Origin of the sequence: Allokutzneria sp. A3M-2-11 16, from assembly GCF_024213555.1 — a bacterium.
Classification (GTDB): domain Bacteria; phylum Actinomycetota; class Actinomycetes; order Mycobacteriales; family Pseudonocardiaceae; genus Allokutzneria.
On the sequence record NZ_JANAVO010000006.1, the window covers coordinates 57,672 to 113,314 of the forward strand.

Annotated in this window: 56 protein-coding genes and 1 pseudogene (2 of these 57 cut by a window edge); 39 read left to right on the top strand and 18 right to left on the bottom strand. The window is 70.9% G+C overall.

The annotated features are described in order from the left end of the window. The 5 genes from NLX83_RS28055 to NLX83_RS28075 form a co-directional block, all read left to right on the top strand. Positions 1-304: the end of a non-ribosomal peptide synthetase gene (locus tag NLX83_RS28055; RefSeq protein ID WP_254238201.1), read on the top strand. Its footprint begins 3,218 nt before the window's first position; 304 of the gene's 3,522 nt are visible here — the last part of the coding sequence; its start codon lies beyond the left edge, outside the window; the stop codon is at positions 302-304. Further along, positions 285-1,268 carry a zinc-binding dehydrogenase gene (locus NLX83_RS28060; protein ID WP_254238202.1) on the top strand — a complete coding sequence of 328 codons (984 nt, stop codon included), beginning with the start codon at positions 285-287 and terminating at the stop codon, positions 1,266-1,268. The genes NLX83_RS28055 and NLX83_RS28060 overlap by 20 nt, the downstream gene beginning before the upstream one ends. Before the next feature lie 11 nt (positions 1,269-1,279). Next, positions 1,280-2,509 carry a polyketide synthase gene (locus NLX83_RS42015; RefSeq protein WP_254238203.1) on the top strand — a complete coding sequence of 410 codons (1,230 nt, stop codon included), beginning with the start codon at positions 1,280-1,282 and terminating at the stop codon, positions 2,507-2,509. A 40-nt stretch (positions 2,510-2,549) separates the two neighbouring features. After that, complete coding sequence (locus NLX83_RS28070) at positions 2,550-3,005, top strand: nuclear transport factor 2 family protein (protein WP_254238204.1); 456 nt, start codon at positions 2,550-2,552, stop codon at positions 3,003-3,005. A gap of 194 nt (positions 3,006-3,199) precedes the next feature. Further along, positions 3,200-4,084: a helix-turn-helix transcriptional regulator gene (locus NLX83_RS28075; RefSeq protein WP_254238205.1), complete on the top strand. Its 885-nt coding sequence runs from the start codon at positions 3,200-3,202 to the stop codon at positions 4,082-4,084. On the opposite strand, the gene NLX83_RS28080 is transcribed toward NLX83_RS28075, so the two are convergent. Then, on the bottom strand, positions 4,081-5,832 hold the full coding sequence (locus tag NLX83_RS28080; RefSeq protein WP_254238206.1) for a serine/threonine-protein kinase: 1,752 nt from the start codon (positions 5,830-5,832) through the stop codon (positions 4,081-4,083). The two genes, NLX83_RS28075 and NLX83_RS28080, sit on opposite strands and share 4 nt — an antisense overlap. Before the next feature lie 33 nt (positions 5,833-5,865). Here NLX83_RS28080 and coaD point away from each other — a divergent pair, with 33 nt between their 5' ends. Beyond that, entirely contained in the window at positions 5,866-6,306 is a 441-nt protein-coding gene (gene coaD / locus NLX83_RS28085) for a pantetheine-phosphate adenylyltransferase (RefSeq protein ID WP_254238207.1), read from the top strand. Positions 6,307-6,317: 11 nt separating this feature from the next. Next, positions 6,318-6,911 carry a MarC family protein gene (locus tag NLX83_RS28090; protein WP_254238208.1) on the top strand — a complete coding sequence of 198 codons (594 nt, stop codon included), beginning with the start codon at positions 6,318-6,320 and terminating at the stop codon, positions 6,909-6,911. A gap of 88 nt (positions 6,912-6,999) precedes the next feature. Here NLX83_RS28090 and NLX83_RS28095 read toward each other — a convergent pair whose 3' ends face one another. Then, positions 7,000-8,004 carry a helix-turn-helix domain-containing protein gene (locus tag NLX83_RS28095; protein WP_254238209.1) on the bottom strand — a complete coding sequence of 335 codons (1,005 nt, stop codon included), beginning with the start codon at positions 8,002-8,004 and terminating at the stop codon, positions 7,000-7,002. Positions 8,005-8,166: 162 nt separating this feature from the next. Here NLX83_RS28095 and NLX83_RS28100 point away from each other — a divergent pair, with 162 nt between their 5' ends. Then, complete coding sequence (locus NLX83_RS28100) at positions 8,167-9,183, top strand: saccharopine dehydrogenase family protein (protein WP_254238210.1); 1,017 nt, start codon at positions 8,167-8,169, stop codon at positions 9,181-9,183. Next, a complete protein-coding gene (locus tag NLX83_RS28105) occupies positions 9,180-10,403 on the top strand; it encodes an MFS transporter (protein WP_254238211.1) in 1,224 nt (407 codons plus the stop codon). Before NLX83_RS28100 ends, NLX83_RS28105 begins: the two co-directional genes overlap by 4 nt. 5 nt (positions 10,404-10,408) lie before the next feature. Here the strand turns inward: NLX83_RS28105 and NLX83_RS28110 are convergent, their stop codons facing one another. After that, entirely contained in the window at positions 10,409-11,569 is a 1,161-nt protein-coding gene (locus NLX83_RS28110; RefSeq protein WP_254238212.1) for an FAD-dependent oxidoreductase, read from the bottom strand. Between the two features lie 83 nt (positions 11,570-11,652). On the opposite strand from NLX83_RS28110, the gene NLX83_RS28115 reads away from it, so the two are divergent. Next, positions 11,653-12,258, top strand: a complete 606-nt coding sequence (locus NLX83_RS28115) for a TetR/AcrR family transcriptional regulator (protein ID WP_254238213.1) — start codon at positions 11,653-11,655, stop codon at positions 12,256-12,258. Here the strand turns inward: NLX83_RS28115 and NLX83_RS28120 are convergent. After that, complete coding sequence (locus NLX83_RS28120; protein WP_254238214.1) at positions 12,219-13,982, bottom strand: hydroxysqualene dehydroxylase; 1,764 nt, start codon at positions 13,980-13,982, stop codon at positions 12,219-12,221. The two genes, NLX83_RS28115 and NLX83_RS28120, sit on opposite strands and share 40 nt — an antisense overlap. A gap of 126 nt (positions 13,983-14,108) precedes the next feature. Here NLX83_RS28120 and NLX83_RS28125 point away from each other — a divergent pair, with 126 nt between their 5' ends. Continuing rightward, positions 14,109-15,131, top strand: coding sequence for a hypothetical protein (locus NLX83_RS28125; protein ID WP_254238215.1), 1,023 nt, complete (start codon positions 14,109-14,111; stop codon positions 15,129-15,131). Here the strand turns inward: NLX83_RS28125 and NLX83_RS28130 are convergent. Continuing rightward, positions 15,059-15,940: an alpha/beta fold hydrolase gene (locus tag NLX83_RS28130; protein WP_254238216.1), complete on the bottom strand. Its 882-nt coding sequence runs from the start codon at positions 15,938-15,940 to the stop codon at positions 15,059-15,061. The two genes, NLX83_RS28125 and NLX83_RS28130, sit on opposite strands and share 73 nt — an antisense overlap. A 77-nt stretch (positions 15,941-16,017) precedes the next feature. Between NLX83_RS28130 and NLX83_RS28135 the strand changes: the two genes are divergently transcribed. From NLX83_RS28135 to NLX83_RS28150, 4 genes are all read left to right on the top strand, one after another. After that, the gene (locus tag NLX83_RS28135; RefSeq protein ID WP_254238217.1) at positions 16,018-16,422 is read left to right on the top strand and encodes a hypothetical protein; all 405 of its coding nucleotides are present in this window, start codon (positions 16,018-16,020) and stop codon (positions 16,420-16,422) included. 149 nt (positions 16,423-16,571) lie between these two features. Next, positions 16,572-17,249 carry a methyltransferase domain-containing protein gene (locus tag NLX83_RS28140; RefSeq protein WP_254238342.1) on the top strand — a complete coding sequence of 226 codons (678 nt, stop codon included), beginning with the start codon at positions 16,572-16,574 and terminating at the stop codon, positions 17,247-17,249. Further along, positions 17,243-18,172, top strand: a complete 930-nt coding sequence (locus NLX83_RS28145; protein ID WP_254238218.1) for a DUF5829 family protein — start codon at positions 17,243-17,245, stop codon at positions 18,170-18,172. Before NLX83_RS28140 ends, NLX83_RS28145 begins: the two co-directional genes overlap by 7 nt. Before the next feature lie 76 nt (positions 18,173-18,248). Next, entirely contained in the window at positions 18,249-19,475 is a 1,227-nt protein-coding gene (locus NLX83_RS28150) for a PP2C family protein-serine/threonine phosphatase (protein ID WP_254238219.1), read from the top strand. Between the two features lie 203 nt (positions 19,476-19,678). On the opposite strand, the gene NLX83_RS28155 is transcribed toward NLX83_RS28150, so the two are convergent. Together NLX83_RS28155 and NLX83_RS28160 are read right to left on the bottom strand one after the other, a co-directional pair. Then, positions 19,679-20,563, bottom strand: coding sequence for a hypothetical protein (locus NLX83_RS28155; protein ID WP_254238220.1), 885 nt, complete (start codon positions 20,561-20,563; stop codon positions 19,679-19,681). 58 nt (positions 20,564-20,621) lie between these two features. Next, positions 20,622-21,929 carry an aspartate aminotransferase family protein gene (locus NLX83_RS28160; RefSeq protein ID WP_254238221.1) on the bottom strand — a complete coding sequence of 436 codons (1,308 nt, stop codon included), beginning with the start codon at positions 21,927-21,929 and terminating at the stop codon, positions 20,622-20,624. A gap of 89 nt (positions 21,930-22,018) precedes the next feature. On the opposite strand from NLX83_RS28160, the gene NLX83_RS28165 reads away from it, so the two are divergent. After that, complete coding sequence (locus NLX83_RS28165) at positions 22,019-22,939, top strand: LysR substrate-binding domain-containing protein (RefSeq protein WP_254238222.1); 921 nt, start codon at positions 22,019-22,021, stop codon at positions 22,937-22,939. Between the two features lie 6 nt (positions 22,940-22,945). On the opposite strand, the gene NLX83_RS28170 is transcribed toward NLX83_RS28165, so the two are convergent. Beyond that, the gene (locus tag NLX83_RS28170; protein WP_254238223.1) at positions 22,946-24,211 is read right to left on the bottom strand and encodes a serine/threonine-protein kinase; all 1,266 of its coding nucleotides are present in this window, start codon (positions 24,209-24,211) and stop codon (positions 22,946-22,948) included. A gap of 147 nt (positions 24,212-24,358) precedes the next feature. Between NLX83_RS28170 and NLX83_RS28175 the strand changes: the two genes are divergently transcribed. After that, complete coding sequence (locus NLX83_RS28175) at positions 24,359-26,281, top strand: NPCBM/NEW2 domain-containing protein (protein WP_254238224.1); 1,923 nt, start codon at positions 24,359-24,361, stop codon at positions 26,279-26,281. Positions 26,282-26,294: 13 nt separating this feature from the next. Further along, the gene (locus NLX83_RS28180) at positions 26,295-28,904 is read left to right on the top strand and encodes a beta-N-acetylglucosaminidase domain-containing protein (protein WP_254238225.1); all 2,610 of its coding nucleotides are present in this window, start codon (positions 26,295-26,297) and stop codon (positions 28,902-28,904) included. Here the strand turns inward: NLX83_RS28180 and NLX83_RS28185 are convergent. Continuing rightward, on the bottom strand, positions 28,846-29,832 hold the full coding sequence (locus tag NLX83_RS28185) for a zinc-binding dehydrogenase (protein ID WP_254238226.1): 987 nt from the start codon (positions 29,830-29,832) through the stop codon (positions 28,846-28,848). The genes NLX83_RS28180 and NLX83_RS28185 overlap by 59 nt on opposite strands. Before the next feature lie 74 nt (positions 29,833-29,906). Between NLX83_RS28185 and NLX83_RS28190 the strand changes: the two genes are divergently transcribed. From NLX83_RS28190 to NLX83_RS28205, 4 genes are read left to right on the top strand one after another with little or no spacing between them, the layout of a single operon-like run. After that, positions 29,907-30,545, top strand: a complete 639-nt coding sequence (locus tag NLX83_RS28190; RefSeq protein ID WP_254238227.1) for a TetR/AcrR family transcriptional regulator — start codon at positions 29,907-29,909, stop codon at positions 30,543-30,545. A gap of 24 nt (positions 30,546-30,569) precedes the next feature. Further along, positions 30,570-30,914 carry an ArsR/SmtB family transcription factor gene (locus NLX83_RS28195; protein ID WP_254238228.1) on the top strand — a complete coding sequence of 115 codons (345 nt, stop codon included), beginning with the start codon at positions 30,570-30,572 and terminating at the stop codon, positions 30,912-30,914. Then, entirely contained in the window at positions 30,911-31,987 is a 1,077-nt protein-coding gene (arsB, locus tag NLX83_RS28200; RefSeq protein WP_254238229.1) for an ACR3 family arsenite efflux transporter, read from the top strand. Before NLX83_RS28195 ends, arsB begins: the two co-directional genes overlap by 4 nt. 16 nt (positions 31,988-32,003) lie before the next feature. Next, positions 32,004-32,402 (top strand): arsenate reductase ArsC, encoded by a 399-nt coding sequence (locus NLX83_RS28205; RefSeq protein WP_254238230.1) that lies wholly within the window; start codon positions 32,004-32,006, stop codon positions 32,400-32,402. Positions 32,403-32,630: 228 nt separating this feature from the next. Here NLX83_RS28205 and NLX83_RS28210 read toward each other — a convergent pair whose 3' ends face one another. Together NLX83_RS28210 and NLX83_RS28215 are read right to left on the bottom strand one after the other, a co-directional pair. Further along, positions 32,631-33,665, bottom strand: coding sequence for a flavin-containing monooxygenase (locus NLX83_RS28210; RefSeq protein ID WP_254238231.1), 1,035 nt, complete (start codon positions 33,663-33,665; stop codon positions 32,631-32,633). Beyond that, complete coding sequence (locus tag NLX83_RS28215) at positions 33,662-34,939, bottom strand: FAD-dependent oxidoreductase (RefSeq protein WP_254238232.1); 1,278 nt, start codon at positions 34,937-34,939, stop codon at positions 33,662-33,664. Before NLX83_RS28215 ends, NLX83_RS28210 begins: the two co-directional genes overlap by 4 nt. A 91-nt stretch (positions 34,940-35,030) precedes the next feature. Here NLX83_RS28215 and NLX83_RS28220 point away from each other — a divergent pair, with 91 nt between their 5' ends. After that, complete coding sequence (locus NLX83_RS28220) at positions 35,031-35,870, top strand: helix-turn-helix domain-containing GNAT family N-acetyltransferase (protein WP_254238233.1); 840 nt, start codon at positions 35,031-35,033, stop codon at positions 35,868-35,870. A 7-nt stretch (positions 35,871-35,877) separates the two neighbouring features. Here the strand turns inward: NLX83_RS28220 and NLX83_RS28225 are convergent, their stop codons facing one another. Continuing rightward, entirely contained in the window at positions 35,878-36,477 is a 600-nt protein-coding gene (locus tag NLX83_RS28225) for a short chain dehydrogenase (protein WP_254238234.1), read from the bottom strand. Positions 36,478-36,546: 69 nt separating this feature from the next. On the opposite strand from NLX83_RS28225, the gene NLX83_RS28230 reads away from it, so the two are divergent. The 6 genes from NLX83_RS28230 to NLX83_RS28255 all read left to right on the top strand — a co-directional run bounded on the left by NLX83_RS28230 (position 36,547) and on the right by NLX83_RS28255 (position 42,798). Beyond that, on the top strand, positions 36,547-37,428 hold the full coding sequence (locus NLX83_RS28230) for a LysR family transcriptional regulator (protein WP_254238235.1): 882 nt from the start codon (positions 36,547-36,549) through the stop codon (positions 37,426-37,428). 39 nt (positions 37,429-37,467) lie between these two features. Continuing rightward, complete coding sequence (locus NLX83_RS28235; RefSeq protein WP_254238236.1) at positions 37,468-37,875, top strand: MerR family transcriptional regulator; 408 nt, start codon at positions 37,468-37,470, stop codon at positions 37,873-37,875. Then, positions 37,872-38,435, top strand: coding sequence for a hypothetical protein (locus NLX83_RS28240; RefSeq protein WP_254238237.1), 564 nt, complete (start codon positions 37,872-37,874; stop codon positions 38,433-38,435). Before NLX83_RS28235 ends, NLX83_RS28240 begins: the two co-directional genes overlap by 4 nt. A gap of 20 nt (positions 38,436-38,455) precedes the next feature. After that, positions 38,456-39,373 (top strand): alpha/beta hydrolase, encoded by a 918-nt coding sequence (locus NLX83_RS28245; RefSeq protein WP_254238238.1) that lies wholly within the window; start codon positions 38,456-38,458, stop codon positions 39,371-39,373. 135 nt (positions 39,374-39,508) lie between these two features. Continuing rightward, the gene (locus tag NLX83_RS28250) at positions 39,509-40,237 is read left to right on the top strand and encodes an esterase/lipase family protein (protein ID WP_254238239.1); all 729 of its coding nucleotides are present in this window, start codon (positions 39,509-39,511) and stop codon (positions 40,235-40,237) included. Then, complete coding sequence (locus NLX83_RS28255) at positions 40,234-42,798, top strand: GH36-type glycosyl hydrolase domain-containing protein (RefSeq protein ID WP_254238240.1); 2,565 nt, start codon at positions 40,234-40,236, stop codon at positions 42,796-42,798. The genes NLX83_RS28250 and NLX83_RS28255 overlap by 4 nt, the downstream gene beginning before the upstream one ends. 191 nt (positions 42,799-42,989) lie before the next feature. Here the strand turns inward: NLX83_RS28255 and NLX83_RS28260 are convergent, their stop codons facing one another. From NLX83_RS28260 to NLX83_RS28270, 3 genes are all read right to left on the bottom strand, one after another. Then, positions 42,990-43,916, bottom strand: a complete 927-nt coding sequence (locus tag NLX83_RS28260; protein ID WP_254238241.1) for a hypothetical protein — start codon at positions 43,914-43,916, stop codon at positions 42,990-42,992. 25 nt (positions 43,917-43,941) lie between these two features. Further along, positions 43,942-44,781, bottom strand: coding sequence for an isocitrate lyase/PEP mutase family protein (locus NLX83_RS28265; protein WP_254238242.1), 840 nt, complete (start codon positions 44,779-44,781; stop codon positions 43,942-43,944). 70 nt (positions 44,782-44,851) lie between these two features. After that, entirely contained in the window at positions 44,852-45,244 is a 393-nt protein-coding gene (locus tag NLX83_RS28270) for an MmcQ/YjbR family DNA-binding protein (protein WP_254238243.1), read from the bottom strand. Positions 45,245-45,445: 201 nt separating this feature from the next. On the opposite strand from NLX83_RS28270, the gene NLX83_RS28275 reads away from it, so the two are divergent. The 6 genes and pseudogenes from NLX83_RS28275 to NLX83_RS42310 form a co-directional block, all read left to right on the top strand. Then, the gene (locus tag NLX83_RS28275) at positions 45,446-47,140 is read left to right on the top strand and encodes a glycosyl transferase (RefSeq protein WP_254238244.1); all 1,695 of its coding nucleotides are present in this window, start codon (positions 45,446-45,448) and stop codon (positions 47,138-47,140) included. A 91-nt stretch (positions 47,141-47,231) separates the two neighbouring features. Next, positions 47,232-47,780 carry an RNA polymerase sigma factor gene (locus tag NLX83_RS28280; protein ID WP_254238245.1) on the top strand — a complete coding sequence of 183 codons (549 nt, stop codon included), beginning with the start codon at positions 47,232-47,234 and terminating at the stop codon, positions 47,778-47,780. Further along, positions 47,773-48,240 carry a peroxiredoxin family protein gene (locus NLX83_RS28285; protein WP_254238246.1) on the top strand — a complete coding sequence of 156 codons (468 nt, stop codon included), beginning with the start codon at positions 47,773-47,775 and terminating at the stop codon, positions 48,238-48,240. Before NLX83_RS28280 ends, NLX83_RS28285 begins: the two co-directional genes overlap by 8 nt. Positions 48,241-48,311: 71 nt before the next feature. Continuing rightward, a complete protein-coding gene (locus NLX83_RS28290) occupies positions 48,312-49,133 on the top strand; it encodes a hypothetical protein (RefSeq protein WP_254238247.1) in 822 nt (273 codons plus the stop codon). Next, a complete protein-coding gene (locus NLX83_RS42305; RefSeq protein WP_374118821.1) occupies positions 49,060-49,371 on the top strand; it encodes a hypothetical protein in 312 nt (103 codons plus the stop codon). Before NLX83_RS28290 ends, NLX83_RS42305 begins: the two co-directional genes overlap by 74 nt. A 16-nt stretch (positions 49,372-49,387) precedes the next feature. Continuing rightward, positions 49,388-49,462 (top strand): annotated as a pseudogene (locus tag NLX83_RS42310) (hypothetical protein); the annotation flags it as partial. 184 nt (positions 49,463-49,646) lie between these two features. Here the strand turns inward: NLX83_RS42310 and NLX83_RS28295 are convergent. Continuing rightward, on the bottom strand, positions 49,647-50,783 hold the full coding sequence (locus tag NLX83_RS28295) for an HNH endonuclease signature motif containing protein (RefSeq protein ID WP_254238248.1): 1,137 nt from the start codon (positions 50,781-50,783) through the stop codon (positions 49,647-49,649). 405 nt (positions 50,784-51,188) lie between these two features. Between NLX83_RS28295 and NLX83_RS28300 the strand changes: the two genes are divergently transcribed. The 3 genes from NLX83_RS28300 (at position 51,189) to NLX83_RS28310 (ending at position 53,973) form a co-directional block, all read left to right on the top strand. Continuing rightward, positions 51,189-52,442 (top strand): MFS transporter, encoded by a 1,254-nt coding sequence (locus NLX83_RS28300; RefSeq protein ID WP_254238249.1) that lies wholly within the window; start codon positions 51,189-51,191, stop codon positions 52,440-52,442. 57 nt (positions 52,443-52,499) lie between these two features. Continuing rightward, positions 52,500-52,934 (top strand): nitroreductase family deazaflavin-dependent oxidoreductase, encoded by a 435-nt coding sequence (locus tag NLX83_RS28305; RefSeq protein WP_254238250.1) that lies wholly within the window; start codon positions 52,500-52,502, stop codon positions 52,932-52,934. 121 nt (positions 52,935-53,055) lie between these two features. Beyond that, positions 53,056-53,973 (top strand): streptomycin biosynthesis protein, encoded by a 918-nt coding sequence (locus NLX83_RS28310; RefSeq protein WP_254238251.1) that lies wholly within the window; start codon positions 53,056-53,058, stop codon positions 53,971-53,973. Here the strand turns inward: NLX83_RS28310 and NLX83_RS28315 are convergent. Beyond that, entirely contained in the window at positions 53,957-54,571 is a 615-nt protein-coding gene (locus NLX83_RS28315) for a LysR substrate-binding domain-containing protein (protein ID WP_254238252.1), read from the bottom strand. The two genes, NLX83_RS28310 and NLX83_RS28315, sit on opposite strands and share 17 nt — an antisense overlap. Then, complete coding sequence (locus NLX83_RS28320) at positions 54,481-54,846, bottom strand: LysR family transcriptional regulator (protein ID WP_254238253.1); 366 nt, start codon at positions 54,844-54,846, stop codon at positions 54,481-54,483. Before NLX83_RS28320 ends, NLX83_RS28315 begins: the two co-directional genes overlap by 91 nt. A gap of 84 nt (positions 54,847-54,930) precedes the next feature. Between NLX83_RS28320 and NLX83_RS28325 the strand changes: the two genes are divergently transcribed. Next, positions 54,931-55,643: the 5' portion of an EamA family transporter gene (locus tag NLX83_RS28325; protein WP_254238254.1), read on the top strand. 139 nt of this gene lie beyond the right edge of the window; 713 of the gene's 852 nt are visible here — the first part of the coding sequence; it begins with the start codon at positions 54,931-54,933; the stop codon falls past the right edge of the window.

Genomic DNA, 55,643 nt, shown 5'->3' on the forward strand with positions numbered 1-55,643 from the left:
CACCCTCGACGTGGGCCGGGAACCGCTGCCGCACCGCTTCGCCGTGGTCGCCGCCGATCTTGAGGAAGCCGTGCGCGGCCTCGAAGGCGAGCCCGGAGCGCGGGTGTTCCTCGGTGCGGCCGAGGCACCGCCGCCCGCGGCCCCCGCGGACGCCTCGCCGGAAGCCGTCGCGCGAGCGTGGTGCCGCGGCGCCGAGGTGGGCCTCACCCCGGCCGGGCGCGGGCGCCGGATCCGTCTGCCCGGCCAGCCGTTGGCCTGGGCCGTCCTGAAGATGAGAGGTCAGCATGTCGCAACTGCGCGGTGAAGCCGCGATCCTGGTGGGCCCCGGGCGCCTTGAGGTGGAGGAGGTCCCCGTCCGCGAGCTGGCCGACGGCGAAGTGCTGGTGCGCAACACGGTCGGCGCCATCTGCGGCAGCGACGTGCACCGGGTGCGGGCCGAATCGCCGTTCTTCCGGGACATGAACGACCACCCCTTCCCGTGCCCGCCCGGCTACCCCGGGCACGAGGGCCTCGGCGAGGTGCTGGAGAGCCGGTCGCCGAAGTTCCGCCCCGGCGAGATCGTGCTGACCGTGCCGAACCACGCGTACATGGCCTCTTTCGCCAAGTACCAGACCATTTCCGACCAGTTCCTGCTGCACGTGCCCTCCGACGGCTCGCCCATGCACTACCTGATGGCGCAGCAGCTCGGCACGGTCGTCTACGCGCTGAAGAAGTTCTGGCCGGAGCCCACCCCCGGGCGCACCGCCGCGGTCGTCGGCGTCGGCTCGGCGGGCATGCTCTTCGTGCAGCTGCTCAAGCACCGCGGCTTCGAGCACGTGGTCGCGGTCGACCTCGACGCCGGTCGGCTCGCGTTGGCCCGCGAGCTCGGCGCGGACGAGACGGTCCTCGTGCCCGACCAATCCCTCGCGGAGTTCGGCGTCGACCTCGCGATCGAGGCGGCCGGAACCGACTCGGCGCGCGAGTACGCGATGGAGATGGTGGGGCTGCGCGGGAAGCTGGGCTTCTTCGGCATGCCCGAGGCGTACGGCCTCGAAGTCCCCTACGCGGCGCTGTTCGGCAAGCAGATCACCCTCACCACGGCGGTCGGCGCGCAGCTCGAACCCGATCTCGCGTCGTTCCGCGAGTCGCTCGGGCTGATCGTGGCGGACGAGATCGCGGTGAAGGACCACATCACGCACACCTTCGACCTGAAGCGGATCGGCGAGGCCTTCGAGCTGGCGCACTCCCGGGCGGACGGTGTGGTCAAGGTCGGCATCACCTACGAGTGAGGGGGAACGCCGTGACTGGTGTGTCTGTTTCGGACGACGCCGTCGCGATCATCGGGATGGGCGGCCGGTTCGCGAAATCCCCCGATGTGGCGGCGTTCTGGGACAACCTGGTGGCGGGCAGGGACTGCCTGAGCCGCGACCCCGTTCCGGAGGTGGAGGACCTGGGGGAGGGCACGCTGCGCGTGCGCTCCTGGGGCACGGCGCCGGACCGGGACCGCTACGACACCGACCTGGTCGGGCTGGACGGCCTGGACCCGCAGCACGGCATCCTCTACGAGGCGTGCTGGCAGGCCGTGGAGGACGCGAGCCTGCGGATCTCCGCCATCGGCCCGAGGACCGCGGTCTACGCGGGGTGCGCGCGCACCAAGCACATCCCGCGCGCGGCCTTCGACGAGGTGGCCAACGTCGACCCGACCTTCGCCGGGCCGCACTTCTCGTACCTGCGCGACCTGTGGGGCGAGAGCATCATGATCGACTCCGCCTGCGCGACCTCGACCGTCGCGGTGCACCTGGCCTGCCAGAGCCTGCGGCTGCGCGCCTGCGACTACGCCATCGCCGGTGCGGTGGCGATCCAGGACGACAACGACGGCTCCTACCTCCGGCCGCCGCGCAGCATCAACTCCACCGAGGGAATCTGCCGTCCCTTCGACCGCGCGAGCACCGGTGTGGTGCCGGGCGACGGGGCGGGCGCGGTGCTGCTGCGGCGGTTCTCCGACGCGCTCGCCGACGGCGACCCGATCCACGCCGTGATCACCGCGAGCGTGGTGGACAACGACGGCAGGACCAAGCCGGGCTTCACCATCCCCGGCGTCGACGGCAAGGTCAGGGTGGTCCGCTCCGCGCTGGCCATGGCCAGGCTGACCGGGGCGGACATCGGCTACGTCGAGGCGCACGGCGTCGGCATCCCGATGAACGACCAGATCGAGGCCACCGCGCTGACCGAGGCGCTGGGCACCGAGGGCCCGCCGGTCGCGATCGGCTCGGTGAAGGCCACGGTCGGCCACTGCGACACCGCCGCGGGCATGGCCGGGTTGATCAAGACGGCGCTGGCGCTGCGCGAGGGCTTCCTGCCCGCCACGCCCAACACCGCCGACCCGATCGACGAGATCGCCAAGGTCGACCGCTTCCACATCCTTCCCGAGGGACGGGCCTGGCCCGGACCCCGCCGGGCGGGGCTGATGTCCGCGGGCATCGGCGGGACCAACGCGTTTCTGATCCTGGAACAACCCCCCGTTTCCTGAGTCTTCTTCTGTTTTGTCCGTTTCGTATCGAGGAGTTTCCGTGTCGCAATCCCTTCAGACCTCCCCGCCCGTCACCGCGGATCTCTACGTGGAGGTGATGACCTTCTACGCGCGGCAGATGCGACTGCTCGACGAACTCGATATCGACCGATTCGTGATGACCTTCACCGAGGACGGCTCGGTGGCCCACCCGCACCGTTCCGAGGAGGTCCGCGGCCGGGCCGACATGCGGGTCAAGATGGGCAGGGCGCTGCCCGAGTACGTCGACGTGGTCACCCGGCACTGGTTCGACCACTACCTGGTGGAACGCGACGGCGACGAGCTTCGCGTGACCTACTACTCCCTGGTCACCGAGGCCGACAAGGAGGGCGCCGTGCGGCTCAAGACCTCCTCCGCGGTCGAGGACGTGCTGGTCCGGGAGGACGACGGGGAACTGCGCATCCGGGCCCGGATCATCCGTCGCGACACGCCGGACACGGTCCGCCCGAAGTCCTGACGCAGTCGCGTTCAAGGATTGTTCAAGCAGGCGTTCGACTGGCCACGCCGTGAAAATCCTAATTTAGCCAGATCAGGTGGGTGATTGGGAATGCGACGGCGAGGTCAAGCACCATCACTCTCGTCGAATTTCATCGTGGTTCGCAATTTCCTTTTGTGGTATCTGGCCCGATGAACGGTATTAGAGTGGATTTCGTGAATCCAGTCGATCGGCAGCGAAGGCACGCGTTGGGGGAGTTCCTCCGGATGGCCCGGTCCCGGGTGGACCCGGCCACCGCGGGCTTCCAGGTGGGGCGGCGGCGCACGCCCGGCCTGCGCCGCGAGGAGGTCGCCCAGCTCGCCAACGTCTCGGCCACCTGGTACACGTGGCTCGAACAGGGCAGGGACATCCAGCCCTCGGAGCACGTGCTGGTCGCGCTGGCGAAGGCGTTGCGGCTGAAGAAGAGCGAGCGGGACTACGTCTTCGGGCTGGGCAGGCGCTCCGCCCCGGCGATCGCCGCGCTCTCCCCGCACGCGCCGGGCGGGGAGGCGACCACGCCGGAGCTGGAGACGGCGCTGGACGACCTGATCGCGGCGATGTGGATCCCCACCTACATCACCGACCGCAGGTGGAACATCCTCTCCTACAACCGGGCCGCCGACGCCGTCTTCGGCATCAGCGGGCTGGGCGAGCGCAACATGATGCGGCTGCTGTTCACCCACCCGCGCGCGCAAACGTTTCTACTGGACTGGGCCGACTCGGCGCGCAGGCTCGTCTGCCAGTTCCGGGCGATGTACTCCCTGGCCTCCCACGACCAGGAGTTCCTGGACCTGGTCGCCGAGCTGTGCGCGGCCTCGCCGGACTTCGACCGCTGGTGGCACGAGTACCAGGTGGAGACCAACCCCTCCACGCGGCACCGCTTCCGGCACCCGGTCGCGGGCGAGCTCACCCTGGACTCGGTGCCACTGCGCAGTTTCAGCGACTCCGACTTCTTCCTCGCCACCTACGTCCCGGTCGGCGCGACCACCCGCGAGACACTGACCCGGCTGCTCTCCTGGGACCGCGTCATCCCGGAGCAGTACGACCGCACCGCCTCCTAACGGCGGTGGAGGTTGATCGCCGCGGTGGTGGCCAGCCGCTCCGCCTCGGGGCACAGTTCGGGGCCGGGCCGGTTGCCCCGCACGGTCAGCCGCAGCACGTCGACGTGGGAGCGCGGGGCCGAGTTCGCCGGCCGGTACGGCACCTGGACCGTGCACGTCTGGCCGGAGTGCGTGTCGAGCTCGACGTAGGCCTCGTGGCCGCCGAGCCGCTTCGCCAGGCCCTTGATCCAGTCCATCGTGGCGTGCTGGTCGTAGCGCAGGTGCACCTCGGTCCTGGTGACCGCGGTGGACCACTTGCACGACCAGTCACCGAACACGTCCACCCCGGGGTTCATCCCCTCCAGGTGGGCCAGCGCGGGGGCGGGCAGCAGCGCGCACGCGTTCACCCTGGCCAGCGACTCGGGCGGGAAGTCCTTGGCGCGCCGGGGAATCGGGCCCTGCCGGAGGACGTCGCGCACCGTCTCCACCGCGACGTCGGCGACCTCGCACAGGTTCCTGGGGGAGTTGGCCAGCTTCGCCGACACCCGCACGCCGTAGGTCTCGTCCACCCGCACCAGGCGGTTGCACTCGGTCTCGCCAGACGGCGCCTCCAGGACGTCGAACGGGTTGCCCGCGATGACGCGCCACTCCTTCTGGCCCGTCTGCGACGCCCGCTTCACCAGCTGCACCTCGACGTCGAGCTTCTCCTCCCGGCCCACGTCGATCAGGACGTCGCAGCGGTTGAAGTTGCCGTAGTCGGTCTTGAGCTCCGGCGGCCCGAAGTCGCGGAACACCGACAGCCTGATCAGCGAGCACGGATCGGCCGTGCGCTCCTCGCCGACCAGGCCCTCGGTCGCGACCGGGCTCGAATTCTGTTGTGCCACAAGGAAAATCGTTGCCGCGACGAGGATGAAGGCCGCCGCCGCCCTGACCGGCAACCGCCGCCGCGCCCGCGGGGGCTTCGGGACCTCGGGCTCCCAGTCGCCGACGATCTCCCTGAGCTGCCGCCGCACCTCGTCGGCGGTCGGCCGCCTCCTCGGGTTGCGCTCCAGCATCCGCGTGATCAACAGGGCGAGCGGACCCGCGTTGGCCATCGGCTCGGTCCGGCCCTCGCGGGCGCGCGCCACCACCTCGGCCACCTCGCCGGTGCCGAACGGCGGGGTTCCCTCCAGCGCGGTGAACAGCGTCGCCCCGAGCGAGAACACGTCCGAGGCCCCGGTGGCCGCGCGGCCCGCCGCCACCTCCGGCGCCATGAACGCCGGGGTCCCGGTGACCCGGCCGTCGTCGGTGCCGGTCACCTCGCACCAGATGGAGATGCCGAAGTCGGTCAGCTTCGCCAGATCGTCCCCGGTGACCAGGATGTTGCCCGGCTTGACGTCTCGGTGCACGATCTTCCTGGCGTGCACGGCCGCCAGCGCCGCGGCGATCTGCACACCGATCCGGGCCACCCGGTGCGGCGGCAGCGTCCCGTGCTCCGCGAGGATCTTGTCGAGGCTGTCGGTCGGCAGGTGCTCCATCACCAGCCAGCACTCGTCGCCGTCGATCGTGTCGAACACCGAGATCGCGTTCGGGTGCTGCACCTGGGCCGCGTTCTCGGCCTCCCGCCGGAACTGCGCGCGATCGGCCGCGCTCGCCATCGTGTGCGGGCGCTTGAGCGCCACGGTCCGCTTGAGCTTGCGGTCGAACGCGGTCCAGACGAGCCCGCCCGCGCCGCCACCCCTGGCGTCCTCGAGCTGGTACCGCCCGCCGACCACGTCTCCCGTCCGCACTCTGCGTAGCTTAGCTGTGACTATGCTCGCCCAGTGAGCTCACGTGGGCTGCTGGCGGTGTGCGCGGGTTCCTTCGATCCCGTGACGCCCGGCCACCTGGACGTGATCACCCGGGCCACCGCCCTGTTCGGCGAGGTGATCGCCCTGGTGGCGGTGAACCCGGCCAAGGCGGGGCGCCACCCGGTTCCCCGGCGGCTGGCGATGCTGCGGGAGGTCGCCGGTGACCGGTTCGGCGTCGACTCCTGGGACGGCCTGCTCGTCGACTACTGCCGCAAGGTCGGCGCGGACGTGATCGTGCGCGGGATCCGGACCCGCGCCGACCTCGCCCAGGAGCTGGCCATGGCGGAGATGAACCTCGCCGTCGGTGGGGTCCGCACGATCTTCCTGCCGACCTCGCCGGGGCTGGGGCACGTGTCGTCGACCCTGGTCACGGAACTGGGGGACTCCGATGGCGGAGTGACCGCGCCGGCTTGATCATTGCGCCCATGACCTTCGTCGAGGCGTTCAGCATCCTCATCGCGGTCGTCGGCCCGCCGAAGATCCTGCTGGCCTTCGTCAGCGACACCGAGGACTCCGACGCCCGCCGCCGCTGGCGCGTCGCGCTGACCACCACGGCGATCGCGCTCGGCACCGGCCTGTTCGTGATCGTGGCCGGGCGCCTGCTCGTCCAGGTGTTCCACATCAGCGGGGGTGCGCTGGTGCTGGCGAGCGGGGTCATCCTGTTCGTGCACGCGCTCGACCTGGTGCTCGACCGCGGGCACGGGCCGCACGTCGACCGCACCGGCGGCACGCACGAGCTGGCCACCGCCTACTACGCCAACCCCGTCGCGGTGGCCTACCTCTTCCTGATGGCCGACGCGAGCACCCTGCCGTCGAGCTTCGTGCTCGCGGGCGCCTTCGCCGCCGTCATCGCGCTCGACCTCGTGGCGATCCTGGTGCTCGGCATCCTGCTGCGCTACGTGAAGATGACCTACGCGTGGGTACTGGTCCGCATCCTCGGCGTGCTCCTCGCCGCGCTCGGCGTGGACCTGATCATCAACGGCCTCGAACAACTCCACATCATCGGCGAGGTCACCTGATCCCGTTTCGTACTCTTGTCCGCGAAGAGAGCGCTCCCATAGACGGCTAAGAGTACGAAACGGGAAACCCGGTGGGGGTATGTGGAGGTCAGCCGGCGATGCGCGCGGCGTCGGCGCGCTCGTGGAACGACCGCCGGTACGTGGTCGGTGACACCCCGACGATCCGGGCGAAGTGCGCGCGCAGGCTGACCGCTCCGCCGAACCCGCACGTGTCCGCGATCCAGCCGATGGGCCGGTCGCTGGTCTCCAGGAACTGCTGAGCCCGCCGCACGCGTTGCTGCAACAACCAGCGCAGCGGCGACATCCCGAGCGACTCGGCGAACCGGCGCTCGACGGTGCGCACGCTGACGTTGGCCCGCGCGGCCAGGTCCGCGTTGGACAGCGGCAGGTGCAGGTGCTCGTCGGCCCAGGCCAGCAGTGCGGCGAGCCAGTCCTCGCGGATCGCCGGTGCGGCCGGGCGGTGGTACTGGGACTGCCCGCCGTCCCGGTGCGGCGGAGTGACCAGGACGCGGGCCAGTTCGGCGGCCACCGCGGCACCGTGGTCGACCCGCACCACGTGCAGGCAGGCGTCGATCCCCGCGACCGTCCCCGCGGAGGTGATCACGTTGGCGTCCTCGACGTAGAGCACGGTCGGGTCGACTCGAACGGAGGGATAGCGGCTGCTCAGCTCGTCCGCGTGCAGCCAGTGGGTGGTGGCCCGGCGCCCGTCGAGCACCCCGGCCGCGGCCAGGACGAAGGCGCCGGAACAGATCGACAGGATGCGGATGCCGCGTTCGTGGGCCTCCCGGACCACCTCCACCAACTCCGCGGGCGGTGCGTCGTGCACGTTCTCGCAGGCCGGGACGACGAGGGTGTCCGTCGCGTCGAGGTCCCACCCGGCGTCGGCGTCGGCGAGGGTGAACCCCGGGCTCAGCCGCACCGGCCCGGGCCCGACCGGCACGACCGGCACGACCGGCACGACCGGCACGACCGAGAACCGGTACCACGGATCGGCCAGGTGCGGCCGGTCCACGCCGAAGACCTGGCACGGGACCGCCGCCTCGAAGATCGGCATGCAGTCCGTGACCGCCATGACGACGCGATGGGCACGCATGACGCGAACCTAGCGCACGGTGACGCCCCGCCCGCTGTTCTCCCACACCCCTGACCAGCAAACTCATCCCCATCACCCCCCCGCACGATCCCAAGATCAACGTCGCATTTGGGAATGGGTGTCGGAGAGCGTGCGGGATCGAAGGACGATGGAGGAGAAGTGATGGAGAAGCCGGTGATCGCGGTGTTCGGCGCGTACGGGCACACGGCCCGGTTCGTGACGGCGGAGCTGCTCGAACGCGGGTGGACGCCCGTCCTGTCCGGGCGCGACGCGGCGAAGCTGGCCGAGGTCGCGGGAGACCTGGAGTGGCGGGTCGCCTCGGCCGACGACCCCGCCTCGCTGGACCGCGCGCTGGCGGGTGCCGACGCGGTGGTCAACTGCGCCGGGCCGTTCGCGGAGACCGCGCCACCGCTGATCGAGGCCGCCCTGCGCGCGGGGATCCACTACCTCGACGTCACCGGCGAGACACTGGTCGCGATCGACACTTTCACCACCTACCGCGAGGACCCCAGGGTCAAGGAGGCGGGCATCGTCGTGGCGCCGGTGATGGCGTTCTACGGCGCGCTGGGCGATCTGCTCGCCACCTCCGCGATGGGTGACTGGACGAGCGCCGACGAGATCTCGGTCGCGGTCGCCCTCGACAGCTGGCACCCGACCCGCGGCACCCTGCTGGCCGGTGCGCGCCGGGCCGGGCGGCGAGTCGTCTTCTCCGACAACCACCTGCGGGTCGTCCCCGGTGACGTGCCGCAGCCGAAGTCGATGTGGACGTTCCCCGCGCCGTTCGGGACCCAGGAGGTCGTGGGGGAGTTCTCCACCACCGACGTGATCACCATCGCCCAGCACCTGGACACGCCGCGGCTCAACACCTTCCTGAACACCGCGCCGTTGAAGGACCTCGGCGCGCCGTCGCCGGAAGGACCGCGAGCCGCCGACGCGAGCGGTCGCTCCGCTCAGGTATTCGTCGTCGAGGTCGTCGTGCGGCGCGGCGACGAGGAGCGGCGGGTGTCCGCGCGCGGGCGCGACATTTACGCCTTCACCGCGCCGATCGTGGTCGAGGCCGCATCGCGGATCTTGTCCGGCGACGCCAAGGCGACCGGTACGGTCACCGCGGGGGAGCTTTTCGACGCCGAGGACTTCCTGCGCTCGCTGCCGCTGGAGGATCTCTCGCTAGGGGGATGACGAACATTCGCGTGGTCGACCAACCGGGGTTCGCCCGGTTCTGGGCCGCCGACACCGTGTCGCTGGTCGGCACGTACGTGACCACGCTGGCCCTTCAGGTGCTCGCCGTCGTGCACCTGAAGGCATCCGCCACCGAACTCGGCGTTCTCGGTGCCGCGCGCTGGGTTCCGTACCTGCTGTTCGGCCTGGTCGCCGGTGTGCTGGTGGACCGGCGTCGCCGCCGTCCGCTCCTGGTCGGCACGGATCTCGCCCGAGCGGTGGTGCTCGGGCTGATCCCGTTGCTGAGCTGGGTGGGTCTGCTCGACATGCCGACGCTCGTCGCGCTGGTGACCGTGTTCGGGGCGCTGTCGCTGGTCTACGACGCGGCGCACCAGTCGTTCCTGCCGCAGCTGGTCCCGACCGCGCTGCTCACCACCGCCAACGCGCGGATGGAGCAGACTCGGGCGGTCGCTCAAACCGTCGGACCGATGATCGCCGGTTGGCTGGTCAAAGTGGTCAGCGCCCCGGTGGCGATCGTCGTCGACGCCGTCTCCTACCTCGTTTCCGGGCTTGTGCTCGCCACGGTGCGCACCCGGGAACGGCTCGAACCCGTGGAGTCGCGCAATCTTCGCCGCGAGCTGTGGGAGGGGGTGTCGTGGGTGTACCGGCACCCGACGCTCTCCCCGCTCACGGTCACCTCCCACGTGTGGTTCGTGTGCACCGGCATGGTCGGCACCGTCTCGACGTTCTTCGTGCTCGGCGAACTCGGCTTCGACGCGGCCGCGCTCGGTGTCACCTACGCGGTGGGAGGCGTCGGCGGTGTCCTCGGTGCCTCGCTGTCCGACCGCGCGGGCCGGTGGCTGGGCGTCGCCCCCGTCCTCGTCATCGGCCGCTGGCTCACCCCGGTGGCCTACGCGCTGATCCCGTTGGCGACCAACGGAACCACCGGCCTCCTGCTGCTCTGCGCCGCGCAGTTCCTCTTCGGGTTCTCCCTCGGCCTGGACGGGCCGGTCGAGATGGGCTACCGGCAGACCGTGATCCCGGACCGCCTGCTGGGCAGGGCGAACGCGACGATGCGCTCGCTGAACCGGGGCATGATCGTGATCGGCGCGCCGCTGGGCGGTGTGCTGGCCGACAGCCTGGGGAACCGGGCCGCGCTGTGGATCGCCGTCGTCGGCCTGGTGGGTCAGGCGGCAGCCTTCTCCCGCACGGTCAACCGTCCACAGTGGAAATACGATTGACCGCGTCAGCGGTTCGCGCGCTCGACGGAGCGTCGGATGAGGCCGCGCAGCCCGGGGAGCCGGATGGCGCGGATCATCAGGTCGTTCGCGAACACGTGGGCCTTGGTCGGCGGCGCGAACTGGATCATTCCCTTGCGCGCCAACGCCTGCCGTTTGGCAACTTCGGGGCGGAGCTGTGCCTCCCAGCCAGCCAGCGCTGTTGTCACGTCGTGTTCCTCCAAGGCGGCGCCGAGCTGGTCGGCTCCGGTGAGCGCGAGCGCCGCGCCGTAGCCCGCGAACAACGTGACGCACCAGGCGGCGTCGCCGAGCAACACGACCCGGCCCCGGCTCCAGGTGTCCATCGCGACCTGGCTGACCGAGTCGAAGTACGCGGCGCTCGGGTCGGCCGCCACTTGGCGAAGCGCGTCGGGCACACCCCCGCCCAGATCCCCGAAAGCGCCGGAGAGGGCCTGCGCGGGTCCCTTCGCCAGCTCCGCGGGATCGGTGCTGCGATAGGTGAAGAACGCGCATGAGCGCCCGGGGCCGAGGTTCATCACCGCCGCGGTGCGTCCCGGGCCGATGAACGTGGTGCCCGCACCTTCCGGGACGTCCCGCGGAACCCGGTCGAGCGGGAACGCCCCCACCAGGTGGTGCATGTCCACGCGGAACTCCGATTCCGGGCCGAACACGACCTCACGGACGCCGGAGTGCAGGCCATCGGCGCCGACGAGGAGATCGGCTCGCCCGGAGGTGCCATCGCTGAGCCCGACCTCGACCCCGTCTGCGTCCTGGGTGACGGTGCGAACGGTCGTGCCGAACCGGATCTCGACGAGCTCGTGCACCGCCTCGTACAGCACGGACTCCAGGTCACCGCGGAACACGGTGAGCGCCCGCGACCCCACTGCCGCCTGCGCGAGCTCGGCGGGCACCGTGAACTTCCGCCGTCCGTCCGCCTTCACCAGGATCGACGTGAACATCCCCAGGTCTCGCGGGACGAGCGCGGGCAGCAGGCCCAGGCGCTCCGCGGCGTCGTAGCCGTGTCCGACCAGGTTCACCAGGTAGCCGCTGCTGCGGCGGGCCGGGGCGCGCTCGACCACGAGCACCTGCCAGCCGGACCGGTGCAACCGCAGTGCGGTGGCCAATCCGGCGATCCCGGCTCCCACGACGACCGCTCGACTGTCCGTCACTGTCGCTCCTCAGGTATGAACGTGCGTTCAAACTGAGTATGAACACGTGCTCATACTGCGCGCAAGTCCCGTAGACTCGGCGCGTGCCCAGAGGTGTCGCCATCCCGGAGGTCCGGCAGCAGCTGTTCGCCGCCGTGGAGCGGGTGATCGCTCGGGACGGGCCGGGCAAGCTCAGCGGCCGGTCCGTCACGGCCGAAGCCGGGGTCGCGACCGGACTGCTGCACGCGCACTTCGCCGACCTCGACGGCTTCCTGGCCGCCTACGCCGTCGACCGCGCCTTCCTGGTCTCCGCCGGAGCCGGGGCGCTGGCCGACCGCGCCGGAACGGGCGGCGTCGTGGAGAACCTGTGTGACGCGATCACCGCGACACCGCTGCACGCCGTCGGCACATTGGCCAAACTCCTTGTCGCACGGCCGGAACTGGCCGAACGCGTGCACGCCGTGCTCGGCGACGAGACAGCCGGTCTCGACGCCGTCGAGCGCTCCGTCGCCGCCTACCTCGCGGCCGAGCAGCGGCTGGGCCGGGTCGCCGCGACCGCCGAGCCGGAAGCGGTGGCCCTCGCCATCGTCGGCGCGTTCCACCACCTCGTGCTCACCGGCGAAGCGGACGTGCGCGCGCGGCTCCAGTCGGTGATCGTCGCGCTCGTCGGCTACAAGAGGTCGAACACGTTGGGCAGGCCCAAGCCGTAGTTCACGCCGTCCTGGATCTTGAGGAGCTCGAACTCCGGCGGCCGGTACAGCGTCTGGACCTCGCACCGCGGCTTCGCCGAACCCGCCGCGTCGAGCAGGGCGTTCACGGCCTCCCGCGCCGCCTCGTTCGCGCCCTCCATGGTGGCCAGGTCGATGTCGTTGCGCACGTAGTCCGCGGCGAGGAAGTAGTTGGGAATCCTCGTCTTCGCGGTGGGACGGTTGGCCCACGTGCCGACCGGGTGGACCAGCAGGGGTTCGTCGTTCCTGGTGCCGCCGGGGGAGCCGATGTCGGTGATCGCCGGGTCGAGGTGCCACTTGTCCGGCACGGCGGCCGGGAGCACCGGCCGCCCGGTGTCGTTGAGGCTCGCCTTCATCTGCGCCCAGACCTCCTGGACGATCTCCTCGCGGGTGCACTTGTTGGTGGGCTTGCCGAAGAGGATGCCGGGCTTGGTCCACTCGGAGATGTCCGCCGACAGGCAGTCCTTGGTGGTGCCGTCGCCGTAGTCGCGGGCGAAGTCCCGCCCGGCCCAGAACCTGGCCTGGCACACCGAGGTGATCGACCACGGCGTGTCGATGTAGTTGGCGTGCCCGAGGATGTCCGCGCCGCGCGAGGGCAGGTAGAACTGCAACCCGTTCATCCAGTCGGTGCGCAGGTTGCGGGCCCTGGCCAGTTGCGGGTCCGCGGCCAGCATCTGCGGACTCCACAGCCGCACCGCGCGCTCGATGGGCACCGCGCAGACGAACCAGTCGGCGGCGACCTGGCGGAGAGCGCCCTGTCGGTCGCGGATGCCCGCCGTGGCGATGCGGCCGTCGCGGTACTCCAGTCCCTCCACCGTCGAGCCGACTTCGAACCGGACGCCGAGACCGCTCAGGTGGCGCACCCACGGATCGATCCACGCCTCGTTGGTGGGGGCGTTGAGCGCCCAGCCCAAAGCGCCGCCGAGGGGACCGCCCTGCCGCCCCATGACGGTGTAGAGGATCGCCTCCATCATCCGGCCGATGGTGTTCGTGCTGGCCTGTTCCGCTTTGGTGGCAACGACATTGCGGGTGACGCCGATCGCCAGCAGCCGCCGGAACTCCTCGGACTGCTGGTTGGCGCGCACGTAGTCCCACCACGCCGTGCGCTCCCACTGCCCGGCGCGGCGCGCGTTGCAGCTGGTGAGGTACACCAGGACGCGGTTGGCGAAGAACGCGGCCTCGTGCGCGGGCAGGTGCAGGACCGTTTCCAGGAAGCCGCGCGCCGCGCGCAGCAGCGTCTCCGGGTTGAGCACCGGGATGTCCAGGCGCGTGGGGGCGAGGATGTCCTCCCGTCCGCCGCTGCGGGCGAGCAGCAACGTGGAGAACGGAACGAGGTTGTCGAAGGTGCCGTTCTTGTTGCCGGGGAACGGGATTCGTCGCATCGTGTCCGGCAGGTTCTTGTAGAACCCGCCGAAGAAGCGGAAGCCGTGCTCGCCCGGCAGGTCCGCCCGGCCACCGGTTCCGGTGCCGGGAACGGGAATGCTCCGCGCCTTGCCGCCGAGCGCCTTGCGTTCGTAGACGGTCACGGCGAACCCGCGCTCGGCGAGCTCGTGCGCGGCGGACAGTCCGGCGACCCCGCCGCCGAGCACGGCCACGGTGGCTCCGGCCGCCGAGGCGGTCGGGGTGAGCCCGAGCCCGGCCAGGCTCGCGCCGCTGATCAGCAGTCGTCGGCGGGACAGGACGGATCGCGTCGGTTCCCCGGTCACCGAAACCCCCTCCAGGCAGACGGTGAGCCCCACCGATCTTGACGGCGGCACCCCCGGCAGGGATAGCGCCGTTCGGGCCCTCGCGCCACTTGGCATATATCGGAGGCCGATATATAGTCCTCGACCATGAGCAGGTTGGAACGGCGTTACCGCAGGATGCTCGCGGTCCTGCCGCGGTGGTACCGGGCGGAGCGCGAGGAAGAGATGGTCGCGGCGTTCCTGGAGGACGTGGACCGGGACCCGGACGCGGACGTGCGGCTCAACTTCGGCTGGCCGGGCTGGGGTGAGTTCGGCAGCCTGCTCGCGTTGTCGGCGCGCACGCGCTGGCCCGGCACGACCGGCAGCCCGCGCGCGTTGGTCAAGGGGCAGGTCGTCCGCCTCATCGCGCTGATGGGGATGGTGGTCCTCTCGGGGGTGGCGCTGGTGCACCGGCTGTTGGAGCTCTTCCCGGAACTGTTCGGTTTCCGGCACGAGCACGCGAACGCGGTGACCGCGGCTCCGCGGGGATTCGACTGGTTCGACCTCGTCTGGCTGGCCTACCACGGCGCGGCACTGCTCTGCTTCGTCGCGTTGCTCCACGGCGCGTACCGGGTGGCGAAGGTGGCAGCGGCCATGGTGCTGCTGTTCCTGGCCGGGATGGCTGTCGAGCTGGTGCTGTCGCCGGACGCCTCCGGGGTCCTGTACTCGCTGGTGTACACCCTGAACTGCTTCCTGTACCTGCTGTGCGTTTTCGCCGGGTTCCACTCCGATGCGCCGCCGATGCGGGCACGGTGGTGGCTGGGGGCGTTGGTCGTCTACGTCGTGTCGGTGATCGGCATGACGTGGACGCCCGACGTGATCAACCACGTGGCCATGATGCTCGTGGCGGTGGCCTTCGTCGTCGGCTACCACCTGAAGTGGTGGCGGGCGTCCGCCTCGGCGTTGCTCGCCGGAGCGGTCTTCGTCGCGACGATCGTGGCCGAGCGGATCGCTTTCGTCGTCTACGACCTCAGCGGCGAGATGGAACCGGTCATCGGAACGGGGCTCGCCATCACCGAGGACGTCGGGCTCGTGGTGCTGGTGGTGTGGCTGTGGGTTCAGGCGGTGAAGCTGCTGCCCCCGCGGTCGGCGGTGAAGTCCTCGATCGCGGCGAGCCAGCCCTCTGGCTGATCGACGTGCGCCATGTGCCCGGCCTCGTCGAGGACCACGGCACGGGCGGAGGGGATCAGCGCCGCGGCCCGCTCGGCCAGGGCCGCCGGGAAGACCATGTCCTGGCGGCCCTGCACGAGCAGCACCGGGATGTCCAGCGCTGCCAGGCGTTTCGCGGCGTCCTCGCACCGGGGTGAGGGCAACGTGCCCGCCCGCCACGGCCGCAGCCACTCCGCGGAGAACCGCACCGCCTCCAGGCGTCGCAGGTAACCGGGCAGGGCCTCCGGCCGCCACACGTTCGCGGGCGCTCCGGCCACGGCCGCGGCCCTGGTCAGCTCCGGGCCGGACAGCTCCGGATCCGACCACACCGCGGCTTCGGCGGCCATGCGCTCTTCTCGCTCCGGCCAGCGGGAGAAGGCGTCGGCCGGGACCGGCAGGACGGAGCTGGAAGCGATGATCAGCCGCCGCACCCGGTCCGGCGCGGCCAGCGCAAGGCGTTGGGCGATCAAGCCGCCGTAGGAGAACCCGAGCACGTCGGCCCGTGCGACGCCGAGCGCGTCCAGCAACGCGACCAGGTCGGCCACGACGGCGTCCGGGGTGTACTGGCCGTCGTCCAGCCCGCTGCTGGACCGGCCGCATCCGCGCAGGTCCGGCATGATCAGCCGAGACCTCCCGGCCAGCTCCGCCAAGGGATCGCGCAGGTAGCTGTGGTCCCAGTCGGGGCCGCCGTGGACCACCAGCAACGCGCGGTCGGCGGGGCCCTCGGTCCGCGCGACGAACAGCGCCACATCGGGATCGGTGGCGACCCGCACGACATCCTCGGAGAACACGCGCCCAGTCTTCCATGATCACGATCTTCGCCACGCGGTCTTGCCCCGCCGGAGGCGGAGACGCTTCACTGGCAGGCATGCGACGATCCCGCCTGCCGATCCCGGCGGCGTTCGGCTTCCCGCTCGGCGCGGCGCTCGCACTGATCGTGACCAGCGTCCTCATCGCCATCGGAGCGGCGCCGCTGTCGTTCATCGCGATGGTCGTCGTCGTGGACAGCATCGCCGTGCTGTCCACCTACCGGGCAGCCCTGCCGACCGTGGCCGTCTGCTGGGCGTTGCACAGCACCTTCATGATCGGCGAGTACGGGGTGCTCACCATCAGCCCCGAGACCGGCAACAACGCGCTCGTGCTGACCCTGTGCGCCATCACCGCACTGGCGTTCGCGTCGACCTTGCGTCCGAACCACAAGCTCCTGCACCGGCGTTGGTATCACCCGCGGGCTTGGCGGATTCCCGAGCAGCGCACCAGATCGAGGTGGTAGCGGTCGTAGTCCTCGAAGCTCGCCACACGGCCGAAACCGAGGCGCGGCAGGACGGCGACGCCATCGGAGGGCTCGAAGGATGTGGAACCGTGATCTACGACGAGATCGGCACGGGATACGCGCTGGGACGGCGCACCGACCCGCGGTGGATGAAGGCCATCGTCGCAGCGCTCGGCGACGCGCGGTCGATCGTCGACGTGGGCGCGGGCACGGGCTCCTACGAGCCCGCTGGTCGAACGGTGCTCGCCGTCGAGCCCTCCGGCGAAATGATTCGCCAACGACCACACGGCGCCGCTCCCGCCGTTCGCGCGGTGGCCGAGGCTTTGCCGATCGGCGACAACACTTTCGACGCCGCGCTGGCTGTGCTGACCGTCCACCACTGGACCGACTGGCGGCGCGGGCTCGCCGAACTGCGACGAACTGCGCCGCGTCGAGTCGTCCTCGCCTATGACACGCAGTTGCACGCCGAGTTCTGGTTTGTCCGGGAGTACGTGCCGGAAATCGCCGATCTGGAACTCGGCAGGCCCTCGGCACCCGACATCGCGAACGAACTGGGCGCGGACAGCGTCACGCCCCTGCCGCTGCCCTGGGACTTCACCGACGGGGTTTTCCCCGCTTACTGGCGCCGCCCGGCCGCCTACCTCGATCCGCGCGTCCGCCGCTCCTGCTCGGCACTCGCGCAGACAGACCCCGATGCCGTCGAACGGGGTGTCCGCAGACTGCGCGAAGACCTCGAAACCGGCCGCTGGCACGACAATCACCGAGATCTCCTCGAACTCGGCCACTGGGACGCGGGCTTCCGCCTCATATGCTCGGGAGCATGCTGATTCGTCGGATGTCGCGGATGTTCGTGGCCGTGGCCGTGGCCCTCGCGGTCTCCCTCCTCGGGAGCCTCACGAGTACGGCGGCGGAAGCGTTTCCCGGGCGCCAGCTGCTGTTCTACAACCACGCCTACGGGGTGTTCGACCGCGAGACCGCCGACGCGGTCGAGCATTCGGCGTACCTGCGGACCTTCGCGAACTTCCAGGTCCGCACGACCACCGGCGCGGGCGGGTCGAAGTGGACCGGGCGGTACCTGATGGGCCGGGAGACCTACCTCGAAGTCTTCGGCGTCGGCGACCTGCCCGGCCAGGACGGGACCATCGGGCGCGCCGGGCTCGCCGTCTCGGCCGAGCGCGCCGGGGATCTGCCGACCGTGCTGAATCGCTTGCGGGATCAGGGAATCACCGATCCGGTGGTGTTCAGGCAGACCCGGGACTTCGGCGACGGCGTGCCGATGCCGTGGTTCGACGGCGTCTTCACCAGCGCCCAGTACGACGCCTTCGGCGCCTGGGGGATGGAGTACCGGCCGGAGTACTTCGCCGACCCGCGGAGCAAGACCGAACCGGCCGCGTTCCCCGGCGACGTCGGCCGGGAGCGCTACCTCTCCGACGACTACGCGAAGCACCTGATGCGCGACGTGACCGGCGTCCGGATCGCGATCACCGAACGCGACCTCGCCAACACCGTTCCGCTGCTGCGGGCCGGAGGGTTCGTCCCGCACCCCGTCGCGGGCGGCGGCATCGTCGCGCAGCGTGGCGGGACCACGATCCGGCTGGAGGTCGCCGCACGGGAGGAGGTGGGTTTGCGGCAGGTCGAGATGTCGCTCAACCGCGCCGTGGCGCATCGCCACGAGGAGCGGCTCGGCCGGTCCACGCTCGTGGTCGGGCCCGGCCCGCGTGCCGTCTGGGCGTTCGACCCCAGGCGGTGACCGGCCTCGTGTGGCCCTCCCGCACACTCATGTTGTTCACTCTGTGCGCACGGTTGGACGGGGACGGAGTTGGCGGATGGGCGACACCCGAAGCTCGGGGATGCGGTTGCGCGTGCTGGAGACGATCACCGACAGCGCGCTCAGGGAGCTCGAGCTGGAGAAGTTGTTCGAGGTGCTGCTGTCGCGGGTGCGCGAACTGTTCGAGGTCGACACCGTCACGGTCCTGCTGGTGGACCACAGCGGTGAACAGCTGGTGGCGCGGGCGACCTGCGGCCTGGAGGAGGAGGTCTTCCAGGGCGTCCGGGTCCGGGTCGGCACGGGTTTCGCCGGCCGGGTCGCCGAGCGCCGGGAGGCGGTGCTGATCGAGCACGTCGACGAGTCCACGGTGGTCAACCCGCTGCTGTGGGAGCGGGGCCTGCGGGTCCTGCTGGGCGTGCCGATGGTGGCCCACCAGGGCGATCTGACCGGCGTCCTGCACGTCGGCAGCATGGTGCCCCGCCACTTCAGCGAGGAGGAGATCAGCCTGCTCCAGCTCGTCGCGGACCGGCTCGCGATGGCGGCGCACGCGTACCGCTCGCGGTCGGAACAGGCCGCCGCGGCGATGCTCCAGGACAGCCTCCTGCCCGCGCGCCTGCCCGACTTCGAGGGCTGGCAGCTGGCCGCGCGCTACGTCCCCGGCGCCGGCAGCGGCGTCGGCGGTGACTGGTACGACGTGTTCAGCCTGCCGGACGGGCGCATCGGGCTGGTGATCGGCGACGTGGTCGGCAGCGGGTTGGCCGCCGCGATCGTGATGGGACGCCTGCGCAGCGCGCTGCGCGCCTATGCCCTGGAGTTCGGCGACCCGGCGCTGGTGCTGGGCAAGCTCGACCGCAAGGCCAGCCACTTCGAGGACCGCACCATGGCCACGGTCACCTACGCGATCATCGATCCGGTGGCCGGGCGGGTGGAGCTGGCCCTCGCCGGTCACCTGCCCCCCGTTCTCGCCGAACCCGGGGAGGAGACCAGGTTCGTCAAGGCCAGGGTCGGTCCGCCGGTCGGCTACAACCTGGCGGTCACCGGCCGCGAGAACGCCGTGGTCGACGTGCCGCCCGGCGGGCTGCTCTCGCTGTACACCGACGGGCTGGTGGAGCGGCGCGGGCAGGACCTGGACAGCCGCCTGGAGCTGCTGCGCGGCGTCGTGTCCCCGGCCCCGGCGGAGACGACCTGCGTCCGGATCATGGCGGCGCTGGTGGGGGATCAGCCCTCCAGCGACGACATCGCGGTACTGGTCATCCGCCGCGACCCTCCGGCCGCCGCAACCTAGAGAGCCCCGTTTCGTACTCATAACGGGAAAAAGAGCGCTCCCAAATCCCGGCAAGAGTACGAAACGGAAGATCTCTAGCCACCTCAGCACAGGATGGGGGTGGTGCGCGTGGACGAGGCGGCGGCGCTTATCCCGTTTCGTACTCATAGCGGGCTTTGAGCGCTGCCGAACCCGTTATGAGTACGAAACGGGGTCCGGGACCACTAGGGGACGAGTCGGTGGAAGACGTCGGCGAACCCGTCGTCGACGTGCACCTCGATCGTCTGCTCGTCTTCGTCGTGCTTGGTCAGCTGCTGGAACACGCCGTCGTGCCACCAGTAGACGTACGGGGTGATGGGACCGACCTCGTCGGCGAAACCGTTGAGCGCCATGCTCGCCATCGTGTTGAGCGACACGATGATGCTCTCGTCGCGCGGCACGTGGTACAGCAGCTGGTTGCGGAACGGCATCGCGACGAGCACTCCGTTCGGCAGCTCGCGCTCGCCGGTCGTGCGCTGGACGACCTCGTCGAGGACGAGCGCGGTGGAAGCCAGGTACACCGAGCCCATCAGGACCTGGACGCCCTCGTACTCCGTGTGCTCATCGGGGACCACGCGGCGCAGGTTGCGCAGGCCCGCCTCGCGCAGGACCTCCAGGCCGTGCCGCCGGACGTGGTCGTCGTTGAACGTCGACACGGTGTCCGGCAGGTCCAGCGCCAGCAGCTCCCGCACACCGGGGAAGGGCTCGCGGCCGTAGCTCAGCCAGTCCACGGGCGGTAACCCGGCGGCGTCGTAGAGCCGGAGGTAGGTGCGGTCCAGCAGGTCCTCGGTGGGCACGTCGAACTTGTCCGGCCCGCGCATCGCGGCCTGCATGGTCGAGAGGTGGCGCTCGACCACCCCGGGCCAGTCCTTCACGGGGAGGTCGCTCACGCTGCGGGACAACGAATCCAGGCCGTACTCGTTGTCGTCGGAGTCCACCACGTGATCGGCGTGGACCGTCACGTCGCGCCCGGCTCGGCTCATGGTGCTCTTCACCAGAACGCGGAGCATCCGCGCCTGGTTCACCGTCAACGCGGGCAGGGCCTGGTCTCTGTCGTTGTTCCTCAGCACCCAGTGACCCTAAGTCGCTCGTTGTCCGCACACGGTCGTTTCGGCCACAGCCGGAGTGTCAGCTGAACTCGGCGAGCGGGGCCTCGGTGAGCGCCCGGCCCAGAATCCGCAGTCCCTCGGCCAGTTCCTCCTCCGTGCTCGTGAGCGGCGGCGCGATGCGGAAGACCCCGCCCATGCCCGGCAGCTGGACGACGTTCATGTGCAGCCCCAGCTCGAGGCAGCGGCGCGTCACCCAGCTGCCCAGCGCGTCGGAGCCCCGCTTGGTCTCGCGGTCCACGACCAGCTCGATGCCTTGGAGCAGGCCGCGTCCCCGGACATCGCCGACGATCTCGTGCTCGGCGTGCAACTTCTCCAAGCCCTCGCGCAGCTGGACACCGGAAGTCCGGACCCGGGTCGGCATGTCCTCGCGCTCCAGGACGTCGAGGACGGTGTTGCCAACGGCCGCGACCAGCGGATCGGAGACATGGGTGGTGTAGAAGAGAAAACCGCGTTCGTGCGCGCGTTCCTCGATCTCCGCGCTGGTGATCACCGCGGCCAGCGGCAGGCCCGCGCCGAGCGTCTTCGACAGCGTGAGGATGTCCGGCACGACACCGGAGGACTCGAAGGCGTACCAGTCCCCGGTGCGGCACAGGCCGGTCTGCGCCTCGTCGAGGATGAGCAGCATCTCCCGTTCGCGGCACTTGGCGTGCAGCGCCGCCAGGTAGCCCTCCGGCGGGACGATCAGGCCGCCGGAGCTGATGATCGGCTCCACGATGCACGCCGCGAGGCTGCCGACGGACTGGGCGTCGACGAGGTCGAAGGCGAACTCGAGCTGCCGCCGCCAGTCCAGCTCCCCGTCGGCGGTGGTGAAGTCCGGGCGGTAGGGGTTGGGCGTGGGGATCGCGATGTTGCCCGGCACGGCGGGGCCGTAGCCGTGGCGGCTCGCGCTGTAGGTGGCGTTCACCGCCGCCTGGGTCATGCCGTGCCAGGACCGGCTGAACGAGACGATCTCGAACTTCCCCGTCACCAGCTTGGCGAGGCGGATCGCGGCCTCGTTGGACTCCGCGCCCGTCGAGAGCAGCAGAACCTTCTCCAAAGGGTCCGGCAGCGTCGCGGCCAGGCGCCGGGAGAGGTCGACCACCGGGCGGGAGAGCATGCCGCTGTAGAGGTGGTCGAGCTTCGCGACGCCCTCGCGCACCGTGGCCACGATGTCGGGGTGGCCGTGACCGAGGATCGAGCTCATCTGCCCGGAGGTGAAGTCCAGGACGCGCCGCCCGTCCTCGGTGATCACGTGGCTGCCCTCGGCCCGGTCGATGATCTCCGGGGTGAAGCCGCCGCCGTAGCGGAGGACGTGACGGTCCACATCCGCCCAGAAGTCGTTAGCCATGCGGCCAAACTAGGTCGGGCCGACCGTGCGGGTCCATCGATGATTTATGCTCAGCCTGTTCGGAAGAGCCGATCAATCCGGAGTCTGGCGTGCTCAGTCCGTGGCGCCTGCGCCTGCTGGTCCAGCTGGAGAGCCTGGGCACCGTCCGCGCCGTCGCCGAGGCGCTGGCGATGAGCCCGTCCTCGGTGTCCCAGCAACTGTCCGTGTTGCAACAGGAAGCACGCGCGACCCTGCTGGAGCACCACGGGCGGCGGGTGACCCTGACACCGGCCGGGCTGCGCCTCGCCGCGCACGCGCGGGAGATCCTGCGCGCGATCGAGGCGGCCGAGACGGATCTGACCGAGCGGCGCACCGAACCGGTCGGCGAGGTGCGGGTCGCGGCCTTCTCCAGCGCCCTGCGGGCGGTCGTCCTGCCCGTCGCGGCCGAGCTGGGCCGGACGCACCCGCGGCTGCGGATCACGGTGACCGAGCTGGAACCGCACGACAGCCTGCGGATGCTCCGCCGAGGGGAGGTCGACCTCGCCGTGGTCTACGACTTCGCGGACGGCTGGCTCCCCGTCGACCCGCAGGTCCGGTATGTGCCGTTGGGTAGCGACCCGGTCGTTCTCGTTCTCCCACAAGGACATCCGCATGCCGAGGAGGACGCACCGGAGCTGGGTGGGATGGAGTCGGGTGGGATCGAGCTGGGCGCGATGGCGGGGGAGCGGTGGGCGATGGACCGGCCCACGTGCTACCTGTCGGACCTCGTGCTGCGGCGCTGCCGCCAGGCCGGGTTCGAACCGGAGATCGCCGGGCACTACGGCAGCTATCCGTTGCTGCTCGACCACGTCCGGCTCGGGCTGGCCGTCGCCGCCCTTCCGGCGCTGGCCGTGGACGCGCGCGACGGGGTGGTGGTCCGGCCGATCGTGCCCAGCCTGACCAGGATCATCCGGGCCGCACTGCCCGCCGGTCCGGTGCCGGCCGCTGCGGTCGAACTCGTTCTGGAGCGGCTCCGCGCCCACGGCGTCTGAGGACGATCACGGGTCTCGTTTGGGGTCCCCCTTGTCTCCCGGCCCCGGCTTCTTGCCGCCGCCGTCACCGCCGCCGCCCTTGCCGCCGTTGTCCGGGGGGTGCTTCGGCTTCCTGTCCTTGGGCGGTGGCTCCGGTTGGGGGTGCGGTACGACAAGCACATCGCGGGTGGTCGGCACCGGTGCCTGCCCGGTGGTCGGAGTGCCTGGCGGTACCGGCTGGCCGGGTTGGGTGGTCCGGGTGATCGGCACCGCCGGTGGTGGTCGCGGCACCGTCGTTGTCGTGGGCTCGGCGGGCTTGCCGTTCTCCGAGCGCGGAGAGGTGGAGTCCAGCACGGTCGACGGGAAGAGCAGCACCGCCGCGGCCACCGCCGCTCCGCCTGCCACCAGGTAGGCGGGCCGGACGCGGGCGCGGCGACGTCGGCCGATCGGTTCGGTGATCGGCTCGGGAGCGGCGGCCGGCGCGATCGTGATCTTGGGGCTGCCGCCCGCCGCGGCTTCTCGCAGCAGCTCCGCGCAGGTGGCCCCCGCGGGCCGCTGCGCGGGGTGTTCGGCGAGCATCGCCTTGAGGACTCTGGCCACAGCGTCGGGGATCGCGTCCGGCACGAACGGGGCGCGGTTGAGCTTGGCGACGGCCGCGGCCGACTCGGGCCCGTCGAACTCCACGTGCCCGGTCAACGCCTCCAGCAGCACCAGCCCGAGCGCGTAGACGTCCGCCGCGGCCGTCGCCTCCGCGCTCTGGATCTGCTCGGGGGCGGTGTAGGCGATCGTGCCCATGAACTGGCCGCCCCTGGTCAGCCGCCGGGCGCCCGAGGGCAGCGCGACGCCGAAGTCGGCGAGGTAGGGGATCTCGCCCCGGCCGAGCAGGATGTTCGAGGGCTTGATGTCGCGGTGCACGACGCCGCTGGCGTGGACGTGGGCGAGGGCGTCGGCGACGACCGCGCCGACCTCGCACACCCAGGTGGCCTCCAGGGCGCCCCAGTCGAGCTTGTCCGCGAGCGTCTTGCCCTCGATCAGCCGCATCACCAGGTAGTCCCGGCCGTTGTCGGTGCCCGCGTCGTAGACCGTGACGAGGTTCGGGTGGTGCAGCCCCGCCGACAGCTGGCACTCGGCCAGGAACCGCGCGCGGTCCACCGACCCCGAGCCGCCGCGGAAGATCTTCACCGCGACGTCCCGGCCCAGGATGGTGTCGACGGCGCGGAAGACGTCCGCCATACCGCCCTGGCCGAGCAGCACGCCGAGCTCGTACCGGCCGTCCAGCGTGGTCAACGACATGAAAACGATGATGCCCTCGCCTCCGCCGCGCGAAACCCACTTTGCCGGTCCACTTTCCTGGCCCGTTCGGACCAATCGCCGTCGCCGGGCTGATTTCTTCGATGTACGTGTTCCCCCTGCCTCGCGGCAGCAGCACAGTGGGTCGCTGTGCGAGCTCTCCTCATGATCGCCGTCGTCCTCGTCAGCACCGCGACCGCCGTCGGTCCCGTCGCCGCCGCGCCAGCACCGGCTCCACCAGGCGCGACGCGGCTCGCGACGCCGCCGATGGGGTGGAACCACTGGAACCACTTCCGCTGCCGCATCGACGAGAAGATCGTGCGGGAGACCGCGGACGCCATGGTGCGCACGGGCCTGCGCGACGCCGGATACCGCTATGTCAACGTCGACGACTGCTGGGAGGCCGAGAGCCGGGACGCCGCAGGTCGGCTGCGGGCGCATCCGGTGACTTTTCCCGGCGGTATCAAGGCGTTGGCCGACTACGTGCACGAACGCGGCCTCAGGTTCGGCATCTACACCGCCGCGGGCGACAAGACCTGCGAGGGGCGGCCGGGCAGCGGCGGGCACTACGCCCGGGATGCCGCCACGTTCGCGGAGTGGGGCGTGGACTACGTGAAGCTGGACTGGTGCGGCGCCAAGGGCGATCCGCACCGGCTGACCTCCGAGTTCCGCGCGGCGCTCGACGCGACGGGTCGATCGGTCACTCTCGCGGTCTCGCGGCACGGCGCGCCGTGGCGGTGGCCGGACCGGCCCGCCGACCTGTGGCGGACCTCCGCCGACATCGACGACAACTGGCACTCCGTGCTGCGCAACGCCCAGGAGCAGGCCGGGCTCTCCGGGGCGGCCGGTGCCGGGCGCGGGTGGAACGACCCGGACATGCTCCAGGTCGGCAACGGCGGCATGAGCGCGGAGGAGTACCGCGCCCACTTCAGCCTCTGGGCGATCACCGGGGCGCCGCTGTTGATGGGCAACGACATCCGCTCGATCGACAAGGCGACGCTGGACGTCCTCGGCAACCGCGAGGTGATCGCGGTGGACCAGGACGCGCTCGGCCGCCCGGGAGATCGGCTGCGCGGCGACGGCACCCGCGAGGTGTGGGCGCGCGGGCTGGCGGGCGGCGATGTCGCGGTGGCGCTGTTCAACCGCGGTCCGTACACGACGGAGATCCGGACGAGCGCGGCGGAACTCGGTCTGCCGTTCGCCCATCGGTACGCGGTGCGGGATCTGTGGCTGCATGGCCCCAGCATGACCCGGGGTGAGATCGCGGCAAGCGTTCCGCCGCACGGGGTGGCCCTGCTACGCGTGTCGGCAGGTGCGGCCGGACTCGAGGAGAGGGTCACCCTGTCCGGTGATGCGTCGTTCGTCGAACCCGGCAAGAAGACTGTCGTTCGAGTGAATCTGCGCGGTGGAACGACATTCGGTGTGCGAGCACCGGAGGGCTGGCTCGTCCGCAAGACCGGTGTGGCGCGCTTCGAGATCACCGCGCCCGCGAATTCGGTTGCTGGCAAGGAAAGTCTTACGCTGTCGGCGAAACACCGGGGCCGGTGGATCACCGTCGCGCACACCGTGGTGATCGCGCCGCCCCCGCCGCGAGGCGTCCTGGCGCTCTCCGACCATCCCAGGGTGGAGGCCGAAAACGGCTGGTACCTGCCGATGAAGGTGAACCGCTCGTTCGGCCCGGACGACTTCTGCGCGGACTGCCCGGGTGGCCCGTTGTCCTTGGCGGGCAAGCGATTTGACAAGGGGCTGGGTACGTACGCATCCTCGCAGGCGAGCTACTACCTCGGCGGGATGTGCCGGAGCTTCGCCGCGACGGTCGGCGTCGACGACGAAGTGCTCGGCATGACGTGGCCCCGCCCGCACAACGCGGTCGGCACGGCCGCGTTCTCCATCTACGCGGACGGGCGCCGGGTGTACGACAGCGGAATCCGGACAGTCGGCGGGCCGCCGGGCGAGGTCGACCTGGACGTCCGCGGCGTGCGGGAACTGAGGCTGGTGAACCACAGCGCGGGCGACGGAAACTTCGCCGACCACGCTGACTGGGCGGGCATGCGCGTGGAATGCGCGAACTGAGAGGAGGCCGGACATGCGGGTGTTCTGCGCACTGCTGCTGGTGCTCGGGCTGGTCTCCGTCGCCCCGCGGGCAGCCGCGGCGCCGGTGCCGGAACTGCTGCCCGCGCCGCAGTCGATCACCTCGGACGGCGCCGCGCTGCCGTTGCCGCGCGTGGTCTCGCTGATCGCGGCTCCCGGCGCCGACCCGACCGAGGTCGAACAGGTGCTGCGGGCGGCGGGAGTGCGGGAGATTCGGCGCGGTGGCCGGGCGCCGTTGACGGTGTGGCTGGGCGGAATCGGGGCGACCGAGGAGCTGCGGCGGATCGGTGTCGCCGGTCCGGAAGGGCTCGCGACCGGGGGATACGTGGTCGCGTCCCGCCCCGGCAGGCTCGTCCTGTCCGGTGTGGACGGTGAGGGCGGGCGCAACGCGGCGCAGACGCTGCGCGGCCTGCTGGCAGGGCGGGGGTGGCTGCCGTCCGTCACCGTCCGGGACTGGCCCGCGATGTCGTGGCGCGGCGTGGTGGAAGGCTTTTACGGTCCACCGTGGACGGTGGAGGACCGGTTGCGGCAGATTGACCTCGCCGCCTCGCGCAAGATGAACGTCTATGTCTACGCGCCGAAGGACGACCCCTACCACCGCGAGCGGTGGCGGGAGCCCTATCCGGCGGCCAAGCTCGCCGAACTCGGCCGGGTGATCGACCGGTCCCGCGCGCGCCACGTGGACTTCCTGTTCTCGATCTCCCCGGGTGAGGACGTCTGCCACTCGGCGCCCGCCGAGCTGACGGCGCTGGTCAGCAAGGCACAAGCATTGTGGGACAAGGGAACCCGTGATTTCGCGCTGTTCTTCGACGATATCACCGGGCAGCTGCGCTGCGCCGAGGACCGGGCCCGCTTCGGCGCCGACCCCGCGCCGCTCGCCGCCGCCCAGGCCCACCTGCTGACCGAGTTCGGCAAGGCGTTCCCCGACGCCGCGCGGCTGGTCACGGTGCCCACGGAGTACACCGGCACGGCGGGCTCGGTCTACCAGCGGCGCTTCGGTGAACTCGTCCCGGCTCGGGCGCAGGTGTTCTGGACGGGACCACAGGTGGTGTCGCCGAAGGTGAGCACCGCGGACGCGACCAAGGCGCGGGCGGTGTTCGGCCGCGATCTGCTGCTGTGGGACAACTACCCGGTCAACGACTTCGAGCCGCGGGCGTTGTTCCTCGGCCCGTTGTCCGGTCGGGACGGCGGCCTGCCGGCCGGGGGAGTCGTCGGCCTCACCGCCAACCCGATGCCCGAGGCGGAACCCTCGGGGATCGCGCTCGCGACCGCGGCCGACTACGCCTGGAACCCGGTGGGGTACCGGCCGGACCGCTCCTGGGCGATCGCGCTGCGCGAGATCGGCGGCAAGGCGGCCGACGCGCTGCGGGTGTTCGCCGACGCCGCGTACGGCTCGGAGCTCAACCCCACCGAGGCGCCGGAGCTGACCAGGCGGATCGACGCGTTCTGGGCGGAGCACGCCCGAGGCACGCCGGGTCCGGCGACCAAGGCGCTCATCGAGCGGTTCACCGCGATGGCCGCCGCGCCGGACGTCCTTCGGGAACGCATGGGCAATCCGGGTTTCGTGCGCCAGGCCGAACCGTGGCTGACGAAGCTGCGCTCCTACGGACTCACCGGCGCGGCCGCCGTCGCCGGTCTGGCGGCGGAGCTGCGCGGAGACGTCACCGAGGCGTGGCGCCACCGGGTGGCGGCGGACCGGGCGGCGGAGGCGATCAGCGCCAACCCCGCCCTGCTGGCAACGGAGGTGATACGCCCGTTCCTCGACCGCACGCGACAGGCCAGCGGTCTGGTCCGGCTGGAGGCAGCCGGGTCGACCCTCACCGCGACCGTGCGCGCACCCGTCGCCAAGGTCGAGTTCTGGGCGGCGGACAGGCTGATCGGTCACGCCGACAAGGCGCCGTACCGGTTCGAGTGGCGTGACGCCCCTACCGCGCGCCACGTCCTGACCGCACGCGCGATCGCGGCCAACGGCGAGGCGATCACCTCCGTGCCGGTCCGGCTCACCGTGGGCGCGCCCGCCCCCGCGCTGCTCGTGGTCGGTCAGCCCGGCGCCGACGCGGCCGTCGCCGACCGGCTCGAACGGCTCGGCCATCCCGTTGTGGTGAAGCAGGCCGCGGCGACGACATCGGCCGACGCCGAGGGCAAGGCGCTGGTGGTGATCTCCTCGACCGTGGCCTCCGGCGAGGTGAACACGAAGTTCCGCGACGTGGCCGTTCCCGTGCTGACGTGGGAGGCGTTCGTCCTCGACGATCTCGGGATGGCGCAGGACACCGGCGAGACCTGGCGCACCGAGCGCATCGGCGTCACCGATCCGGGTTCACCCCTGGCCGCCGGGCTGACCGGAGAGCCCACTGTCTACAAAGGACCCAATCGCGTGCGGTGGGGAGCACCTGCCCCCACTGCGGTGCGCGCCGCGCACAAGGTGGGCGAACCACACCGGGCCACGATCTTCGGCTATCCGGCCGGGGCTCCGATGCTCGGCATGAAGGCACCCGCGGCCCGGGTCGGACTGTTCCTGAGCGACGACGGGCTCGACCCCGATGTGATCAGCGCGGACGGGCTGAAGCTCTTCGACGCCGCCGTGCGCTGGCTGGTCCCGCCCTGACGCCTCGCGAGATCTCCAGGACCGCCTTGCCGTGCAGGCGGCGTTCGACCAGGGCCGCCACCGCGTCGTCGACGTCCTTCCAGCTGCCGCGCCAGGTGACCTGCGGGTCGAGTGCGCCCGTGTGGACCTGGTCGGCGAGCCAGGTCATGTCCGGGCCGAGGCCGGGGCAGTCGAGCAGGAAGAAGGTGACGATCGTCCGCTCGTGGGCGCCCATGCCTTCGAGGGCGTTGAGCGGGAAGTGCTCGGGCTGGCCGGAGGAGCGGCCGATGGCGACGAGCGTGCCGTGCTCTGCGAGGTGGGCGTGCGCCTGGACGAGATGGGGGCCGCCGACCATGTCCAGCACTCCGTGCACCGGGGCCTGGAGTTCTTCGGGGCCCGCGATGACCTCGTGCGCGCCGAGGGCGTGCAGGCTTTCGCCGTGCCGGGCCGGATCGCTGGTGGTGGCGATGACGTGGGCGCCACCACGCCGGGCGAGCTGGACGGCGTAGCGGCCGACCCCGCCGGTCGCGCCGGTGATCAGCACGCGGCGGCCGAGGAGCGGCCCCACGCGGTGCAGGCCGCGGAGCGCGCTGAGGCCCGCGACGGGGATGGTGCTCATCGCCCCGTGATCGGCATCGGTGGGGAGGACACCGATCAGCGCGGTGTCCACGGCGCGCAGCTCGGCCCACGCGCCCGCCATGGCGAGCGTGACGACGGGGGTGCCCACGGGCGGGCCGGAGCCGTCCGCCGCCTGTTCGATCACGCCGGTCGCGTCCCAGCCGAGGACGGCGCCGTCCTCGGCCTCGGCGATGAGGAACTTGACCTCGCCGGAGTTCAGCGAGGTGGCGGTGACGCGGACCAGCGCCTCGTTCGGCGCGGGGACGGGATCGGGGGCCGCGCCGAGGCGGAGGCCGGTGGGGGTGGAGTGGTCGACGACCAACGCGTGCACGAGAACCTCCAGAAAGTGCCACTGAGTGGCAAAAGCGTATCAGCGGCTTTTGGCGCGCCGCTACACTCGGGCCGATGAGCACCGCCGACGCCCGCCTGCCGCTGCGTGAGCGCAAGAAGCAGCGCACCCGCGAAGCCCTGATCGCGGCCGCGCTGCGGCTCTTCGACGAACAGGGCTTCGCGGCGACGACGCTGGACCAGCTCTGCGACTCGGTCGAGGTCTCCAAACGAACGTTCTTCCGCACCTTCACCAGCAAGGAGGACGTGGCCACGGCCCCGCTGCACGACCTGTGGACGCTCTTCCTGGAGGAGCTGGGCGGGCTGGAGCCGACGGGCGAGACGCTGATGGAGTTCCTGCACGGCGCCCTGGCGGCCGCGCTGCGCCGGATGACCGATCCGCGCTGGCCGGAGCACGCGCTGCTCTCCCAGCGCCTCGGCGACGGGAACCCCTCGATCGAGGCGCACTGCCTCTACTTCTGCGACAGCACCACGACGACGGCGGCCTCGATCCTGCGCGAGCGCCTCGCCCTTCCGGATGATCTTCCCGTCCTGCTCGCGCTCGACCTCCTCGTCGCGGCCTTCCACCGCGCGCGCGACAGGTGGGGCGGCGCGCCGGGACCGGCCACCCGTGACGGCCTCGCCGCCTGCCTGGCCGAAGCCGTCGCCGCGCTGCCCGTCGCCTTCAACACCAAAGCTACCTCGATTGCCATCTAAATAGACATCTGTCAATGTAGACACATGTCGAAGCAGGTGGACAAGTGCTCCACGTCGCTGGCGCGCGAGCCGTTGACCGAGGACCGCGCGGGTGAGTTGGCGCGGACGTTCAAGGCGTTGGCGGACCCGGTTCGGCTGCGGTTGCTGTCGTTGATCGCCTCGCACGAGGGCGGCGAGGCGTGCGTGTGCGACCTGGGGGACGCTTTCGAGCTGACCGGGCCGACGATCTCCCACCACCTGAAGGTGTTGCGCGAGGCCGGGTTGGTGACCAGCGAGCGGCGCGGTACGTGGATCTACTACCGCGCGTCGATCGAAGTGCTGGCGCGGTTGTCGGCCGTACTGGTGCCCGGCGAGGACCGGGCGGCATGAGCACGACCACGGAGTCCGTTCCGGCCGCGGGCGTGGCCGGGAAGCTGTCGGCGCTGGACCGGTTTCTGCCCGTGTGGATCGGCGCGGCGATGGTCGCCGGTCTGCTGGCCGGGCGGTGGGTTCCCGGGCTGGACAACGGGTTGAACGCGGTGACGGTGGACGGGATCTCGCTGCCGATCGCGATCGGCCTGTTGGTGATGATGTACCCGGTGCTGGCCAAGGTCCGCTACGACCGGCTGGACACCGTCACCCGGGACCGGCGGCTGCTGTGGTCCTCGCTGGCGCTGAACTGGGTGCTCGGCCCGGCGCTGATGTTCGGGCTCGCGTGGGCGCTGCTGCCGGACCTGCCCGCCTACCGGACCGGGTTGATCATCGTCGGGCTTGCCCGCTGCATCGCCATGGTGATCATCTGGAATGACCTGGCGTGCGGGGACCGGGAGGCCGCGGCGGTGCTGGTCGCACTGAACTCGGTGTTCCAGGTGCTGGCCTTCGGCCTGCTGGGCTGGTTCTACCTGGCGGTGCTGCCCGGCTGGCTCGGGTTGCCGCAGGGCGGCCTGGCGGTGTCGGGGTGGCAGATCGCCAAGAGCGTGCTGATCTTCCTCGGCATCCCGTTGCTGGCCGGGTACCTGACGCGCCGTCTGGGGGAGAAGGCCAGGGGTCGCGACTGGTACGAGACGAGGTTCCTGCCGAAGGTGGGACCGGTCGCGCTGTACGGGCTGCTGTTCACCATCGTGGTGCTCTTCGCCTTGCAGGGCGAGCAGATCACCAGCCGCCCATGGGACGTCGTCCGGATCGCGGTGCCGCTACTGGCCTACTTCGCGTTGATGTGGGCCGGTTCCTACGCCCTCGGCGCGGCACTGGGCCTGGGTTATGAGCGCACCACGACACTGGCGTTCACCGCGGCGGGCAACAACTTCGAGCTCGCGATCGCGGTTGCCATCGCGACCTTCGGCGCCACCAGCGGCGAAGCCCTGGCGGGGGTGGTCGGTCCGCTGATCGAGGTGCCGGTGCTCGTCGGCCTGGTCTACGTCTCCCTGGCGCTGCGCCGCCGCTTCACCGTCGTGTCTCGCTGACAACCGAGGAGTCACCGTGTCCGCTGTTCCCGAGGTGTTGTTCGTCTGCGTGCACAACGCGGGCCGCTCGCAGATGGCCGCCGCGCTGCTGCACCACCACGCCCAGGGCCGGGTGCTGGTCCGCTCGGCCGGTTCCGCTCCGGCGGAGTCGGTCAACCCGGCGGTGGTGGAGGTGATGGCCGAACTCGGGCTGGACCTGTCCGGAGAGTGCCCGAAACTGTTGAGCACCGAGGCTGTGCGCGCGGCCGATGTGGTGATCACGATGGGCTGCGGTGACGCCTGCCCCGTCTTCCCCGGCAAGCGCTACCTCGACTGGCAGTTGGAGGACCCGGCGGGCAAACCGGTGGAGCAGGTGCGGCCGATCCGCGAGGAGATCGACCGCCGCGTGCGCGCGCTGCTCGCCGAACTCGCTTAGGGCTTGTCCCGCATGGCATCCAAGCACCCCACCCACCAAGTAAGCTGTGCCTATGCGCCCCAACCGCCCCCGCACCCAACGCGAGGCGGCCGCAACCTAGAGATCTCCCGTTTCGTACTCATAGCGGGGAAGAGAGCGCTCCCAAATCCCGGCAAGAGTACGAAACGGAAGATCTTGGCGGCCTCAGCGGGGGATGAGGGTGTGAGGCGGATGTGTGTGGGACGCGGCTTAGTGGGCTAGTAGGCGGGGAACGGCGTAGCGGGCGTCGCGGGCGACTCCGCGCAACGTTGCCGAGGAGAGGCTGCGTTGCCACTCCAGGCCGACGTACCCCAAGCCCGGATGCGTCGTGGACAGACCGCGTCGCTGGAGCGGCCTGCCCTGAGCGTCGAGTGCGCCCAGAGTGGTGAGGTACGACAGATCGGGCTTGTAGCCGGTGGCCAGGATGATCGTGTCCACGCGCTCGCGGGTGCCATCGGGCCAGGTGACCCGAGTGCCGTCGACGGCGGTGAACATGCGCCGTTGGTCTGGGGCTCCGGAGGTCAGCGCCGCGCGGTAGCGGCCGTGATCGAGCACCGGCTGATGTGGCGGGTTGCGCAACAGGTGCCCGATCGGGACGGTGTCGATGCCGGTCACGGTGGACCAGAAGTGCACGTCCCGGCCGAGAGGCCGCTGCGGGACGAACCGCACCGGGCTGCGGGTCGCCAGGGTGACTCGGGCGTGGGCGGCGAGTTCGACGCCGACCTGCACCGCGGTGTTCCCCGCGCCGACCACCACGACCCGCTGTCCCGTGAACGGCGTGGGCTCCCGGTAGTCCGCGGAGTGCAGGAGGGTGCCGGTGAACGATCGCAGATTCGGTCGGTTGGGGCGGCCGAACGAGCCGGTGGCCGCGACCAAGACGCGCGTTCCCAGTTCGGTGCCATCGGCGAGCCGGACCCGAAACCCTGTCCCGTCACGGTGGACGGCCTCGACGCGGTGGCCCGTGCGGATGTCCACGGCGAGGTGCTTGGCGTAGCGGCGCAAGTAGTCGACGACCTCGTCGCGGCGCGGGTAGCGCGCCGGATCACCGGGGAAAGCCAGACCCGGCAGACCGCTGTAGCGGGCTGGGGAGAACAGGGTGAGGCTGTCGTAGTAGGACGGCCACGACCCCACCGCCTCCGATTTGGCTTCCAGCACAACAGGTTCGCGACCGGCGCGGCGCAGCGCGTGAGCGGTGGCGAGCCCGGCTTGCCCGCCGCCGATGACGAGAGCGTCGATGTCGGTCACCGGACACCACAGCAGGCGCCGTCCTGGTCCTCGGCGGGCGCGTCGAAGACACCGGAACCGCCGCAGACCCCGGTTTCCGGCAGCACCAGTTCCACCCGCTCCGCGGATTCCCGATCCCCGGCCAGCGCGGCGGCGATCGAGCGGACCTGCTCGTACCCGGTGAGCGCCAGGAACGTCGGCGCGCGGCCGTAGCTCTTCATCCCGGCCAGGAACACGTTCGGCTCCGGGTGCGCCAGCTCCTTCACCCCGTGCGGGTAGACGGTGCCGCACGAGTGCACGTTCGGATCGATCAGCGGCGCCAGTCCCACCGGCGCCTGCAACGTCGCGTCCAAGGCGAGGCGAACCTCGGACAGCCACGACAGGTCCGGGCGGAACCCGGCCAGCACCACCACCTCGTCGACCGCCTCGATGCGCTGACCCTCCGACGACACCAGCACTACGCGGTCGTTCTCATCGCGGGCGACGGCCTCGGTGCGGAACCCGGTGACGACGCGGATCTGGCCGGACTCCACCGCGGCTTTCGCCCGCAGGCCGAGCGCGCCGCGAGCCGGAAGCTGATCGGCCTCGCCGCCACCGAACACCGCCCCGACCGCGCCCCGCCGCAACAGCCAGGTGACCCTCGTCGACGGCTCCCGCTCGGCGAAGGCGACCAGCGCGGTCAGCGCCGAGTGCCCGCTGCCCGCCACCACCACGTGCCTGCCCGCGTATCGCCCGACGACGGTCAGGTCGGGGACCCGGTAGGCGATCCGGTCCGCCGCCTCGGTTTCGCCGATCGCGGGCAGACCGTCCCCGCCCAGTGGATTGGGCGAGGTCCACGTGCCGGAAGCGTCGATCACCGCACGGGCGGTGATCCGCTCCTGGCGGCCATCGGCGGTGCGCACGTGCACGGTCAGCGGCTCGGACTCGCGCCCGGCGTCGACCACCCGGTCCCGGCCGCGCCGCGCGACCCCCACCACCTCGGCGCCGAACCGGACGCGGTCGCCGAGCACCCGCGCCAACGGCGCCAGGTACGACTCCGCCCACTCCGCCCCCGTCGGATAGCCGTCCGCGGGCGGCTGTTGCCAGCCCTCCGCCTCCAGCAACCGGCGCGCGGCCGGTGCCACCAGCTCGGACCAGCGGGAGAACAACCGCACGTGGTGCCACTGCGCCACCGCCGCTCCGGCCCGGTCGCCCCGCTCCAGCACCAGCGGCTCCAGTCCCCGTTCGACCAGCTCCGCGGCGGCGGCCAGCCCCACCGGCCCCGCTCCGACGACCACGATGGACATGCCCGACACCTTTCATCGATCCGGCTCGATTGATGAGCCGGACAGTATCGACTCGCGTCGATGAAGGCAACCATCGATGCGAGTCGATATACTCGGCGCCATGCCGATCGCGCTGCCCCAGGCCCAGGTCCTGCCCGCCACGGAGGCCGCAACCTACGCCGACTGGTTCGCCTGCCTCGCCGAGCCCGTCCGCGTCCGCCTGCTGCACGCCGTGGCCACCAGCCCGAAGGGCATCACCGTCGGCGCGCTCACCCAGGTCCTGGGCACCAGCCAGTCCACGACCTCCCACCACGTGCGCAAACTCGCCGACGTCGGGTTCGTCCACCTGCGCAAGGAGGGCACCGCCACCATCGTCACGGTCAACGAGGCGTGCTGCGCCGGGCTGCCGCACGCCGCCGACGCCGTCATGGGGCTGCTCGCCCAGCGCCCCTGCTGCCCGGACGACGTGCCCGCCGACGTCACCGTGCGCGCCCTCGAACCCGGCGACTGGGCCGCGGTGCGCCGCATCTACGCCGAAGGCATCGCCACCGGGATCGCCACGTTCGAGACCGCCGTGCCCAGTCGCGCCAGCCTCGACGCGAAATGGCTGCCCGATCACCGCTGGGTCGCCGAGCGCGACGGCGAGGTCGTCGGCTGGACCGCCGCCTGCCCGGCCTCGACGCGCGAGTGCTACGCCGGAGTCGCCGAGACCTCCGTTTACGTCGGTGCCGGGCAGCGTGGCCGGGGGATCGGCAAAGCCTTGCTGCGCAAGCAAGTCCTGGCCGCCGACGATGCCGGGCTCTGGACCCTGCAAACCTCGATCTTCACCGAGAACCGCGCCAGCGTCTCCCTGCACCACGCCGCCGGTTACCGCACCGTCGGCATCCGCGAACGCGTCGCCCAGCTCAACGGGGCCTGGCACGACACCGTTCTCATCGAACGCCGCTCACCGGTCCGATGAGCCGTGGTCAGGGGAGTTCGTAGACCTGGCCGGTCTGGGCGCCCTCGACGGAGCGGACGTATGCCTGGGCGACGTCGGCGACGTTCACGGGCGGCATCCCCGGGAAGTAGTCGCCGTAGTCGGCAAGGCTCTCGGTGAAGACGGTGGGGCTGATCGCGTTGATGCGCCGCGGTGCGATCTCGATGGCCGCCGCGCGGACGAACGCCTCGACCGCGCCGTTGGCCATCGAAGCCGCGGCGCCGGTCGGGACCGGTTCACGGCTGAGCACGCCGGTGATCAACGTGAACGAGCCGCGCTCGGCGACGTGCGGAATGCCTTGGCGCACAAGCTCGATCTGGCTCAGCACCTTGCCGCGGAAGCCCGCGAGGTAGTCCTCGGGCGCCAGGTCGGCGAGCGGCTTGAACGGGACGTCACCCGCGGCGCTGACCACGGCGTCCACCGGACCGGCCGCCGCGTAGAGCGCCGCGACCCCGGCCGGGTCGGTGATGTCGTGGCGCAGGTCCCCGGCACTGCGGCCGACCGTGCGAACCTCGTGCCCGCGGCCGGACAGGGCCTTGTGCACGGCCGTGCCGAGCTTCCCGGTCGCGCCGATCAACAGAATTCTCATGGGCGCGACACTAGAACGGGCCGCTTCGCGAGTGAAATGCCGTTTCTACGGTGTTTATGCTTGGTGGTTATGAATGTTGAGGTGCGGCACCTGAAGGCGCTCGCGGCGATCGGCGACGAGGGCACGATCACCGACGCCGCCCTCGCGCTGCGCGTCAGCCAGCCCGCGCTCTCGCGCACATTGGACCAGCTGGAGCGCCGTCTCGGCACTCGCCTGGTCGAGCGCACCACGCGGAGCCTCGCGCTGACCGCGGCGGGGAAACGCCTGTGGGAGCACGCGCACCGCATCCTCAACCAGCTCGACGACGCGCTCGCGGAGGCATCGGCGGACGCCGCGCCGCGTCCGCTGCGGGCCGCCTTCGCCTGGGCGATGCTCGGCAAGCACACCGTGCCGTTGCTGCGGGCCTGGCGCGAGCGGTGGCCGGAGGTCCCGGTCGAGGTGCGGCGCGTCGACGATCCCGAAGGCGCGCTGCGGCGGGGCGAGGCGGACGTGGCGTTCCTGCGGAGCGAGCCCAGTGCGGAGTTCGCCCACTTCGCGTTGACGCGGGAACAGCGGATGGTCGCCGTCCCCGAGCAGCACCCGTTGGCGGACAAGGATGTCGTGTTCCTGGCCGACCTCGTCGACGAGCCGGTCGTGCTGTGCTCGACCGCGGCGACGTCCGGGGCCGAGCTGTGGCCGGAAACCGCGCGGCCGCACGTCTTCCAGGTTCCGGGTGTCTACGAGTGGCTGACCACGGTCGCCACCGGTGAGGCGGTCGGCGTGACCACCGAGGGCACCAGTCACAGCCATCCCCACCCCGGCGTCCACTACCTCGCGCTCGCCGACGCCGACCCGGTGACCGTTCACCTCGCCTGGCCGAGCGAGATCGTTCATCCCGCAACGAGCGAGTTCTGCGAGCTGGTCCGGCGACAGCTCACACCGTCCACGCGACAACCCCGTCCGGGCGGATGAGGGTCGGACCCTCGGCCGGCTTGAGTGCAAGATGTGCGCATGCACTCGATCAGCACGGTGGCTAAGGCGTTCGGCGTGCCGGTCTCCACGCTGCGCTACTACGACGATCTCGGCCTGCTCGCACCGGCGGAGCGCAGGGGGAACGTCCGGTACTACGGGCGCGCCGAGCTGGAGCGGCTGGCGTTGATCCAGCGGCTGCACCACCAGGGGCTGGTCAGCCTCGCCGACACCGCCGAGCTGCTGGGCGACGGGTCGCGCGGCCGCGAGGTGCTGACCACCGCCGCGGGCGCGATCGCCGACCGCATCGCCGAGCTGACCTCCGCCCACCGCCTGCTCGAACACCTGTTGACCTGTCCCAACGCCGACCCGGTCCGGGACTGCACGACCATGCGCGCGGAGCTGGATGAGATCATCGACGCAGCTCTGGCCGACCAGGAGACCTCGTGACACTGCCCGGATTCGACTCACTGCTCGTGGAACAGCCCTGGAGCGCCTCTCGGCACCTGTGGAGCACGCGCTACGAGTGTTCCGTGTACAGCGAACAGGGCGCCCTGCTGGCGACCGTCACCGAGCGCAAGAGGCTCCGACCGCTCCGGAAAGTCTTGCGTGCCACGGGTTTCTCCGGGCGCACGGTGTTCGATCTGGTTGTGGCGCAACAAGGGTTCCCGTTGCTGGCCATCCGGAAGGGCGTGGGGCGACCGCCGCTCGAAGTGACGCGACCGGACGGCGCGGCGCTCGGGTCGGTGCGGCAGGTCCGGCGTGGTGTCTACGCGTTGCTCGATCCGGCCGGGCAGCAGCTCTGCCTTTTGCACGAGGTCGTCACGTTCACCCCTGGCGCGATCGGCAAGCGGGACGGCCGCAGGGTGCGCCGCGATTCCCTTCGGCTGCAACCGAATCTTCCGGAGTCCGTTCGGTCTCTGGCGTTGGCCGCGTGCGTCGCGTATGACGTGGTGCGGGGAATCGGCACGAACCACACCAGCGGCGCGTTCGACTTCCCCACCGCCTGAGTCGACCCCGGGAGGCATTGATGCGCCGTGCGTTCGGCATCGCCCTGCTCTTGCTGATGGCAGCCATGCCCGGCGCCTCCGCCGAATCGCCGCACGGAGGGCAGGTGCGGACCGCGTCGGCCGCTTCGCCCGCACTCGGCGAGGACATCCGCTACACCGTCTACCTGCCGCGCGGCTACGACCGCGACACGGTGCGGCGCTTCCCGGTGCTGTACCTGCTGCACGGCCGGGGGGACACGATGACCGCGTGGACGCGGGTCAAGCCGGAGCTGGACCGCATGATCGCCCGCCGCGAGATCCCGCCGGTGCTCGCCGTCCTGCCGGACGCGCCCTGGAGCGGTCGGGGGAACTACTACGTCGACTCCGCCCACACCGGTGGCCGCCCGGTCGAGACCGCGCTGACCCGGGACCTTGTGTCCCATGTGGACAGTACATATAGGACGGTCCGGCAGCGCGACGCGCGCCTGGTCGGCGGCTACTCGATGGGCGGAGCAGGAGCGCTGCGCTACGCGCTGGCCCATCAGGACACGTTCGGCCACGCCCTGGTGCTCTCGCCCGCCGTCTACACGCCGCTGCCGCCCGCCGAGTCCTCCGCGCGGGAGTTCGGGGCGTACGGCTCGGGGGAGCGGCTCTTCGACGAGCAGGTCTACCGGAGGCTGAACTACCCGGCGCTGCTGCCCCTGCTGCGCAAGGAGATCCCGACGCGGCTCTACATCGCGGTCGGCGACGACGAGTGGCCCAACCCCGATCCGGCCGAGGCCCGGCACGACATCGACTTCGAATCCGCGGCGCTCTACAACTCCGCACGGCGCGGACCTGGGGTAACGGCGGAGTTGCGAATCAGCAACGGCGGCCACGACTGGAAGGTGTGGACGCCCGCCTTCGCGGACGCGTTGCGGCACTTCGCACCGAGTCTGCGGTCCTCCTGCGGCTGTTAGGCCGCCTCGGTTCGGCCAATGGGCCGTGCCGGTGACACGCATTGTGCACGCACGATCACGGAGCGCACCATGATCTTGCGTCGGCTTACCGACTGATAAGTAGGTGAGCCTCCCTTGGGCGGAGGGGGCACAACGATGTTCTTGACAAGGTGGAGGACCGGACGACTTCTGCTGGCGGTCATGGTGGCGACCGGGGTGCTGACGGGCGGGTCAGCCTCGGGAGCCGTTGCCGCACAACGAAATCCCGTGATCCTGGTGCACGGGTGGATGAGCAACTCGTGGTCGTTCCACGGGATGGTCGAGGTGCTGCGGGGGGCCGGGTACCCCGTCTACGCGATGGACCTGCCCGGCCAGGACAACCTGGTCAACGCGCACGCGGTGGCGAGCCTGGTCGACGAGGTCGCCGAGCGGCACGGCAGCAAGGTGCACCTGGTGGGGCACAGCATGGGCGGGCTGTCGACCAGGCATTATCTCAAGTTCCTGGGCGGCGTCGGCCAGGTGGGCCACTATGTGTCCATGGGCTCACCCCAGTACGGCAGCAGAGAGGCCTGCCTGCTCCCGGACCTGCTCGGCGGGCAGATGTGCTTCTCCAGCCGCTTCCTGGCCGAGCTCAACACCGGGGACGACACGCCGGGGTCGGTGCGCTACACGACGATCCGGAGCACGCTGGACGTCCCGGCCGAGGCCAACCGCCTCGACGGCGGTGCGTGCTTCCACGACATCCCCGATGTGCGGCACGCGGACGAGCCCTCGTCGCCGAAGTTCAGCGCGGCGGTCCTGATGACCATCGGTGGCATCTGCCCCGGTCGGTTCGTCGTGCTGCCACCATTGGGAGACAACGGAAACAGGAGGGGTACACGATGACCGATGCCGAGCGCCACGGCGGGATCTTCGGCGACTGGACCGCGGACGAGGCGGGGCTGCCCGCGTTCGAGTACACCCTGGACCAGCGCACCGATCCCCGTGCGGAATGGGACACGCGGCTGACCGGCCCGTCCCGGCTGCACTGGCACCAGCTCGGCAACGACCGGATCGTGGCGATCTCCACGAACGAGGGCTGGACCCAGCTCTACTCCCACGAACGCGGGCCGCGCTGGATCAACAAGCACCGCGAGGGCGACGGGGCCTTCGCGGGCGGGGTGTCCTACCTGCGCGACGACGAGACCGGCTCGGTGTGGTCGACGTTCCACGCCGACCTGCCCGAGGAAGCCGTGGTGCGCCGTGTGTTCGGTTGCGGCTACTACCGGATTGTCGTGCGGCACAACGACATCGAGCTGGACCGCATCGTGTTCGCGCCGTTCGGTGAAGGGCGGCTGCTCTGCTCCTACGTGGTCGTGCGCAACGTGGGCGAGACGACGCGGCGGCTGCGGCACGGCGAGTACTGGGACGTGTGGCTGCACAACCTCGACCTGGCCACGATGGGGCTCAACCCGGAGAAGGCCAGGGAGAAGACGTCGGCCCAGGCCTACAACGGCTACCGGGCGAACTGGGACGACTCGATCGGTGGCCTGCTGGCGCGGCATCCCAAGGGCAAGCTGTCCCACGAAATCCCTTTCCCCGTGGGAAGAACCGCGCGCACGCAGCCCGACGTGGTCTGCGTTCCGGTCGGGACGGCCGTCGACGGCTGGACGGTCGAGCGTGCCGCGGTTTTCGGCGAAGGCGGCCGTGCGTGTCCTGACGGGCTGGTCGATCCGGCCCGTCAGGCGCACCCCGGCGGGCATCGGCAGGACGTGGCGTTCCTGCTCACCACCGACTTCGAGTTGGCGCCCGGTGCCGAGCAGGTGCTCGGATTCGGTTATGGCGCAACGCCTCCGGTGGAGACCGCCGAGGAGGTGCACCGGCTCGGCGACGATCCGGCGGCGCTGTTCGAATCGACCACGCACGCCTGGCGCAGCGTGGTGCCGAAGGTGGATTTCGGACGCGAGGGCTGGGTTTCCCGGGAGCTCGCGTGGAGCGCGTACTACCTGCGCTCCGGCGCGACCTACCACCACGGCTTCCGCGCGCACACGTTGTCCCAGGGCGGGGCTTACCAGTACCTCGGCGGCTTCAACGCCGGACCGCGCAGCACCATGCAGAACGCGCTGTCGCAGGTGTGGCTCGCCCCGGAGATCGCCGCGGACGCGGCGCGTTTCACCATGTCGGAGACCACTCCGGAGGGCGAGATCGCCTACGCGGAGGTGGGCTCGGGGTCGTGGGAGCACATGCTGTGGTGCCCCTCCGACAACGACATGTGGCTGCTGTGGCTGATCTCCGAGTACGTGCTGGCCACCAGGGACCGGGCGTTCCTGCGGCAGTCCGTGTCGTACTGGCCCGCGCCGTACACGCGGCCGGAACCGGTGTGGGAGCACTGCCTGCGCGCGGTCCACCACCTGCTCAACGACGTCGGGGTCGGCGAACACGGGCTGATCAAGATCAGGCTCGGCGACTGGAACGACATGGTGGTCAGCGAGTCCGGTGTGCCGATCGACCAGGTCTGGGAGGAAGGCGAGAGCACGCTCAACACCGCGATGGCCGTGCACGTGCTGCGGCGCTTCGCCGAGCTGGCCGAGTTCGCGGGGGAGCCCGCTGCGGCCGAGGACGCGCGCGCTCGCGCGGAGGGCTTCGCCGACGCGGTGCGCGCGTGCTGGCGCGGACGGCACCTCAACCGCGGCTGGACCTCCACCGCGACCGAGGTCGGCCACAGCGACCTCTTCCTGGAACCGCAGCCGTGGGCGCTGATCACCGGCCTGCTCGACGCCGAGCAGCGGGCCACCCTGGTCGAGGAGATCGACACCAGGTGCGCGGACCCGTTGGCGGCGCGGGTGTTCGCCGACGGCGGGGAGGGGCGGACGCCCACGGTCGGCGGCGGCCAGTGGTACGCGATCAACTCCACCCTGGCCTGGGGTCTGTCCACAGTGGACCGGGAGCGGGGCTGGCGGGAGTTCCTGTCCAACACCCTCGCCCACCACGCCGAGACCTACCCGGAGACCTGGTTCGGCGTGTGGTCCGGCCCGGACAGCTACCTGCCGTCCAACGCCGACCGGCCGGGTGAGACCTGGTCCTCGCCGCTCGGGTTCTCGATGCAGGCGTGGCCGGTGCAGATCCTGTTCGCCCACTCCGAGCCGCTGAACGCCGCGCTGTGGCTGGCCGGGATCGAGCCGACCGCGCGGGGCCTGCGGATCGCGCCGCTGCTGCCCTTCGAGGGCTGGAGCTGGGACGGCGGCCTGCTCGCGATCTCCTACGCCGCCGACTCCGTGCGCGGCGAGCTCGGTGCGCTGGCGGCCGAGGTCGTCGAGATCGAGGTGGCGCTGCCGACCGCCCTGCGCGAGGGCTCCTTGACGGTGACCGTCAACGGTGTGAAGACGACAGCCCGCCAGTCCGGCGACACGGTCAGCTTCCGCCTCCCCGTGGGTCCCGGCCGCCGCACCCCCTTCGAGATCAGCTAGCCGCGCCCCGCCACCCTCATCCCGCGCTGAGGCCGCCAAAGAGCCCGTTTCGTACTCTTGCCGGGATTTGGGAGCGCTCTTTTTCCCGTTAAGAGTACGAAACGGGAGATCTCTAGGTTGAGGCCGCCTCGCGTTGGGTGTGGGGGCGGTTGGGGCGCATGGGGTCAGTTTACGTGGTGCGCGGGGCGCGGCTAATCGGTGCAGGGACAGGCGCAGCCCGGCGTGACGAGGTTGGCGGCCTCGGGGAGCGCGGGGTCGGGGTGCGCCTGCTGCCAGTCGTGGTGGCCGCGCATCCAGGAGCCGAGGCCGGTCACGTAGCGCTCCACCGCGTCGATCTCCGACTTGTCCAGCTCCAGGCCCGCCATCATCTCCGGCAGGTCCTCGCGGACGTGCTCGAAGGCCCGGATGTCCTCGCGGACCCGTTCGACGGTCTCCCGGTCATCGGCGCCGGAGGCCGACCACGCGGTCACCCGGCTGGTGATCCACCGCAGGCTGCGCAGCTGCGGGCTGTCGTGCGCGGTGAGCGGGAGTTCGCAGTCCAGCAACGACTCCAGCAGCACGGGCACCAGCTCGAAGTCGAGCCGCCCGCCGTGCAGGTGCGACACGGCGGAGGCGGTGAACGAGCGCGTGGCGCGAACGTCCCAGTCCCTCGTCATGCCCTCGCGCAGCTCCGACCAGAGCCCCGCCCACACGCACACGCCGTGGCTCGTGCCGCGCACGGCCCCCGCGGTGTGGCACGCCTCGACCAGGTCCTTGACGTGGTCGGCGGCCAGGCGCGGCTCGGTGGCGGCCAGGCGCGGCAGCTGGTCGCGCCAGACGAAGGCCCAGCCGAAGACGCGCATGGCCAGGTCGAGCCGGTCCGGCGCGGCGGCGGGCACGGCGCGCGCGGCCAGGGCCGGGATGTCGGCGTCGTCGTAGTCCCGGTACCAGGACTCGGCAGGGGGGAGCAGGCCGATCGACCTCGCCCACCCCGGGTGGTCCTCCGAGACGGTGCTGCTGTGCGGGTTGACGGTCAGGTCGAAGGGGAGGGGGAAGTCAAGGGAAGTGAGCATGGCGCTGCCGTTCTCGTGGTGAGCCGGGCGGAGTCCGCCGACCACCATCCCGCGTTCGCCACGCACCGCGAAAGCGGCCAATGAGGGGGTCTCAGCGCTGGTGGCGGCTGATGTTGCGCTCCAGCAGGGCGAAGGAGTCGGCGACCGTGATCGACTCCTCGGGCAGCCTGCCGTCGGAGTCGCGCAGGCGCGCCAGCTCGGCGTCGATCGCGCTGTGCGCCGCGAACAGGCACGGAGTGCTGTAGATCGCCACGTCCACGCCGACCTCGGCGAGTTCGGTCAGCGACAGCGCGGGCGAGCGACCACCGGCGATCTGGTTGAACAGCAACGGTTTCCCGCCGAGCACGGACTTGATCTCGCGCATCAGCCGCACGCTGGTCACGCCGTCCACCAGCACCACGTCGGCGTCGGTGGCGGCGAAGGCGGCCGCGCGGCGCAGGATCTCGTCCTCCTCCGTGGCGTCGGTGCGGGCGACCACCACCAGGTCGGTCCGCGTGCGCAGCACCAGCTCCAGCTTCTCCAGGTACTGCTCCAGCGGGAGGATCTGCTTGTCCGCGGCCTGCCCGCACCGGCGCGGCCGCCGCTGGTCCTCCAGGATCACCCCGGAGGCGCCGAGCAGTTCGAGGTTGCCGATCACGTGGCAGGCGACCTCCGGGTCCACGTACCCGTCGTCGATGTCGACGAGCAGGTGCTTGTCCGGGAAGGCCAGCCGTAACCGCTGGACGAAGGCCACCATGTCCGGCCAGGCGATGTAGCCGATGTCCGGCAGCCCGTAGTACGACGCGGCGAACCCGAAACCGGAGACGAAGAACCCGTCGTAGTGCCGCGCGGCGATGGAGGCGGAGAGCATGTCGAAGACGCCGATCAGCGGGGTGACCCCGGCCGAACGCACCTCGTCGCGCAGCGCGGACCCGTAGCGAGGAGAAGGCATCTCCCGAACCTACGAACGCCCGCCGGGCGGCGTCGAGATGTCGAAGGTATGGATCAAGATCACCAAATGGCTACTTGCGCTCCTCCAGGAACCGCTCGGCCAGCCGCTTCGGCGCGCGGTCCAGCCACGCCTCGGTCAGCAGTTCCTCCAGCGCGGCGGCGTCCACCCGGTCCAGCCGCACGAGCACCGAGGGGTAGCCGTCGAAGTGCGGCGTGGTGAAGCACGGACCGCCGGTCTCGGCGAGCAGGGCCTCCTTGGCACCGAGGTCCGGCACCCGCACCCCGAGGACCGGCCCGGTCGGCGCGGAGTCCCCGAGCGCCTCCAGGTCGGCCCGGCGCAGCGGCCGTTCCCAGGCGAACGCCTTGTCCTTCACCCGCCACGCGGGCGCGCTGTCGTAGGTGGGGCGCTCGGTCGTCTCCGGGAGCGCGAGTGCGATGCGGCGGACGTCGTCCCAGGTGGCCATGGCCAAGCGTAACGCGGACGCGGCTCCTGGCGCGGCAGCGCGAAGTGCTCGGCGATGGTCCTGGCGGCGGGCTCGGGCGCGACGGTGGCAGCACCGCGCCCCGTAGTCGATCCGGTTTCCGCGGGTTGACTAGGATCGGAGTTCTTGCCAGGTGTCGAGTGACACACAACGAAACACGACAAGCGATCGGTATTACCGAGTGTGAGCCGCTTCAACCGCTTTCTGCCCGCCCTGGTCTACCTGCCGCTCGCCGTGTTCGTCTACCTCCACCTGTGGCGCAGCCCGGCGAACAACTACCTGACCTACAGCGGCCAGGACCAGAACATGTTCGAGTGGTTCTTCGCCTCGGCGGCGAAGGCGGTGACCGACTTCGGCAACCCGCTGCACTCGGAGCTGCAGAACTACCCGCTCGGCGTGAACATGATGGCGAACACCGCCGTGCTCGGCATCGGTATCCCGCTCGCCCCGATCACGTTGCTGTTCGGCCCGACCGTCACCTGGACGGTGGTGCTCACCGGCGGGCTCGCGGGCACGGCCTGGGCCTGGTGCCACGTGATGACGAAGGAGTTCGGGTACTCGCGGGCGGGGGCGCTGATCGGCGGCGGGTTCTGCGGCTTCGCGCCCTCGGTGATCTCGCACGGCAACGGGCACCCGAACTTCGTCGCACTGTTCGTGCTGCCGTTCATCGTCGCCCGCGCGCTGCGCATCGCCAGCGGAACGCGGCCGGTGCGCGACGGGGTGATCCTCGGGCTGCTGGTGACCTACCAGATCTTCATCGGCGAGGAACCGTTGCTGCTGTGCATGGTCACGCTCGGCATCGCCCTGCTGGTGCACGCCGCGGTCCGGCCCGCCGAGGTCCGCCCGATGCTCGTGCCGCTGGCGAAGGGCTTCGGCGTCGCGGCCGGACTGTCCATTGTGGTCTGCGCGGTCCCGTTGTGGTGGCAGTTCTTCGGGCCGCAGAGCTACGCCTCACTGCGGCACGGCGGAGGCAACGACGTCGCCGCGCTCACCGCGTTCGCGACGCAGACCTTCGCGGGCAACAAGGTGGACGCGGCCGCGCTGTCGATGAACCGCACGGAGGAGAACGCGTTCTTCGGCTGGCCGCTCGTCGTCTTCGTCGTCGTGCTGGCGATCGTCCTGTGGCGGGTGACGACGGCTCGGACGCTCGCGATCACCACGGCCGTGATGGCCCTGCTGTCCTTCGGCGCCGTCGTGGTCGTCCACGGCACGGAGACGGTGCCGGGACCGTGGGCGCTGCTCGGCGGGCTGCCGCTGTTCGAGTCCGTGCTCCCGTCGCGGTTCGCGATGGCCTGCGTGCCGCTGATCGGGCTCCTGCTCGCGCTCGGCACGGACCTGCTGGCCGGAGCGGGCAGGCACCGCGTCCTGTGGTTCGGCACGATCGCCGCGGTGCTGCTGCCCCTGGCACCGACCCCGCTGCACACGATGGGCCGCCCCAACCCGCCGCAGTTCTTCGCCCAGGGGACCTGGCGGGACTACGTCGACGACGGCACGGTCGTCGTGGTCCCGCTGCCCGATCCGGGAGACGCCCGCGCGTTGTCGTGGCAGGCGAAGACCGGCATGGATTTCCGGCTCGCGGAAGGGTATTTCGTCGGGCCCATCGGACCGGAGCGCTTCGGTACCTACGGCGCGGTGCGCAGGCCGACGTCGGAGTTGCTGGCCAAGGTGCGCGACAGCGACGAACAGGTGGCGATCACCGAGGCTGATCGGCAGAACATGGTGCGGGACCTGCGGTACTGGGCGGCCGACGTGGTGGTGCTGGCTCCGGAGGAGCGGAGCGGGCGCGTGGGCAACGTCGTCGCCGAGTTGCTGGGGCGGAACTCGGTGTACGTGGGCGGCGTGTGGATCTGGGACGTGCGGACGCTCGTCCCGGCGTGACGCAGATCTCTTCCCGCGCTGAATCCTTCGACGCGCTCGCCGCCTCTTGTAGGGGCCGGGACACGCCCGGCGCAGGAGGAGGTCGCGGGACGTGGCGGAAGCCGGTTGGCCCCGGGAGCCGTTGATCGCCGCCGCCCAGGGCGGGGACCCGGTCGCGATCGCGGCCCTCGTGTCGGGTTCGCACCCGCACGTGCGGCGCTTCGCGCGTTCGCTGTGCGCCTCGCCGGAGGACGCGGAGGACTCCGCGCAGGAAGCGCTGATCATCCTGTACCGCAACATCGGGACGCTGCGGGCTTCCGGTGCCCTCGCGTCCTGGATGTTCCGGATCGTGCGCAACCTGTGCCTGCGCCAGGCCGCCCGTGCGTGGCGCGGCGACGACCTGGCCCGTCCGGGTTCCGTCGTCTCGGCCGAGGATGACGTGATGCAGCGGCTGGAGGCCCGACGGGTCGCCGCGGCGATCGCCGAGCTCCCCGCCGACCAGCGCCGCGTCCTGATCATGCGGGACATCCAGGGCTATCCGGGCCGGGTGGTCGCCGATGAGCTCGGCCTGAGCGTGCCCGCGATGAAGTCCCGGCTGCACCGGGCCCGCGCGACGGTCCGCCTCCTGCTCGACACCTCGCAAGGAGAACCTGATGCTTGAGATCGGCTCCACCGCTCCCGACATCGAGCTGGAGGACACCGCCGGGCGCGCCGTCCGCCTCGCCGACTACCGGGGCAGCGACAACGTGCTGCTCTACTTCATGCGCTCGACCAGCTGCGCCATCTGCGGCAGCCACGTCAAGGACCTCGCCCGGCACGCCGCGGAGCTGACCGCCGCCGGGGTGCGCGTCCTGATCGCCGTCCCCGAGGGACGATCCGAGGCCGCGGCCTGGAAGGCCAAGCGCGGCCTGCCGTTCCAGGTGGTCACCGGCCAGAGCGGCACCCCGCACGAGGCCGTCGGGCTGATGAGGAAGGTCTTCGGCTCGATGCAGCAGTCCGGCAGCCTGCTGATCGACCGGGACGGCGTCGTCCGCCACGCCCACGGGGCGACCGTGCCCGTCAACAGCTACGACAAGAAGGGGATCACCAAAGCCGTCACGGAGCTGCCCGCCGGGGCCTGATACTGGGCTGATGCGCAACGAGCTGTCGGGGCCGGTCGCGGGCCACAGCGTGCAGGCGGGGTCGATCCACGGTGACGTGCACTTCCACCGCGTCCCCGCTGAGCCTGTGGTGCCGTGGGCCGGACGGGCACCTGCACGCGAACCTGCGCGGCTTCGATGCCAAGACCGCGTTGTACCGCAGCCTGGTGGCACGCCGGTCGGTGCTCGTGGTCCTCGACAACGCGCGTGACGCCGAGCAGGTCCGGCCTTTGCTGCCCGGTGGCTCCGGTTGCCTGACCCTGATCACCAGCCGGGAGCGGCTGACCGGTCTCGCGGCGCACGACTGGTGGAGGTCGGGCTGCTCGCCGACGCTGGCGCTGTCTGTCGTCGCCGCCCGCGCGGTGGAGCGACCGACGTTCTCGTTGCGGGATCTGGTCGCACAGCTCGACGAGGAGGCGCGACGCCTGGACGCGTTCGAGGACGGTGAGCTGCGCGCGGTGCTGTCCTGGTCCTATCGCGCGCTGAAGCCGCAGGCCGCGCGCCTGTTTCGCTTGCTGGGCAACCATCCTGGGCCGGACATCGGAGTACTCGCCGCTGCCAGCCTGGCGGCGACGGCGGTGCCGGGAGCCCGCGCCATCCTCGCCGAGTTGTCTCGCGCGGGACTGTTGCAGGAATGGCGCCCCCGCCTCCCGCGCTGCGTGACGCGCTTTCCTGCGCAGGCGAGGGCATCGGGAAGATCGGGTGTTCGTGCACCGGAAGGCGGTCGCTGCCGCTGTCGAGTCCGGGAATCGCCAGGAGGAGGCCCGTTCCGGGCGGTTGCTCGGGCACGCCTACCGCAAGATGAGCGATCCACGCACCGCGATCGGCGAGCTGACCCTGGCGTTGGAGATCTTTCGGCAGCTCGGCGACCGTGAGGGCGAGATCCTGTCCCGCCTCGCCATCGGCCGCGTTCACGAGGTGCACCGGCAGTACCCGGAAGCCCTCGCGCACGCGCGCAGTGCCTTCGCTCTCTTGGACCCCGCGACCGGTCGGCCCGCGCGTGCGGACGCCCTCAACGCGCTGGGCTGGTTCACCGCCCTGTGGCTCGTCCGAAACCGCCCACGGTCACTGCGTCGCAGCTCTTTCGCTGTACCGGGAGCTTGGTTTCCTTGAGGGGCAAGCGGATGCGCTGCTCGGTGTCGGATATGCCGCCCACCGCCTCGGCCGCACCGAGGAGGCGATCGCGCACTACGCGGAGTCGTTGCGGTTGGACCAGGAACTGGGCGACCTGTACTACGAGGCGTTCGCACGGGAGTACTTGGGCGATGCCCACCATTCTCTGGGACATCAAGCCGATGCCGCGCAAGAATGGCAGAACGCCTGTGCGATCTACGCGTCACTCGGCCACCCCGACGCATCGCGTGTTCAGCAGAAGGCGTGTCTTACCGCTAGAAGGGGGCGGGTTCGTCGATCTGCACCGGTTCCGCGATGGGCTCGGCTTCGGTTTCGGCGGTCTTCCCGTTCGGTGTCGTCCACACGTGCCGCCCGTCCGGGAGGTTCTCGCACTTCCAGTTGGATTCGTGCTTCATGCGGTGGTGGCGCCTGCATTTGGGGCGGAGGTTGGTGATGGTGGTGTTGGTGCCGTTGAAGGGGCAGCAGTGATCGAGGTCGCAGCGGTGTGCGGGCCTGTTGCAGCCGATGGCGGTGCAGGTGGGGTAGCGGGCGTGGATCAGCTCTCGTTGTTTGGCTGAGGGCCGGTAGGTGGTCACGTCCTCGGCGATCCCGGTGACCGGGTCGGTGAGGATGCGTTTCCAGATCCCGTTCGCCGCCACGTCACGGGCGATCTTGGCGGGCAACGGTCCGTATCCGTGCAGGATGGCGGGCTCGTTGCTCAGGCCGAGGAAGGAACCCATCGGCATGGTCAAGTAGACGGTCACCTGGCCTTGCGGGGCATTGGTTTCCTTACCCATCAACAGATCCATGGTGACGTCGGCCCGCTTCTGGTCCAAGGTGCGGTGATCCTTGGGCAGGGCTTTGGCGATGCGGTCGATGCGGTCGTAGATCAGGGATGCCTGCAGGGCGGGGAAGAACATCCGCAGCAGGCACATGCCGTCGTCTTGGGGGATCTTCTCCACCAACCTCTGCTTGCGCTTCTCCTTATGGCGGCGTTCGGCAGCCTCGGGATCGAGCTTGTCGATGAACCGCACCGCATGCTTGCGAGTCGCGGTGTAGTTGTGCGTTTCGGCGAAGGCGAGGAAGTCCTGCTCGGCGATCGCTGCGTGCACCGCCGACAGGGTGGAGAGGAGGTCGACGATCATCAATGCTTTGCCCTCGTCGACGCGGCCTTCGGCCAGCGCCCGCAACACCACCGGGCGACCAGTCAAATCCTCTGCGCGTTGCAACAGCCGGGCGGCCTTCGTCTTCGAGACCGCCAACAAGCGCATGAGGATTTCCTCGGCGAACTCACGATCACATAGTTCAAGCTGAGCGACATACTCCATCAGCACGACCGCGAAGTCCGCCGAGGCTTTCCCCATCGCCGTGAAGTAGACCATCAGTTTATGGTCGGAATCTACAGGGAACATGTCCCTATTCTATCGCACAATAATAGTGGATCATGGCTCTAAAGGATGAATTGCCAGGCGCCCGAAAAGCCCGAAAACGCAACCCCAGCGAAAAGGTGAGGGCGGGCTGGGAATCGGGGTCGGCTTTACCTGGGGTGCGCGTGCCATACGCTTATCGCGAGGGCCGGGGTTTCATCCCGTGCCCCCGGGAGGCCCAAGGGCGCGCGCAAGGGGCCCCCAGGTCAAGCCGACCCCCAGGCTGGTGCTGGCGCAAGCTGGAAGCCCAGCCACACAAGCTGGAAACCCAGCGAAGCCCAAAACCCCAAGCAGGAGCTTCGGCCCGGAGCGAACAGTGGCTGGAGACACGCTTGCCGCCCGCCGACCTGTCAACGAGGCTGACGTGATCAGAGCCTGAGGGGAAACACCGTGCAGCGCAGGATCGCATTCGCATCGTTCGCCGGGACGACGATCGAATTTTATGATTTCTTTGTTTACGGCACGGCGGCGGCGCTGGTGTTCCCGTCGTTGTTCTTCCCGGCGCTGGGGGCGACGGCGGGGACGGTGGCGGCGTTCGCCTCGTTCGCGGTGGCCTTCGTGGCGAGGCCGCTGGGGGCGGCGTTGTTCGGCCACCTCGGGGATCGGTTGGGGCGCAAGCGGACCCTGACCTACACGTTGCTGCTGATGGGCCTGTCGACGGTGGGTGTCGGGCTGTTGCCGGGCGCGGCGTCGATCGGGGTGGCGGCGCCGGTGATCCTGGTCGTTCTCCGCTTCCTGCAAGGGATCGCGGTGGGCGGCGAGTGGGGTGGCGCGGCGTTGCTGGCGGTCGAGCACTCCGAGCCGGGCAGCCGGGGGCGCTCGGGGATGTACCCGCAGCTGGGGCCGGGGACGGCGTTCTTCCTGACCAGCGTGACGTTCCTGGTCAGCGGGCTGACGATGAGCCGGGAGTCCTTCCTCGCCTGGGGCTGGCGGATTCCGTTCCTGCTGAGCGTGGTGCTGATCGCAGTCGGGCTCTACGTGCGGCTGCGGATCGAGGAGACGCCGGTGTTCCGCGCGGCGGCACCGACGCGCAGTCTGCCGTTGCGGGCGGCGTTCGCGGCGCACGCGCGGCACATCCTGCTCGGCGGGGGAGCGCTGAGCGCGGCCTTCAGCCTGAACTACATCGGCACGGTCTACCTGACGAGCTACGGCACCACGGTGCTGCGCCTCTCGCAGCCGACGATGCTGCTGCTCGGGGTGATCGGCGGGGTCGTGCTGGTGGCGGCGACCGCTGCCGGGGCGCTGTACTCCGACCGGATCGGGCGGCGGCGGGTGATCCTCGGTGGGAACGTCGCTGCGGTGGTGTGCGGGCTGGTGGTGTTCCCGATCATCGACAGCGGTTCGGTGGTGCTCGTCGGGGTCGGCCTGTGCCTGCTGCTGGTGATCGGCGGTGGAGTGCTGGGGCCCGCGGCGGCGTACATGGCCGAGCTGTTCGAGACCGGGCACCGGTACACGGCGGTCGGGTTGAGCTACAACCTCGCGACGGTGCTCGGCGGGGCGGTTCCCCCGTTGGTGGCGACCGCGTTGCAGGCGGCCTACGGCAGCATCGCGGTGGGGGTGCTCCTGTCGGCGTACGGGGTGCTGTCCGTGGTGTGCGGGCTCGCGCTGCCGGAGACCCGGGACCGGTCGCTGCGAGGGGAATAGCGGTGATCTTCGTGGCGTTGCACCCGGGGCAGAAGCCTCGATGTTAGGAGCGATGCCATGCCGTTGACCGGCGAGTACGAGCCCAGCCCCACCGAGTGGGTGCGCAAGCAGGTCGAGCAGTACGAGGGCTCGGGCGGCACCGAGGGCACGACGATGCGCGGGCTCCCGGTGATCATTCTGACCACGAAGGGCAACAAGTCCGGCAAGCTCCGCAAGACCCCGCTGATGCGCGTCGAGCACGACGGCTCCTACGCGGCGGTGGCCTCGCTCGGCGGTGCGCCGAAGCACCCGGTCTGGTACTACAACGTGCTCACCGAGCCGAACGTGGAGCTGCGGGACGGCACCCGCGTCGGCGACTACGTGGCGCGCGAGGTGACCGGGGACGAGAAAGCGCGCTGGTGGGAGCGCGCGGTCGCGGCCTTCCCCGACTACGCCGACTACCAGGACAAGACCAACCGGGAGATCCCGGTCTTCGTGCTCGACCCAGCCTGACGACGGCCTGACGACGGCCCGGTGGCGGTTGGTTCACGGCGGCGCGTCACCGATTCACGGGGCGTGACCGGCCGGGGGAGCGGCGCTAGCTTCGGACTCCCCCGGCCGCCAAGGAGAAGTCGTGACCGCCCAGCAGGACGTCGGCGCCCAGCCGCGCGAGCGAACCCGGGTGCCGATCGCCGAGCTGCGCGGGAGCGACTCCCCCAGGCACGGCGGGGTGGACGAGGAGTTCGCGCGCCGCGTCGCCGAGCAGCCCGATCCGCTCCCGCCGATCCTGGTCTGCCGCTCCACCATGGCCGTGCTCGACGGCAGGCACCGGCTGCGCGCCGCGGAGCTGCGCGGTGAGGACAGCGTCGAGGTGGAGCTCTTCCACGGCGACCCGGACTCGGGTTTCCTGCTCGCCGTCCGCCGCAACACACTGTCCACAGTGGACCGCAAGGCGGCGGCGGTGCGGCTGGTCAGCACCTACCCGGAGTGGTCGGACCGGCGGATCGCCGCCGCGGCCGGGCTCTCCCCGAAGACCATCGCCGCGGCGCGGGCCGCCGCGCCCGTGCCCCGGCCCGGCAGCCGGATGGGCCTGGACGGCCGGGTCCGCCCGCTCGACCGGGTCACCGGCAGGCTCCGCGCGGCCGAACTGCTGGCCAGCGCGCCCGGCTCGTCCCTGCGCGAGGTGGCGGCGGCCGCCGGGATCAGCATCGGCACCGCCAAGGACGTGCGGGAGCGGGTCCGGCTCGGCCAGAACCCGGTCGGCCCCCGGCACCGCGAGGAGGAGCCCGCCGCGGTCCAGGGCTTCACCGACTCCCTCGACCTGCTGAACAACCTGCGCCGCGATCCGTCATTGCGCTGCTCGGAGGTGGGCCGGGGCGTGCTGCGGCTGCTCGGCGCGCACTTCCTGGACCGCCGCGAGTGGGAGCGCTTCGCCGAGGCGGTGCCGCGGCACTGCGCCAGGGGCATGGCCCAGATCGCCCGGCAGTGCGCGGAGGCGTGGAACGACTTCGCCGACCAGGTCGAGCGCCGGGCGGCTAGGGAGCGGCGGTGAGCCGGTCCAGCAGCAGGGCCAGCGGCGGCCAGGTGCGGCGGCCCCGGCGGATCACCGCGTAGGAGCGCAGCCGCACCTCGGGTTCGGTGAGCGGGACGAGCCGGACACCGAGCCGGTGCGGGCGCTCGGCGGGCAGCAGGCCGACCCCGAGCCCGGCGACGATCAGCTCCTCCACCAGGTCCAGGTTGTCCGCCTTGTGCCGCACCACGGGACCGGAGCCCGCGAGCGAGGTGAGCACGCGCACCACGTCCTCGTCGGCGCGGTTGCGGGAGTTGCCGATCAGGTCGTGCTCGCGGAACGCCTCGAAGACCGCGAGCGAGTTCCCGGACACCCCGGCGGCCAGGTGCTCGGGGACGCCGAGGCCCCACGACGCCGTCCACAGTGGGATCGACTCCAGCGAGGCGTCCAGTGGTGCGGGCGCGAGGTTGTAGTCGTAGACCATCGCCAGGTCGATCTCGTCGGCCGCGAGCAGCGCGACGGCCTCGGCGGGCTCGTGCTCGTGCATGATCAACCGAACGCCGGGGTGGTCCTCGGCGAACTCCAGCACCAGCGGCAGCAGGGACCGGATGACCGCGGTCGCGAAGCCCGCCGTCCGCACGGTGCCAACGGGGTCGGTGCTGGGGTGCAGGTCGGCGCGCGCGCGGTCTCCACCGCGGCCAGGATCGTCACCGCGTGCTCGGCGAGCCGCCGCCCGGCGGGGGTCAGCCGGACCCTCCTGCCGTCCGGTTCCAGCAACCGCGCCCCGGCCTCGCGGGCCAGCACGGCGATCTGTTGGGAGACAGTCGACGTCGTGGTGCCGAGCGTGTCGGCGACCGCGCGCATCGACCCCAGCCGGGACAGTTCGAGCAGCAGCTGCAGCCGTCTGGTCTCCACCCCGTGCATTGTCCATAATCAGTGAATGGTTCGTCCACCTTTACGTGGTGGACGTGAACGGTTCTGGTTTCGTCTACTGACCGCATGACCTCTTTCTCGACTCGTTCCGGTGCCGCGATGGCGCTGGTGGCGATGCTCTGCGTGCAGCTGGGGCTGGCCCTGTCGGTGGGCCTGTTCGACCGGATCGGCCCGGACGGCGCCGCCTGGTTGCGGCTGGCCTGGGCGGGCGTGCTGCTGCTGGTCCTGGTCCGGCCGCGGCCGTCGAGCTTCAGCAGGCCCGCGCTGCTGGCGGGCATCGCCCTCGGCGCCGCGACGGCGGGGATGACCATGCTGTTCATGGCGGCGGTCGCGCGCATCCCGCTCGGCACCGCGAGCGCGCTGGAGTTCATCGGCCCGCTCGGAGTGGCCCTGGTCAGGGGGCGCGGTGGGCACAAGGCGTGGCCCGCGCTCGCCGCCGTGGGCGTGCTGTTGCTGACCGAGCCGTGGCACGGCGGAACGGACCTGGTCGGCGTCGCGTGCGCGCTCGGCGCGGCGGCCTGCTGGGCGGCCTACATCCTGCTCACGCAGAAGGTGGGGGACGAGGTCGCGGGAGTGCGCGGCCTGGCGATCTCGATGCCGACGGCCGCGGTGGTCGCGACGCTGTTCGGAGGACCTTCCTCGGTGGGGCTGCTGACCTGGGACCTGGTGTTCATCGGGCTGGGGCTGGCGTTGCTGCTGCCGGTGATCCCGTTCAGCCTGGAGATGCTCGCGTTGCGCAGGCTGAACACGTCGGCGTTCGGCACGCTGATGAGCCTTGA

Excerpts from the sequence above, each read along its gene's own strand:
- NLX83_RS28140 (WP_254238342.1), top strand. The coding sequence starts at position 16,572 with ATGAAGGCCATCGTCGCAGCGCTCGGCGACGCGCGGTCGATCGTCGAC.
- NLX83_RS28170 (WP_254238223.1), bottom strand. The coding sequence starts at position 24,211 with ATGTCGTTGACCACGCTGGACGGCCGGTACGAGCTCGGCGTGCTGCTC.
- NLX83_RS28250 (WP_254238239.1), top strand. The coding sequence starts at position 39,509 with ATGTTCTTGACAAGGTGGAGGACCGGACGACTTCTGCTGGCGGTCATG.
- NLX83_RS28180 (WP_254238225.1), top strand. The coding sequence starts at position 26,295 with ATGCGGGTGTTCTGCGCACTGCTGCTGGTGCTCGGGCTGGTCTCCGTC.
- NLX83_RS28220 (WP_254238233.1), top strand. The coding sequence starts at position 35,031 with ATGCCGATCGCGCTGCCCCAGGCCCAGGTCCTGCCCGCCACGGAGGCC.
- NLX83_RS28265 (WP_254238242.1), bottom strand. The coding sequence starts at position 44,781 with ATGCCTTCTCCTCGCTACGGGTCCGCGCTGCGCGACGAGGTGCGTTCG.
- NLX83_RS28235 (WP_254238236.1), top strand. The coding sequence starts at position 37,468 with ATGCACTCGATCAGCACGGTGGCTAAGGCGTTCGGCGTGCCGGTCTCC.
- NLX83_RS28160 (WP_254238221.1), bottom strand. The coding sequence starts at position 21,929 with ATGGCTAACGACTTCTGGGCGGATGTGGACCGTCACGTCCTCCGCTAC.
- arsB (WP_254238229.1), top strand. The coding sequence starts at position 30,911 with ATGAGCACGACCACGGAGTCCGTTCCGGCCGCGGGCGTGGCCGGGAAG.
- NLX83_RS28060 (WP_254238202.1), top strand. The coding sequence starts at position 285 with ATGTCGCAACTGCGCGGTGAAGCCGCGATCCTGGTGGGCCCCGGGCGC.
- NLX83_RS28245 (WP_254238238.1), top strand. The coding sequence starts at position 38,456 with ATGCGCCGTGCGTTCGGCATCGCCCTGCTCTTGCTGATGGCAGCCATG.
- NLX83_RS28270 (WP_254238243.1), bottom strand. The coding sequence starts at position 45,244 with ATGGCCACCTGGGACGACGTCCGCCGCATCGCACTCGCGCTCCCGGAG.
- NLX83_RS28095 (WP_254238209.1), bottom strand. The coding sequence starts at position 8,004 with ATGCGTGCCCATCGCGTCGTCATGGCGGTCACGGACTGCATGCCGATC.
- NLX83_RS42305 (WP_374118821.1), top strand. The coding sequence starts at position 49,060 with ATGAGCGATCCACGCACCGCGATCGGCGAGCTGACCCTGGCGTTGGAG.
- NLX83_RS28285 (WP_254238246.1), top strand. The coding sequence starts at position 47,773 with ATGCTTGAGATCGGCTCCACCGCTCCCGACATCGAGCTGGAGGACACC.
- NLX83_RS28230 (WP_254238235.1), top strand. The coding sequence starts at position 36,547 with ATGAATGTTGAGGTGCGGCACCTGAAGGCGCTCGCGGCGATCGGCGAC.
- NLX83_RS28105 (WP_254238211.1), top strand. The coding sequence starts at position 9,180 with ATGACGAACATTCGCGTGGTCGACCAACCGGGGTTCGCCCGGTTCTGG.
- NLX83_RS28295 (WP_254238248.1), bottom strand. The coding sequence starts at position 50,783 with ATGTTCCCTGTAGATTCCGACCATAAACTGATGGTCTACTTCACGGCG.
- NLX83_RS28195 (WP_254238228.1), top strand. The coding sequence starts at position 30,570 with ATGTCGAAGCAGGTGGACAAGTGCTCCACGTCGCTGGCGCGCGAGCCG.
- NLX83_RS28125 (WP_254238215.1), top strand. The coding sequence starts at position 14,109 with ATGAGCAGGTTGGAACGGCGTTACCGCAGGATGCTCGCGGTCCTGCCG.
- NLX83_RS28225 (WP_254238234.1), bottom strand. The coding sequence starts at position 36,477 with ATGAGAATTCTGTTGATCGGCGCGACCGGGAAGCTCGGCACGGCCGTG.
- NLX83_RS28305 (WP_254238250.1), top strand. The coding sequence starts at position 52,500 with ATGCCGTTGACCGGCGAGTACGAGCCCAGCCCCACCGAGTGGGTGCGC.
- NLX83_RS28255 (WP_254238240.1), top strand. The coding sequence starts at position 40,234 with ATGACCGATGCCGAGCGCCACGGCGGGATCTTCGGCGACTGGACCGCG.
- NLX83_RS28135 (WP_254238217.1), top strand. The coding sequence starts at position 16,018 with ATGCGACGATCCCGCCTGCCGATCCCGGCGGCGTTCGGCTTCCCGCTC.
- NLX83_RS28150 (WP_254238219.1), top strand. The coding sequence starts at position 18,249 with ATGGGCGACACCCGAAGCTCGGGGATGCGGTTGCGCGTGCTGGAGACG.
- NLX83_RS28190 (WP_254238227.1), top strand. The coding sequence starts at position 29,907 with ATGAGCACCGCCGACGCCCGCCTGCCGCTGCGTGAGCGCAAGAAGCAG.
- NLX83_RS28145 (WP_254238218.1), top strand. The coding sequence starts at position 17,243 with ATGCTGATTCGTCGGATGTCGCGGATGTTCGTGGCCGTGGCCGTGGCC.
- NLX83_RS28090 (WP_254238208.1), top strand. The coding sequence starts at position 6,318 with ATGACCTTCGTCGAGGCGTTCAGCATCCTCATCGCGGTCGTCGGCCCG.
- NLX83_RS28100 (WP_254238210.1), top strand. The coding sequence starts at position 8,167 with ATGGAGAAGCCGGTGATCGCGGTGTTCGGCGCGTACGGGCACACGGCC.